The 55,991-nt window shown below is 63.8% G+C and carries 55 protein-coding genes and 2 pseudogenes (2 of these 57 only partly in view); 25 read left to right on the top strand and 32 right to left on the bottom strand.

Going from position 1 to position 55,991, the window contains the following annotated elements:
• From MESCI_RS12780 to MESCI_RS32610, 4 genes are all read left to right on the top strand, one after another.
• Positions 1–446, top strand: the 3' portion of a protein-coding gene (locus MESCI_RS12780; protein WP_013530363.1) for a nucleoside hydrolase. Its footprint begins 499 nt before the window's first position; 446 of the gene's 945 nt are visible here — the last part of the coding sequence; its start codon lies beyond the left edge, outside the window; it ends in the stop codon at positions 444–446.
• A gap of 114 nt (positions 447–560) precedes the next feature.
• Positions 561–1,235 carry a TetR/AcrR family transcriptional regulator gene (locus MESCI_RS12775; protein ID WP_013530362.1) on the top strand — a complete coding sequence of 225 codons (675 nt, stop codon included), beginning with the start codon at positions 561–563 and terminating at the stop codon, positions 1,233–1,235.
• A gap of 180 nt (positions 1,236–1,415) precedes the next feature.
• Entirely contained in the window at positions 1,416–1,583 is a 168-nt protein-coding gene (locus tag MESCI_RS32615) for a helix-turn-helix domain-containing protein (protein ID WP_224621640.1), read from the top strand.
• 24 nt (positions 1,584–1,607) lie between these two features.
• On the top strand, positions 1,608–1,853 hold the full coding sequence (locus MESCI_RS32610; RefSeq protein WP_063170133.1) for a LysR substrate-binding domain-containing protein: 246 nt from the start codon (positions 1,608–1,610) through the stop codon (positions 1,851–1,853).
• Between the two features lie 243 nt (positions 1,854–2,096).
• Here MESCI_RS32610 and MESCI_RS12765 read toward each other — a convergent pair whose 3' ends face one another.
• The 5 genes from MESCI_RS12765 to hisS all read right to left on the bottom strand — a co-directional run bounded on the left by MESCI_RS12765 (position 2,097) and on the right by hisS (position 8,754).
• Positions 2,097–3,200 (bottom strand): calcium:cation antiporter, encoded by a 1,104-nt coding sequence (locus MESCI_RS12765; protein WP_013530361.1) that lies wholly within the window; start codon positions 3,198–3,200, stop codon positions 2,097–2,099.
• 69 nt (positions 3,201–3,269) lie between these two features.
• Complete coding sequence (locus MESCI_RS12760; RefSeq protein WP_013530360.1) at positions 3,270–5,042, bottom strand: AMP-binding protein; 1,773 nt, start codon at positions 5,040–5,042, stop codon at positions 3,270–3,272.
• Between the two features lie 332 nt (positions 5,043–5,374).
• Complete coding sequence (hisG, locus tag MESCI_RS12755; RefSeq protein WP_013530359.1) at positions 5,375–6,073, bottom strand: ATP phosphoribosyltransferase; 699 nt, start codon at positions 6,071–6,073, stop codon at positions 5,375–5,377.
• A complete protein-coding gene (locus MESCI_RS12750; protein WP_013530358.1) occupies positions 6,070–7,191 on the bottom strand; it encodes an ATP phosphoribosyltransferase regulatory subunit in 1,122 nt (373 codons plus the stop codon). The genes hisG and MESCI_RS12750 overlap by 4 nt, the downstream gene beginning before the upstream one ends.
• 60 nt (positions 7,192–7,251) lie before the next feature.
• Complete coding sequence (hisS, locus tag MESCI_RS12745; RefSeq protein ID WP_013530357.1) at positions 7,252–8,754, bottom strand: histidine--tRNA ligase; 1,503 nt, start codon at positions 8,752–8,754, stop codon at positions 7,252–7,254.
• Positions 8,755–9,002: 248 nt separating this feature from the next.
• Between hisS and MESCI_RS12740 the strand changes: the two genes are divergently transcribed.
• A complete protein-coding gene (locus MESCI_RS12740; RefSeq protein WP_013530356.1) occupies positions 9,003–9,254 on the top strand; it encodes a hypothetical protein in 252 nt (83 codons plus the stop codon).
• A 2-nt stretch (positions 9,255–9,256) separates the two neighbouring features.
• Here the strand turns inward: MESCI_RS12740 and MESCI_RS12735 are convergent, their stop codons facing one another.
• Positions 9,257–9,895 (bottom strand): DNA-3-methyladenine glycosylase I, encoded by a 639-nt coding sequence (locus tag MESCI_RS12735; protein ID WP_013530355.1) that lies wholly within the window; start codon positions 9,893–9,895, stop codon positions 9,257–9,259.
• A 212-nt stretch (positions 9,896–10,107) separates the two neighbouring features.
• Between MESCI_RS12735 and MESCI_RS12730 the strand changes: the two genes are divergently transcribed.
• A complete protein-coding gene (locus MESCI_RS12730; RefSeq protein WP_013530354.1) occupies positions 10,108–10,845 on the top strand; it encodes a L,D-transpeptidase in 738 nt (245 codons plus the stop codon).
• A gap of 260 nt (positions 10,846–11,105) precedes the next feature.
• Complete coding sequence (locus MESCI_RS12725) at positions 11,106–12,026, top strand: bifunctional 5,10-methylenetetrahydrofolate dehydrogenase/5,10-methenyltetrahydrofolate cyclohydrolase (protein ID WP_013530353.1); 921 nt, start codon at positions 11,106–11,108, stop codon at positions 12,024–12,026.
• Positions 12,027–12,044: 18 nt separating this feature from the next.
• Here MESCI_RS12725 and glcF read toward each other — a convergent pair whose 3' ends face one another.
• The 4 genes from glcF to MESCI_RS12705 form a co-directional block, all read right to left on the bottom strand.
• Positions 12,045–13,370 carry a glycolate oxidase subunit GlcF gene (glcF, locus tag MESCI_RS12720; RefSeq protein ID WP_013530352.1) on the bottom strand — a complete coding sequence of 442 codons (1,326 nt, stop codon included), beginning with the start codon at positions 13,368–13,370 and terminating at the stop codon, positions 12,045–12,047.
• 10 nt (positions 13,371–13,380) lie between these two features.
• Complete coding sequence (locus MESCI_RS12715; RefSeq protein ID WP_013530351.1) at positions 13,381–14,586, bottom strand: FAD-binding protein; 1,206 nt, start codon at positions 14,584–14,586, stop codon at positions 13,381–13,383.
• Positions 14,587–14,809: 223 nt separating this feature from the next.
• Complete coding sequence (locus MESCI_RS12710; protein ID WP_013530350.1) at positions 14,810–16,306, bottom strand: FAD-linked oxidase C-terminal domain-containing protein; 1,497 nt, start codon at positions 16,304–16,306, stop codon at positions 14,810–14,812.
• Positions 16,307–16,434: 128 nt separating this feature from the next.
• A complete protein-coding gene (locus tag MESCI_RS12705; protein ID WP_013530349.1) occupies positions 16,435–17,757 on the bottom strand; it encodes a DUF3422 family protein in 1,323 nt (440 codons plus the stop codon).
• 206 nt (positions 17,758–17,963) lie between these two features.
• Between MESCI_RS12705 and MESCI_RS12700 the strand changes: the two genes are divergently transcribed.
• Genes MESCI_RS12700 through MESCI_RS12690 form a run of 3 tightly spaced genes read left to right on the top strand, consistent with a single transcriptional unit; the run spans position 17,964 to position 20,733 of the window.
• Complete coding sequence (locus MESCI_RS12700) at positions 17,964–18,767, top strand: FCD domain-containing protein (RefSeq protein WP_013530348.1); 804 nt, start codon at positions 17,964–17,966, stop codon at positions 18,765–18,767.
• A gap of 19 nt (positions 18,768–18,786) precedes the next feature.
• Complete coding sequence (locus tag MESCI_RS12695; RefSeq protein ID WP_013530347.1) at positions 18,787–19,932, top strand: alpha-hydroxy acid oxidase; 1,146 nt, start codon at positions 18,787–18,789, stop codon at positions 19,930–19,932.
• A 27-nt stretch (positions 19,933–19,959) separates the two neighbouring features.
• Positions 19,960–20,733 (top strand): metallophosphoesterase, encoded by a 774-nt coding sequence (locus tag MESCI_RS12690; protein WP_013530346.1) that lies wholly within the window; start codon positions 19,960–19,962, stop codon positions 20,731–20,733.
• Positions 20,734–20,771: 38 nt separating this feature from the next.
• Here the strand turns inward: MESCI_RS12690 and MESCI_RS33055 are convergent, their stop codons facing one another.
• Both MESCI_RS33055 and MESCI_RS12685 read right to left on the bottom strand, forming a co-directional pair.
• Positions 20,772–20,903 carry a hypothetical protein gene (locus MESCI_RS33055; protein WP_013893872.1) on the bottom strand — a complete coding sequence of 44 codons (132 nt, stop codon included), beginning with the start codon at positions 20,901–20,903 and terminating at the stop codon, positions 20,772–20,774.
• A gap of 293 nt (positions 20,904–21,196) precedes the next feature.
• Complete coding sequence (locus MESCI_RS12685; protein ID WP_013530344.1) at positions 21,197–21,895, bottom strand: type 1 glutamine amidotransferase; 699 nt, start codon at positions 21,893–21,895, stop codon at positions 21,197–21,199.
• An 88-nt stretch (positions 21,896–21,983) separates the two neighbouring features.
• On the opposite strand from MESCI_RS12685, the gene MESCI_RS12680 reads away from it, so the two are divergent.
• From MESCI_RS12680 to MESCI_RS12665, 4 genes are all read left to right on the top strand, one after another.
• Positions 21,984–22,631, top strand: coding sequence for a hypothetical protein (locus tag MESCI_RS12680; RefSeq protein ID WP_013530343.1), 648 nt, complete (start codon positions 21,984–21,986; stop codon positions 22,629–22,631).
• Positions 22,632–22,662: 31 nt separating this feature from the next.
• A complete protein-coding gene (locus MESCI_RS12675; protein WP_013530342.1) occupies positions 22,663–23,397 on the top strand; it encodes a 16S rRNA (uracil(1498)-N(3))-methyltransferase in 735 nt (244 codons plus the stop codon).
• 244 nt (positions 23,398–23,641) lie between these two features.
• Complete coding sequence (locus MESCI_RS12670; RefSeq protein WP_013530341.1) at positions 23,642–25,015, top strand: glutamate--cysteine ligase; 1,374 nt, start codon at positions 23,642–23,644, stop codon at positions 25,013–25,015.
• Between the two features lie 100 nt (positions 25,016–25,115).
• Positions 25,116–26,162: a DUF937 domain-containing protein gene (locus tag MESCI_RS12665; RefSeq protein WP_013530340.1), complete on the top strand. Its 1,047-nt coding sequence runs from the start codon at positions 25,116–25,118 to the stop codon at positions 26,160–26,162.
• 160 nt (positions 26,163–26,322) lie between these two features.
• Here MESCI_RS12665 and MESCI_RS12660 read toward each other — a convergent pair whose 3' ends face one another.
• A complete protein-coding gene (locus MESCI_RS12660) occupies positions 26,323–26,613 on the bottom strand; it encodes a DUF1127 domain-containing protein (protein ID WP_013530339.1) in 291 nt (96 codons plus the stop codon).
• Positions 26,614–26,791: 178 nt separating this feature from the next.
• On the opposite strand from MESCI_RS12660, the gene MESCI_RS12655 reads away from it, so the two are divergent.
• The 3 genes from MESCI_RS12655 (at position 26,792) to MESCI_RS12645 (ending at position 30,586) form a co-directional block, all read left to right on the top strand.
• Positions 26,792–27,748 (top strand): LysR substrate-binding domain-containing protein, encoded by a 957-nt coding sequence (locus tag MESCI_RS12655; RefSeq protein WP_013530338.1) that lies wholly within the window; start codon positions 26,792–26,794, stop codon positions 27,746–27,748.
• A gap of 83 nt (positions 27,749–27,831) precedes the next feature.
• Entirely contained in the window at positions 27,832–29,463 is a 1,632-nt protein-coding gene (gene xseA, locus MESCI_RS12650; protein WP_013530337.1) for an exodeoxyribonuclease VII large subunit, read from the top strand.
• Between the two features lie 4 nt (positions 29,464–29,467).
• Positions 29,468–30,586 (top strand): DmpA family aminopeptidase, encoded by a 1,119-nt coding sequence (locus MESCI_RS12645; RefSeq protein WP_013530336.1) that lies wholly within the window; start codon positions 29,468–29,470, stop codon positions 30,584–30,586.
• Between the two features lie 70 nt (positions 30,587–30,656).
• Here MESCI_RS12645 and MESCI_RS12640 read toward each other — a convergent pair whose 3' ends face one another.
• From MESCI_RS12640 to ehuR, 11 genes are all read right to left on the bottom strand, one after another.
• Complete coding sequence (locus tag MESCI_RS12640; RefSeq protein WP_013530335.1) at positions 30,657–30,911, bottom strand: DUF768 domain-containing protein; 255 nt, start codon at positions 30,909–30,911, stop codon at positions 30,657–30,659.
• 471 nt (positions 30,912–31,382) lie between these two features.
• Positions 31,383–32,381, bottom strand: coding sequence for a N(2)-acetyl-L-2,4-diaminobutanoate deacetylase DoeB (gene doeB, locus MESCI_RS12635; protein WP_013530334.1), 999 nt, complete (start codon positions 32,379–32,381; stop codon positions 31,383–31,385).
• A gap of 5 nt (positions 32,382–32,386) precedes the next feature.
• Entirely contained in the window at positions 32,387–33,565 is a 1,179-nt protein-coding gene (gene doeA / locus MESCI_RS12630; protein ID WP_013530333.1) for an ectoine hydrolase DoeA, read from the bottom strand.
• Positions 33,566–33,694: 129 nt separating this feature from the next.
• Positions 33,695–34,687: an ectoine utilization protein EutC gene (gene eutC, locus MESCI_RS12625; protein ID WP_013530332.1), complete on the bottom strand. Its 993-nt coding sequence runs from the start codon at positions 34,685–34,687 to the stop codon at positions 33,695–33,697.
• Complete coding sequence (gene eutB, locus MESCI_RS12620) at positions 34,684–35,676, bottom strand: hydroxyectoine utilization dehydratase EutB (protein WP_164919891.1); 993 nt, start codon at positions 35,674–35,676, stop codon at positions 34,684–34,686. The genes eutC and eutB overlap by 4 nt, the downstream gene beginning before the upstream one ends.
• A gap of 9 nt (positions 35,677–35,685) precedes the next feature.
• Positions 35,686–36,462, bottom strand: coding sequence for an ectoine utilization protein EutA (eutA, locus tag MESCI_RS12615; RefSeq protein WP_013530330.1), 777 nt, complete (start codon positions 36,460–36,462; stop codon positions 35,686–35,688).
• A 3-nt stretch (positions 36,463–36,465) separates the two neighbouring features.
• On the bottom strand, positions 36,466–37,125 hold the full coding sequence (ehuD, locus tag MESCI_RS12610) for an ectoine/hydroxyectoine ABC transporter permease subunit EhuD (protein ID WP_013530329.1): 660 nt from the start codon (positions 37,123–37,125) through the stop codon (positions 36,466–36,468).
• Positions 37,126–37,159: 34 nt separating this feature from the next.
• Complete coding sequence (gene ehuC, locus MESCI_RS12605) at positions 37,160–37,819, bottom strand: ectoine/hydroxyectoine ABC transporter permease subunit EhuC (protein WP_013530328.1); 660 nt, start codon at positions 37,817–37,819, stop codon at positions 37,160–37,162.
• A 157-nt stretch (positions 37,820–37,976) separates the two neighbouring features.
• On the bottom strand, positions 37,977–38,828 hold the full coding sequence (gene ehuB, locus MESCI_RS12600) for an ectoine/hydroxyectoine ABC transporter substrate-binding protein EhuB (protein WP_013530327.1): 852 nt from the start codon (positions 38,826–38,828) through the stop codon (positions 37,977–37,979).
• A gap of 87 nt (positions 38,829–38,915) precedes the next feature.
• Positions 38,916–39,707, bottom strand: a complete 792-nt coding sequence (ehuA, locus tag MESCI_RS12595) for an ectoine/hydroxyectoine ABC transporter ATP-binding protein EhuA (protein WP_013530326.1) — start codon at positions 39,705–39,707, stop codon at positions 38,916–38,918.
• Positions 39,708–39,833: 126 nt separating this feature from the next.
• Positions 39,834–41,219, bottom strand: a complete 1,386-nt coding sequence (gene ehuR / locus MESCI_RS12590; protein WP_013530325.1) for a MocR-like ectoine utilization transcription factor EhuR — start codon at positions 41,217–41,219, stop codon at positions 39,834–39,836.
• An 81-nt stretch (positions 41,220–41,300) separates the two neighbouring features.
• On the opposite strand from ehuR, the gene MESCI_RS12585 reads away from it, so the two are divergent.
• The 4 genes from MESCI_RS12585 to MESCI_RS12570 all read left to right on the top strand — a co-directional run bounded on the left by MESCI_RS12585 (position 41,301) and on the right by MESCI_RS12570 (position 45,940).
• Complete coding sequence (locus MESCI_RS12585; RefSeq protein ID WP_013530324.1) at positions 41,301–41,792, top strand: Lrp/AsnC family transcriptional regulator; 492 nt, start codon at positions 41,301–41,303, stop codon at positions 41,790–41,792.
• A 130-nt stretch (positions 41,793–41,922) separates the two neighbouring features.
• A complete protein-coding gene (locus tag MESCI_RS12580) occupies positions 41,923–43,416 on the top strand; it encodes an NAD-dependent succinate-semialdehyde dehydrogenase (protein WP_013530323.1) in 1,494 nt (497 codons plus the stop codon).
• A 32-nt stretch (positions 43,417–43,448) separates the two neighbouring features.
• A complete protein-coding gene (locus MESCI_RS12575; RefSeq protein ID WP_013530322.1) occupies positions 43,449–44,828 on the top strand; it encodes an aspartate aminotransferase family protein in 1,380 nt (459 codons plus the stop codon).
• An 8-nt stretch (positions 44,829–44,836) separates the two neighbouring features.
• Complete coding sequence (locus MESCI_RS12570; RefSeq protein ID WP_013530321.1) at positions 44,837–45,940, top strand: alcohol dehydrogenase family protein; 1,104 nt, start codon at positions 44,837–44,839, stop codon at positions 45,938–45,940.
• Positions 45,941–45,952: 12 nt separating this feature from the next.
• On the opposite strand, the gene MESCI_RS12565 is transcribed toward MESCI_RS12570, so the two are convergent.
• The 4 genes and pseudogenes from MESCI_RS12565 to MESCI_RS12555 form a co-directional block, all read right to left on the bottom strand.
• Positions 45,953–46,999 (bottom strand): ornithine cyclodeaminase, encoded by a 1,047-nt coding sequence (locus MESCI_RS12565; RefSeq protein ID WP_013530320.1) that lies wholly within the window; start codon positions 46,997–46,999, stop codon positions 45,953–45,955.
• Positions 47,000–47,027: 28 nt separating this feature from the next.
• Positions 47,028–47,210: a hypothetical protein gene (locus MESCI_RS32605; RefSeq protein WP_245268646.1), complete on the bottom strand. Its 183-nt coding sequence runs from the start codon at positions 47,208–47,210 to the stop codon at positions 47,028–47,030.
• 12 nt (positions 47,211–47,222) lie between these two features.
• A pseudogene (locus MESCI_RS32600) lies at positions 47,223–47,405 on the bottom strand (FMN-binding negative transcriptional regulator); the annotation flags it as partial.
• A gap of 28 nt (positions 47,406–47,433) precedes the next feature.
• Positions 47,434–47,802, bottom strand: a pseudogene (locus MESCI_RS12555) (FAD-dependent oxidoreductase); the annotation flags it as partial.
• A gap of 145 nt (positions 47,803–47,947) precedes the next feature.
• On the opposite strand from MESCI_RS12555, the gene MESCI_RS12550 reads away from it, so the two are divergent.
• The 4 genes from MESCI_RS12550 to MESCI_RS12535 are packed head-to-tail and all read left to right on the top strand — an operon-like array spanning position 47,948 to position 51,616.
• Complete coding sequence (locus MESCI_RS12550) at positions 47,948–48,886, top strand: MurR/RpiR family transcriptional regulator (RefSeq protein ID WP_013530319.1); 939 nt, start codon at positions 47,948–47,950, stop codon at positions 48,884–48,886.
• A complete protein-coding gene (locus tag MESCI_RS12545) occupies positions 48,883–49,530 on the top strand; it encodes a cysteine hydrolase family protein (protein WP_013530318.1) in 648 nt (215 codons plus the stop codon). The genes MESCI_RS12550 and MESCI_RS12545 overlap by 4 nt, the downstream gene beginning before the upstream one ends.
• Positions 49,527–50,849, top strand: coding sequence for a type I glutamate--ammonia ligase (locus MESCI_RS12540; protein ID WP_013530317.1), 1,323 nt, complete (start codon positions 49,527–49,529; stop codon positions 50,847–50,849). The genes MESCI_RS12545 and MESCI_RS12540 overlap by 4 nt, the downstream gene beginning before the upstream one ends.
• Positions 50,849–51,616, top strand: a complete 768-nt coding sequence (locus MESCI_RS12535) for an N-formylglutamate amidohydrolase (protein ID WP_013530316.1) — start codon at positions 50,849–50,851, stop codon at positions 51,614–51,616. The genes MESCI_RS12540 and MESCI_RS12535 overlap by 1 nt, the downstream gene beginning before the upstream one ends.
• 177 nt (positions 51,617–51,793) lie before the next feature.
• Here MESCI_RS12535 and MESCI_RS12530 read toward each other — a convergent pair whose 3' ends face one another.
• The 4 genes from MESCI_RS12530 to uxuA form a co-directional block, all read right to left on the bottom strand.
• Positions 51,794–52,813, bottom strand: a complete 1,020-nt coding sequence (locus MESCI_RS12530; RefSeq protein WP_013530315.1) for an NADP-dependent oxidoreductase — start codon at positions 52,811–52,813, stop codon at positions 51,794–51,796.
• A 25-nt stretch (positions 52,814–52,838) separates the two neighbouring features.
• Complete coding sequence (locus tag MESCI_RS12525; RefSeq protein WP_013530314.1) at positions 52,839–54,161, bottom strand: LLM class flavin-dependent oxidoreductase; 1,323 nt, start codon at positions 54,159–54,161, stop codon at positions 52,839–52,841.
• 335 nt (positions 54,162–54,496) lie between these two features.
• The gene (locus tag MESCI_RS12520; RefSeq protein ID WP_013530313.1) at positions 54,497–55,516 is read right to left on the bottom strand and encodes an isopenicillin N synthase family dioxygenase; all 1,020 of its coding nucleotides are present in this window, start codon (positions 55,514–55,516) and stop codon (positions 54,497–54,499) included.
• A gap of 316 nt (positions 55,517–55,832) precedes the next feature.
• Positions 55,833–55,991, bottom strand: partial view of a mannonate dehydratase gene (gene uxuA, locus MESCI_RS12515; protein ID WP_013530312.1) — the final stretch only. 1,026 nt of this gene lie beyond the right edge of the window; only the last 159 of its 1,185 coding nucleotides appear in the window; its start codon lies beyond the right edge, outside the window; its stop codon occupies positions 55,833–55,835.

Here is a 55,991-nt window from a genome sequence, read left to right as displayed (position 1 = left end):
CGGAGTTCAACATCTTTGTCGATCCGCATGCCGCGCACAAAGTGTTCGACAGCGGCGTCCCGGTGACGATGGCCGGCATCGACTGCACCTACACTGCCCTGATGACGCCTGAATGGCTCGACGCCCTGCGCGCCACCGGCAGTCGCGCGGCGATCGAGGCCGCCAACATGGCCGACTTCTATCGCCAATACGGCACCCACAAATTCGCGACGGCGGCGCGTCCCATCCACGATGCGTGCGTCACCGGTTACCTTCTGGCCCCGGGGATCTACGAGCAGCGCCAGTGCGCCGTGACGGTCGATATCGTCTCGCCCGAAACCATAGGCATGACCGTCGTCGACTGGTGGCACGTCACCGGCCGCCGCAAGAACTGCAATGTCCTGCGCCGGATCGATCCGGCGCCGTTCTTCACGCTGATGCTGGAGCGGATCAGTGCACTGCCCTGAAAATGCGTATCCGGCGATAGACGGTGACACGGAGAATTGCGAAGCAGTCACGGGGCGGTTCGATAGGCGAATCGGCCATGCGCGTTGCGCGCGGCGACGAAGGTCTCGAATTTCATGAACGGGAAAGGCGTGCTGGCGAAAACGAAACGACCGCCTCGACCGGCGGTGCGATCAAAAGCGGCGCGGCAGACGCTCAGCCGTGAGGCCTGGATTGCGGCGGCGCGCAAGGTGCTGGAAAAGCGCGGCATCGGCGAGGTCAAGATCGACCGCCTGGCGCAGCAGTTGAAGGTCACGCGGGGCAGCTTCTATTTCCATTTTGCCAGCCTGGCGGACCTTCGCGGCGGCCTCTTGCAGGAATGGCGAAACAGCAATTGCGCGCCGTTCTGGGCGATGCGCGAGATCCACGACATAGACGGCCTGCAGTTCTTCACCGACATCGTGCATGTCTGGGTGGATGAAGCCCCTTTCAGCCCGCTGCTTGACCTGGCTGTTCGCGATTGGTCACGGACATCGAAAAAGCTCGCTCAGGAAGTCAAGGACATCGACGATCTGCGCATCGCGCTGCTCATCCGGGCGTTCCGCGCCATGGGCTATTCGGAAGACGAGAGCATCGTGCGGGCGCGCATCACCTATTTCCACCAGATCGGCCAGTACGCACTGTCCTTCAAGGAAGACCCGGCCGTGCGCCGCCGCTACCAGCCACTGTTCGGAGAAGTGCTGCTCGGACCGCTCGTTCAAGAACCCGGCACGGCGCCGAAATCGACGGAGATGCGGGCCGATCGTCGTTAGGACCTCTGGCTGGAAACAGTCGTGCCATCTGGAACGGTCGGGCCGCGTTGTGGCGAGGAGCAGCACCTGTCGCAAAATCGCCATAGGCGGCAGTAAACTTCGAAGCCATTGTCCTTCAATCTCCGGAACCGTGCTAGAGAGCGCTACCGATTGAATAGCGCCTGCTGGTTCGAGGTCCCATTGACAAAACGGCTATCGGATTTCGACGTTGGCTTGCTGCTGACACTCGATGCGCTGTTGAAGCACCAGAACGTCACCCATGCGGCGTCGAGATTGAACATTACCCAATCGGCCTTGTCGGCCCGCCTGACGCGGCTGCGTCAATTGCTGAACGACCCTGGCACTTGAGCCCGAACTCGTCCGGCTGCTCGGTTGAGCGATTTCGTGAATACTGCTCATCTGTTCGACCCCGCCACAAGCAAACGTGTCTATCGCATTGCCGCAACGGACAATCCGGCAGCGATCCTGGCTCCGGACCTCATTCCGCGGTTCAAATCCCAAGCTCCCAACGCAAAGGTTGCCTTTACGGTGCCCGACAAGCCGAGGATCGTCGAGCACCTGGAGCAGGGCGACATCGATCTCTTCATCGGAGCCGCGGAAGACGTTCGAGTGGCCTGATCAGGCAGAAACTGTTCGAAGAGGAATTCGTCACCGCCCAGGGGCACGGCCATCCGCGCGGCAAGGGACCGATCACCCTGGACGAATTCTGTGCCCTCGACCATCTGCTCATTTCGACGATGCAGCGCCATGGCGGCGTGGACGCCCCACCGATGTTGGATGCCAATCGGGGTTTACAGCCGACGTCGGCCATTGCCCAGCCGCAGCGCGAGCCAGCCCTCAAGCGCCAACCTGAGCCAGAGTTCATGGTACAAATATAAGAAATATGTATGTAAGAAATACCACGATATGGACCGCGCCCGTCAAGAATGTTGTTCTTTCAGTACTAAAGCTCACATTGCATATGAAGAGCGCTAAAATCAAAAGCACTGTGTCAGTCGCTGGAAGTCCCAGGGTTAACCCTCTGCCCGTCAGCAGGCTGGCGGCTGCGACCGCCGGTATTGTCAAACCGATTGTGGCGCAAGCGGAACCCATCGCGACATTCAAACCGCGTTGCAGCTCATTGTTGAGTGAAGCGCGAACCGCCGAAATGGCCTCCGGCATCAACACCAGCCCGGCGATCATTGCCCCCACAATGCTGTCAGCCTGGGTCACCTGGTAGGCAACGAGCGTATCTTCGACGCTTGCCGCGACCTGCTCGGCGAGCATGACAATGCCGATCAGGCCGGCCATCAGCAACAGAGCGCTGGCAAAGACGCTTTCGTGCGGAGCAGTCCGCAGCGAAACGCCGTGGGCCTGCCCTTCGACAAAGTCTTCCCGGTGGCGGACGGTCTGCGCGAACACGAAGCTTGCATAAAGCAGCACCGAAAGCACGCTCACAAAGCCAAGTTGAGCTGCCGAAAATGTACCCGGCCCCGTAGCTTGTGTGTAGGTCGGCAGAATAAGCGTCATGATGGTCAGCGCGATCAGAACCGCCAAATATGCGCTGGTCCCTTGTCGAACAATTGCCTGCTTGCGATGGCGCCAGCCGCCAAGCGCAAGACACGTGCCGACGACGCCGGTAGATGCAATCATCACCGTTGAAAAGACGGACTCACGTGCAAGCGTAGGGTTGTTCTCACCATGCAGCATCATGGAAACGATGATCGACACCTCGATTGCCGTCACGGCAAAAGTCAGCACCAATGTGCCGTAGGGCTCTCCTACACGCCGAGCCACCGCCTCGGCGTGGTCGAGCACCACGAAAATGGTGGTGAACATGATCGCACTCGAAAGCGCTCCGACGAGTATCCTGACGCCCAGCGAACCTTCGTCCGCCGACAGCCCGCCTGCCCTGACGGCGACAGCCATCACCAAGGCGGCCAGCGGCATCGCATATGAAGTCACCGAACGTCCGAAACCGCTCATGCAAGCCCCTGCGCGCTGCTGCGAACCGTGGCTGCATTCGCGCACCGACAGATCGAAGCGTTCACCCGTTCACGCCGTCTTCTGCGCCACCAAGCCCAGCTCCTCCACCATCGCCTCGCGCATCAAGAACTTCTGCGGCTTGCCGGTCACCGTCATCGGCAATTCGGTGCGGAAGCGGATGTGGCGGGGGATCTTGTAATGGGCGATCTGGCCGGCGCAGAAGTTTCTGACCTCCTGCTCGGTGGCGATCTGGCCGGGCTTGAGCACGATCCAGGCGCACAGCTCCTCGCCATATTTGGCGTCGGGAATGCCGAACACCTGCACCTCCTTGACCTTTGGATGGCGGTAGAGGAATTCCTCGACCTCCCTGGGATAGACGTTCTCGCCGCCGCGGATGACCATGTCCTTGACCCGGCCGACGATGTTGCAATAGCCCTCGGCGTCGATGGTGGCGAGGTCGCCGGTGTGCATCCAGCCGTCGGCGTCGATCGCCTCGCGGGTCTTGTCGTCGTCGTCCCAGTAACCCTTCATCACCGAATAGCCGCGCGTGCAAAGCTCGCCCGGTACGCCGACCGCAACTGTAGCGCCATCGGCATCGACCGCCTTGACCTCGACATGGGGGTGGATGCGCCCGACGGTCGAGACGCGCTTTTCCAGGGGGTCGTCGACGCCGCTCTGGAACGACACCGGGCTGGTCTCGGTCATGCCGTAGGCGATGGTCACCTGTTCCATATGCATCAGCGACACCACCTTTTTCATCACCTCGATCGGGCATGGCGAACCGGCCATGATGCCGGTGCGCAGGCTGGAGAGATCGAAGGCGGAAAAATCCGGATGATCCAGCAGAGCAACGAACATGGTCGGTACGCCATAGAGCCCGGTGCAGCGTTCCTGAGCCACAGCCTTCAGCGTGGCGCCGGCGTCGAACCCTTCTCCCGGGAAAACCATGGTGGCGCCTTTCGAGACGCAACCCATCGTGCCCATCGACATGCCGAAGCAGTGGTAGAGCGGCACCGGTATGCAGAGCCGGTCGTCGGCGGTCAGCTTGATCGCCGAAGTGACGAAATTGCCGTTGTTGACGATGTTGCCGTGGGTCAGCGTCGCGCCCTTGGGGGCTCCCGTGGTGCCTGAGGTGAACTGGATGTTGATGGCTTCGCCCGGCTTCAGCTTCTCCGAGATGCGGTCGAGGCTGTCATGCTCGTCACGCCCGGCCATGGCCAGCACATCACCGAAATTGAACATGCCGGGCGAGTTCTCGTCACCCATGCGTATGACGATCTTCAACGCCGGCAGTTTTTGTGCCTTGAGCTTGCCCGGCGTGGCCTTGGCAATCTCGGGTGCCAGCGTCTCGATCATGCCGAGATAATCTGACGTCTTGAACCTGGCAGCGGTGACCAGCGCCTTGCAGCCGACCTTGTTCAGCGCATAGTCGAGCTCGGTCAACCGGTAGGCCGGGTTGATGTTGACCAGGATCAGGCCGATGCGGGCGGTGGCGAACTGCGTCACCAGCCATTCCCAGCGGTTGGGCGACCAGATGCCGACGCGATCGCCTTTTGCCAGGCCCAGTGCCAGGAAGCCGGCGGCCAGCGCATCCACCGTGTCCGAAAGTTCACTCCAGGTGAAGCGCTTGTCCTGGTCGACGAAGACGGCGGCGTCGAGCGTGCCGTATTTGCTGACCGTGTCGGAAAACAGCGCGGGGATGGTCTTGTCGAGCAGCGGCACGCTGCGTTCGCCAGAGACATGCGCCCTACCATCGACGGGTGCGACGAAGACACCGCCCGCTCGCGCTCCGCGTCCGCGCAGATTGCTGGCATTCTTCAGCTCGTCGAGATTGACCGGCATCGCTCTCTCCTCCCGGGATTGGCCGAGCCTATCAGCCTGAGGGGGTGGTGAAAATCCCGCCGATAGTCGTGGCAGGGCAACGATCCGTCCCACGACGCTTCGGGGCCTCCGTTGGTTGATGAACATCAAACGCAAAAACCCGCCTGGGCGGCGGTCACTGGCGCAAATCAGCACCATGGGCAAAAATGTAGCGTAGCTGCCCTCACCAGTCAAGGAAATAATTCCTATACAGGAAAACCCCGGCGCAAGGCTACCGACACCGCGGGACGGCCGCCGTCAGGGTTTTCAAGCAGGGTTCGGAGCCCTGAGGGGCAGCGGGCGAAGGCCCGCCGCTATCCGACCGCAGCCGCCATCTTCGCCGCGATGTCGCGCAGGACCGCTTCATCGGCCGCCGCCCGTGTCTTCCTGGACGCCACGAGACAAGCCTGCGAGCGCAGGACGAGGCCATCGCCCAGCACCTTGAGATGATTGGCGCGCAGCGTCGAGCCGGTGGTTGTGATGTCGACGATGACATCGGCCAGACCCGCCGCCGGCGCACCTTCGGTGGCCCCCAGGCTCTCGACGATGCGGTAGACCTGGATGCCATGCTTCTGCGAGAAGAATTGCTGGGTCAGCCGCCAGTATTTGGTGGCGATGCGCAACCGCCGGCCATGGCGCTGGCGGAAATCGGCAGCGACGTCGTCGAGGTCGGCCATGCTGTCGACGTCGAGCCAGATGTCCGGCACGGCAACCACCACATCGGCATTGCCGAAGCCGAGACGGGCGACGATTTCGGCGCGGCTCTCCCAGTCGGAGAGGTTTTCACGCACCAGGTCCTCGCCGGTGATGCCGAGATCGACTGCGCCCTGGCCGATCTCGCCTGATATCTCGGAAGCCGACAGGAACACCACTTCGACATCGTCCAGGCCCTCGACGCGGGCGTGGTATTTGCGCTCGTCGCCGGGCAGGCTGACGGCTAACCCGGCTTTGGCCAGCACGTCCAGCGCCTGCTCTTTCAGGCGGCCTTTGGATGGGATCGCCAGCGTGATCATGGCGCCGTCTCCCGCAACGCCTCGATGCGGTCGAGCCAGACCGAAAAGCCGACGCCGGGGATAGGCGTCTTGGCGCCAAGCAAGGTCAGCAGCCGGTCATAGCGGCCGCCGCCGACCAGCGGCCGGTCGCCATTGTCGGCCGCGATTTCGAAAACCAGGCCGGTGTAGTAGTCGAGCGGGCGGCCGAAGGCGGCGTCGTAGCGGATTTTATCGGCCGGCAAGCCATGCGCTTCGATCGCCTTGGCGCGGGCAGCGAACTTTTCCAGCGCGACATCGAGCGACAGACCGGCGCCGGTGGCGAAGGTCTCCAGCGCCTCGGCCGCGCGATCTAGCGGAACGTCGATCGCCAGAAAATCCTTCAGCGCGGAAAACGCCTCGCTCGACAGCCGAACGCTGCGCAATTCGGCTTTCTCGATCAGCCGCCGGGCAATGTCGGATGGCGAGCGTCCGGCGGACGCCGACAGGCCGGCCTCTTCCATGCCGCTGGCGATATGGGCGGAAAGACCGTCCAGATCACCGTCGAGGACCAGAGCGGCGACCGGACCTGAGAGCTGGCTGTTGCGCGGCGGGTTGGCGAGATCGGCGAGTGCCGCCTCAAGCATCGGCGCCGAGCCGAACGCGCGGGCAAGACGCATGCGCCAGCCGCGCGGCAGGCCAAGGGCGGCCAGCACCGCCTCGAAAATGGTCTGGTCGCCAAGCGTGATCGCCAATGCCTGGCCAGGCAGCACCAGCGACAGCAGCGCATGCGCGTCGGCCACCGAGCGGGCATCCGCTTGCGCGGTATCGCGGTCGCCGAGATCCTCGATGCCGGCCTGGAAGAACTCGTTGCCGCCTTCGCGGCGCTGGCGAAACACCTCGCCCAGATAGGAATAACGGCGCGGCGTGCCGGCCTGCGAGCTGATGTGGTCGAGACAGACCGGGATGGTGAATTCCGGCCGCAGGCACAATGTCTGGCCGGTCTCGCTTTCGGTCAGGAAAATCCGGCGGCGCAGATCCTCGCCGGCCATGTCGAGGAACGGGTCGGCGGGTTGTAGTATGGCGACCTCGACCGCATGCGTGTTGCGCGTGGCGAAAAGGTTGGTGATGTCGGTGGAGATGGCGGGGGTGCGGGAGGTCAACTTGCTGACCTCAGTGCTGCACGACCCTCTGGTCCCAAACCAGAGGCGCCAACGCGGCCTCTACTTGCCACGCGCCCTCTCCTCAGCCTGCGCCGCCAATATCTTCCTTACCTCGGCGACCAGCTCGCCCTCCGCCACAGTCACCTGCGCCGGGCGCGCCGCGCGCCATTCGGCGTTGTCTGAGATTTCGGCAGACATGCGCGCGCCTTCGATCAAATCCTTGATCTGCAGCTCGCCCTTGGCGCGCTCGTCGCCGCCCTGGATGATGGCGACCGGACAGCCGCGGCGGTCGGCATATTTGAGCTGCGCCTTCATGCCGGCGCCGCCGAGATACATTTCGGAACGGATGCCGGCGGCGCGCAGCTCCGCCACCATCTTCTGGTAGCGGCCGAGGCTGTCGGTGTCCTTGTCCATCACCAGCACGACGACCGGCGCAATCACGTCCGAGGCATCGAGCTTGCCGAGGTTCTTCAGCGCGGTCATCAGCCTGGAAACGCCGATGGAAAAACCGGTTGCCGGCACCGGCTCGCCACGGAAGCGCGAGACGAGGCCATCATAGCGCCCGCCGCCACCGACCGAACCGAAGCGCACGATCTGGCCGTCTTCGTTGGGGATTTCGGCCAGAAGCTCGGCTTCGAAGACAGGGCCGGTGTAGTATTCGAGGCCGCGCACGACCGAGCGGTCCATGGCAATACGGTCCTCGCCATATCCGGCCGCCCTGACCAGCGTTTCAATCGTGGCGAGTTCGCCGACGCCTTCCTGGTAGATCGCGTTCGAACTGACCATGGAATCCTGGCCGGCCTGTATAGTCCTCGCAGTCGCGAGAAGAACCGCCTCGGCTTGCCCGTTGTTCAACCCGGCGCCCTTGGCGAAGTCGCCTTCGCCCTCCTTGCCGCCGTCCCAGCGGCCCGGGCCAAGCAAAAGCTTCACGCCTTCCGGCCCGAGCTTGTCGAGCTTGTCGATCGCACGCAACACCGTCAGCCGGCGGCCGGCATTCTCCTCGCCGCCAAGGCCGATCGCCTCCAGCACGCCATCCAGCACCTTGCGGTTGTTGACGCGGATGACGTAGTCGCCGCGCTTGATGCCCAGCGCTTCCATGACGTCGGCCATCATCATGGCCATTTCGGCGTCGGCGGCCACACCCGGCGTGCCGATCGTGTCGGCATCGAACTGCATGAACTGGCGGAAGCGGCCGGGGCCGGGCTTCTCGTTGCGGAACACCCAGCCTGAGCGATAGCTGCGGTAAGGTTTTGGCAGCCGCTCGTAATTCTCGGCGACATAACGCGCCGTCGGCGCGGTCAGGTCGTAGCGCAGCGACAGCCACTGGTCGTCGTCATCCTGGAAGGAGAACACGCCTTCGTTCGGCCGGTCCTGGTCGGGGAGGAATTTTCCGAGCGCATCGGTGTATTCGATCAGCGGCTGGTCTGCCGGTTCGAAGCCGTAAAGCTCATAGACCGAGCGGATCGTCGCCATCATCTTCTCGACGGCGCGGATGTCCTCGGCGCTGCGGTCGGCAAAGCCGCGCGGCAGTCGCGCTTTCGTCTTTTCCGATTTATCGGCCATGGGGTGTTTGCTCGGCGTTTTATGATGCTTGCAGGTCGGCAATGTTGCGATTTTCGCAACGCGGGTGTCCTAACCGAAGAGGTCGGATGCGGCAAGGGTCAGACCTCTGGCGCTGCCGATGAGAGAAGGCGACGCCGCACCTCCTTGAAACCAATCCGGACCGCAAATGAAACAATCCCGCCATGCGTGCGGCATCGTGCCGACACAATCGCCGCCGATAAAGCGCGGGAAATGAGGGGTTCGCGGCCATGACCAGCACAGCAAGAATCCATGCCATCGACAGCGATGCCGGATTGTCCGCACGCTTGCGCCCGGCCGACATCAACGTCCCGAAAATGGTCAGCCAGGCTGCCGGACCGTTCGAAGTACCCGCCGACACCGGCAAGGGACCATCCATGCGCGACGCGTTGATGACCGGCCTGCTGGTGATCTATCCGACCCTGGCCACGGTGGTGGCGATCGTCGCCGGCCTGGTGCTGGCCAGCGCCAACGGCACCTGAGCCTATTTCGGCCGCCTGAAAGCCTTCCGCTGCTTCTCGACCTCTTGGCGGCAGGCGCAGCCCTCGAGGTGGTCGTTGACCAGGCCCATGGCCTGCATGAAAGCGTAGACCGTGGTCGGGCCGACAAAGCTCCAGCCGCGCTTCTTCAGCTCCTTCGAGATCCGCACCGAGACGGCCGTTGTCGGGTTCGCGCGCAGATGGGCGAGGTCGACGATTTGCGGCCGCTCGTCCTTGCCGGGTTCGAACTTCCAGAACCAGGCGGCCAGTGAGCCGAATTCGTCCACCATTTCGCGGGCGCGCCTGGCGTTGTTGATGGTCGAGACGATCTTGCCGCGATGGCGGATGATGCCGGCATTGCCGAGCAGGCGCTCGACATCCTTGTCGGTGAAGCTTGCTACCTTGTCGAATTCGAAATTGGCGAAGGCTTCGCGAAAATTCTCCCGCTTGCGCAGTATGGTCAGCCACGACAGGCCCGACTGAAAGCCTTCCAGGCAGATCTTTTCGAACAGCCTGCGGTCGTCGGCCACAGGCCGGCCCCATTCATGATCGTGATAGTGCAGATAGTCGGGCAGATTGCCGTGCCAGAAGCAGCGCGCGACACCGTCGGGGCCGGCGAGCAGGCCGGTGTGTTCCTTGTCCATAGGCCAAAATCCGTTCGTTAACGCGCTTTGCGCGGCATTTACTGCGGCTTTACCAGATTCCTGAACCCGGCGGTAACCACACCAAAAGGTTTACTGACAAAGCCGCATTTTACGCATTCCGATTCATGTTTCGGTTGCTGCTTGCGCGCCAATGATCGCCGAACCGGGAGGACGTTTCCACCCGTTGTATCAGACGATCAAGGTGCGTTACGATGAAGACAGTGTTGTTTCCCGTGCTCGGCGCCGTGGCTGTGTTTGCCGCCGGCGTCACACCCTCAATCGCCGGCGACCGCTATGCCGACAGGCCGCCGGTGATGGTGAGCCCCGACCTTTCCGCACCCTGGGTGCTGCAGCTTGGCCATGCGCCCGGCATCGTGCGCCAGAACCGGCAGGTGGTGCAGCAGCAGCGACGCCTGCGCCCGGCGCAGCCCGACCGGGTGCAGACGGCGGCGGTGCAGCCGCCGGCCAAGCGCATGGTCGCGCGTCCCCAGATCAACCCGATCTACCTGCCGCAGGAAGTCGACTATGACGGAGGCCAGAAGCCGGGCACGATCGTCATCGACACCACGCAGAATTTCCTCTTCCTGGTCGAGAAGAACGGCAAGGCAAGGCGCTATGGCGTCGGCACCGGCAAGCCGGGCTTCGAATGGTCGGGTACGCACAAGATCACCAACAAGCGCGAGTGGCCGGACTGGCGCCCGCCGGCGCAGATGATCAAGCGCGAAGCCGCCAAGGGCCGCTATTTGCCGACCTATCTTGCCGGCGGCATGGAGAACCCGCTTGGTGCCCGTGCGCTCTACCTCGGCACCACCGAATACCGCATCCATGGCACCAACCAGCCGTGGACGATCGGCGGCGCGGTGTCGTCGGGCTGCATCCGCATGCGCAACGAGGACGTCGTCGATCTCTATGAGCGGGTCAATGTCGGAACCACGGTCGAGGTGATATAATAGTCCTTGCGAATCACCTGGCCGGCAAAGCAGTCCGCGTTTCGAGGCCAGTTTAGGGATACGGGGGACGGGCCGTATGGGGATGCGGCCGGTCAGGAAGGGCAGCACGGGAAACCGCGCTGCCCTTTCCGTTTTGAGCAGAAATCGAGGGCAAAAGGCCACCCACGCGTCGCGCAACGGGCATAGCGGTTCGCTTTCATGCTGCCCTTTGCCGCATTCTTTTGCTATCTCGGTGGCAAGTTCCACAAAAGAGTTCACCCATGCCTCTGTCCGAAGACAGCCGTTATCTCAAGGGCGGCCCGGTCGCCCAGCGCATCATCGCCGCCGTTCGCGAGGACGCAGCGATCGCCAAAGCCGAGGGTTTTCCGCCCAAGCTGATCTCGATCACCGTCGGCGACACCGATGCGGTGGACGTCTATGTGCGCAACCAGCGCGCCAAGGCTGAGCTCGCCGGCATCGATTTCGAGGAACGGCGCTTTCCTGCCACCATCACGGCAGGCGAGTTGGAAGCTGCGATCCACGGCCTGAATGCCGATCCGCGCGTTACCGGCATCATCATCCAGCGGCCCGTGCCAGCGCATATCCCCATCAAGACGCTGCAAGCGGCGGTGCATCCGCTGAAGGATGTCGAAGGCATGCATCCGGCCTCGATCGGCAACATCGTCTACAACCAGCTCGATCTCGCGCCTTGCACGGCGGCCGCCTCGGTCGAGCTGCTGAAGGAAACCGGCCTCGACCTCAAGGGACTGGAAGTCGTCATCGTCGGCCATTCGGAAATCGTCGGCAAGCCGATCGCCTTCCTGTTGATGAGCGAAGGCGCGACGGTGACGGTCTGCCACCACATGACGCGATCGGTCGCCGCCCATGCAAGGCGCGCCGATGCGCTGTTCGTCGCCGTCGGCAAGCCGCGGCTGATCAAGGCCGACATGGTCAAGCCGGGCGCTGCCGTCATCGACATCGGCATCAATTCCGAAATCGCCCCCGACGGCTCCAGCCGCATCGTCGGCGACGTCGACACTGAAAGCGTGCGCGAGGTCGCCTCCTGGATCACCCCGGTGCCGGGCGGCGTCGGCCCGATCACGGTCGCCATCCTGCTGCGCAACACCATGGTCGCGCTCAGCCGCCAGCGCGCGCTCTACGAGGCGACCTACGGTACGGCCGACAGGCTTGCGGCGGAGTAAGCGCCCGCCAAGGTCGTCCTATTCCGCCGCGATCAGGGTCTCTTCCAGAACACCTTCCGGCTTCGGCCCACCATAGGCCCAGTCGAGCAGCTTTATCGTGTGCACCACCGGCATCATCGCGGCGGAAGCGATTTGCGTGATGCAGCCGATGTTGCCGGTGGCGACGATCGAGGCACCCGTCGCCTCGATGTTTTTCACCTTGCGGTCGCGCAGTTTGGCCGAGATCTCGGGCTGCAGGATGTTGTAGGTGCCGGCGGAGCCACAGCAGAGATGTCCTTCACGCGGCTCGCGCACGATGAAGCCGGCCTTGGCCAGCAGTTCTTTCGGCTGGCGGGTGATCTTCTGGCCGTGCTGCATCGAGCAGGCCGAGTGATAGGCAACGACAGTGCCCGGCTTGCGAACCGGTTCGGGCAGGTCGAGGGTCGAGAGATATTCGGTAACGTCCTTGGCCAGTGCCGAGACGCGTGCGGCCTTGTCGGCATAGGCCGGGTCGAGCCGCAGCATGAAACCGTAGTCCTTGATCGTCGTGCCGCAGCCCGAGGCGGTGATGACGATGGCATCGAGCCCGCCCTGGTCGAGGGCGCGTGTCCAGGCGTCGACATTCTGCCTCGCCGAGGCAAGCGCGGCCTGTTCGCGCCCCATATGATGGACCAGCGCACCACAACAGCCTTCGCCCGGCGGCACCAAGACCTCGACGCCGAGCCGTGTCAGCAGCGAAATCGTCGCCTCATTGATGGCGGGATCGAGCACCGATTGCGCGCAGCCGGTGAGGATGGCGACGCGGCCTCTTTTGGTCCCCTGCCCGGCATGGATGCCTGGCGAGGCCATCGGCGAAGCTGCCGGGATCGAGGCCGGTGCGAGCTTGAGCATCGCACTGAGCGGCTTCAGCGCCGGAACCTTGTCGAACAAGCCTATGAACGGCTTGCCCAGCTTCGCCAGCTTGAGCGCGGCGCGAAAGCGCTGGGGATAGGGCAGCACGAAGGCCAGCATGGCGCGGGTCAGGCGGTCGAGCAGTGGCCGCTTGTAGGTCTCCTGGATATGGGCGCGGGCATGGTCGACCAGATGCATGTAGTTGACGCCCGACGGGCAGGTGGTCATGCAGGCAAGGCACGACAGGCAGCGATCGATATGGGTGACGATCTGCTTGTCGGCCGGACGGCCGTTTTCCAGCATGTCCTTGATCAGGTAGATGCGCCCGCGCGGTGAATCGAGCTCGTTGCCGAGTGTCACATAGGTCGGGCACGTCGCGGTGCAGAAGCCGCAATGCACGCATTTGCGCAGGATCTTTTCCGATTCCGCGACATGCGGATCGGCAAGCTGGGCAAGCGAAAAATTGGTCTGCATCGCTGATGTCCTAGGCCATGCGGCCGGGATTGAAGATATTCTTGGGGTCGAATTCCTGTTTCAGGCGGACCGATAGTGCAGCAAGAGCGGGCGGCTGCGGCTCGAACACCGGTAGAGCGGCGCGATGCGAGGGTGCGGCGCGCACCAGCGTCGCATGGCCGCCGCCATGTTTCCTCAACAGCCCGCGCAGCAGAGCGGCTTCCGGATCGCCCTGTTCCATGCGCAGCCAAACCAGTCCGCCCTGCCAGTCATAAAAGGCGCTGACGGCGGCCTGCATGCGCAGCGTCAGGACCATCTGGTGGCTCTGAGAAGGCGTCATCGAGATGCGCCAGACCGGCTTCTCGCTGCCGTCGGCGAAAGGCCTGCAATCGCGAACGTCGCGCCAGATCAGCCGCGAAACCTCGCCGCCAATCTCCTCCAGCGGGCCGGCATTGCCGAGCAGCGTTTTCAGCGCGGCGATGCGGTAGGCGACCGACGGGCCGAAACCCTCGACGCGCAGCAGCGTGGCGGCCTCGCTGCCGAGACTGCCGCTGGCGACGCGCGCGGCGATCCGCTCCGGCAGGTGGGCGGCACTCGATACTTCAGCACTCGAGCCAAGCGCCAGGGCCATGGCGGCGGCCGCGGCATCGTCGAGCAGGCTACGGATGGCGAGCGTGACTTCGGTCTCGGCTGCCGGCAGCACCTTGAAGGTGACGTCGGTGAAGACGGCCAGCGTGCCCCAGCTGTTGGCCATCAGCTTCGACATGTCATAGCCGGTGACGTTCTTGACCACGCGACCGCCCGACTTGAAGGCCTCGCCACGACCGGACACCACATTGATGCCCAGGACATGGTCGCGCGCGGCCCCCGCCTTGAGCCGGCGCGGACCGGAGAGGTTAGCGCCGAGCACACCGCCGATCGTACCTTTGCCCGGTTCGCCACCAAGCAGCGGGCCGTAATCCATCGGCTCGAAAGCGAGCTGCTGGCCGTTTTCCGCCAGCAGTTTTTCGATCCCGGCCAACGGTGTGCCTGCCTTGGCCGACAGCACCAGTTCAGCCGGTTCATAGAGCGTGACGTCAGATAATTTCGACAGGTCGAGCGTGTGTTCGGTTTGCAGCGGCCGGCCGATGCCACGCTTGGAGCCATGGCCAAGGATTTCCAGCGGCGAGCCTTCCGCTACAGCCCAGGCGACGGTGGACAGGACTTCGGATGGGGTGGTCGGGGTGAAGGTGGTCATGAAGAGACCGCGCCAGATGCGAGTTCGGATATGCCGAGTTCCCTGGCGCCCCCCTCTGTCCTGCCGGACATCTCCCCCTCAAGGGGGGAGATCAGATGTCGCATATGGCTTCGCCAATCTTCAATGATGACGGAAGGGCGAGGCGCGCAAGCTGCCAATCTCCCCCCTTGAGGGGGAGATGTCCGGCAGGACAGAGGGGGGTGTTCACGCGCCGTCATCACCCTCAAAACCTCGGAATGTCCGGAAACGCCACCTGCCCGCGGTGCACATGCATCCGCCCAAGCTCGGCGCATCGCCGCAACTGCGGAAATACTTTTCCCGGGTTGAGCAGATGGTTGGGATCGAAGGCACATTTGACGCGCATCTGCTGGTCGAGATCGATCTGGGTGAACATTTCCGGCATCAGGTCGCGTTTTTCCACGCCCACACCGTGTTCGCCGGTCAAGACGCCGCCGACCTTGACGCAGAGCCGCAATATATCGGCGCCGAAACTTTCGGCCTTGTCGAGTTCGCCCGGTACGTTGGCGTCGTAGAGGATCAGCGGATGCAGATTGCCGTCACCGGCATGAAAGACATTGGCGACGCCGAGACCGTATTTTTCCGACAGCTCGCGCATGCCGGCGAGCACGCGCGGCAGCTCCTTGCGCGGGATGGTGCCGTCCATGCAGTAGTAGTCGGGCGAGATGCGGCCGACGGCCGGAAACGCCGCCTTGCGGCCGGCCCAGAAGCTCAGCCGTTCCTGTTCGGACTGCGAAATGCGGCAGGTGGTCGAGCCGTTCTTGTAGGCGATCGCCTCGACAAGCCCGATCAGATGATCGACCTCGACGCCCGGCCCGTCGAGCTCGACGATCAGCAGCGCCTCGACATCGAGGGGATAGCCGGCATGAACAAAATCTTCCGCCGCATGGATCGCCGGCCGGTCCATCATCTCCATGCCGCCCGGGATGATGCCGGCGCCGATGATGTCGGCAACGCACTGGCCGCCCTGCTCGCTGGTCGGGAAGCCGATCAGCAGTGCACGTGCCGTCTCCGGCTTCTTCAGGATGCGCACGGTGACCTCGGTGACGACGCCGAGCAGCCCTTCGGACCCGGTCATGACGCCGAGCAGGTCGTAGCCTTCCGCATCGAGGTGACTGCCGCCCAGCCGCACCACCTCGCCATTCATCAGCACCATCTCGATGCCGAGCACATTGTTGGCTGTGAGGCCGTATTTCAGGCAGTGCACGCCGCCGGAATTCTCCGCGACATTGCCGCCGATCGAGCAGGCGATCTGGGAGGATGGATCGGGGGCGTAGTAAAAGCCCTCCTGCTCGACGGCGGTGGTGATGCCGAGATTGGTGACGCCCGGCTGGGCAACGACGACGCGATTGGGAAAATCGATCCCGAGGATACGGTTGAAACGGCTCATGACCAGCAGCACCGCGTCCTCGAGCGGCAGCGCCCCGCCCGACAGCGAGGTGCCGGAGCCGCGCGGCACGACGCGGATGTTGCGGTCGTTGCAGTATTTCAGCACGCGCGAAACCTGCGCCACCGTTTGCGGCAGCACGACGACCAGCGGCAGCTGCCGATAGGCGGTCAGGCCGTCGCTCTCGAAGGCGCGCATGGAATTGGCGGCGTCGACAACGCCCTCACCCGGCACGATGATGCGCATGTCGGCGACGATCTCGTCGCGCCGGCGCATCGTGGCATCGTCTGGTTTCGGCATGGCCAGGCCGGACATCAGCAGCCTCATTTCGCTTGACTGGTCAAAATCTTTTACCAGTGAAGCGCGTTGGGTGCAAATCCTGTAATGGCGGCGAATCCAACTTCAAGGCAGAGACAGGCTTACGCAGCGGCAATCTGCCGCTGCTATTCGCCGGGCGGCTTGCCGGGTTCGGAGTGCATCCGGCGCACGCGGCGCACGCCCCACCAGACCAGCAGGATGGCGACAGGCACCGAAGCAGCGGTAATGATCTCCGGGGCGAAGGCATGGCCGAAGATCGAGGCGCCCTTGGCGACATAGCCGACAAGGCCGACCACATAATAGGAGACGGCGGCGACCGAGAGCCCCTCGACGGTCTGCTGCAGGCGCAATTGCAGGCGGGCGCGGTTGTTCATCGAGGCAAGCAGGTCGCGGTTCTGCTTCTCGACCTCGACATCGACCCAGGTGCGCAGCAGCGTCGTGGCGCGGGTCAGTTTTCGCGATAGATTTTCCTGCCGCTCCTCGACCGAGCGGCAGGTGCGCATTGCGGGCGCCACACGGCGCTGCAGGAACCCGCGCCATGTGTCATAGCCGGGCACAGCCTCTTCCTCGAGTGCGTCCAGCCGTTCGCCGACGATGCCGTCATAGGCGCGGCTGGCGCCGAAACGGTAAAGGCTCGACGCCGCGTCCGCCTCCAGCTCCGCCGCAAGTTCGGTCAGATCGGCCAGCAAGGTCTGGCTGTCCCGTGTCCCGGCGACCTTCATCTCCAGCGTGGTCTGCGCCAGCCGATCCTCGATGCGGCGGGCGCGGCCGGACAAGGTCAACGCCAGCGGCAGGCCGAGCATGGCCAGCGTCCGATAGGTTTCGATGTCGATAAGCCGCTGCGACAACGCGCCGGTGCGCGCCGGGGTCAAGCCGCGATCGAGCAGCAGCATGCGCGTCAAGCCATCGCCATCCTGGCGAAAATCGGTAACGATGGCGGCGTTTCCGCGCTCGACCAGCGAGTAGCACAGGCTGGTCGGATCGAAACCGGCTATCAGTTGCTCGCTCGCTTGCGTCCATTTGCGGATTTCGAGCCTGATGCCGGAGATGCAGGTTCCCGGCGGGGAAAACCCGTTGCCGAAGGGTGAGTCCTCCTGCGTCCTGCCGCTTTCGGAAAGCGGCCCTTCCCACAAATAGGTCGAGAATTCGGTGTGCCGCTCCCAGCGCAGCGAGCCCTTGCCCCATTTCATGGCATGGTGGCGGGCCTGGCGGTCGGGCGCGGCGATGCCGAGGCGCCGCGACAGTTCGGAAAGCACCGCGTGGTCGACGCCGGAGCCGCCCTCCGTCATGAAGGCGAGTTGCATCAGGACGCGTGGCTTTTCGATCAGCGGATGCGGCCGGGCATGAACCTCGCCGAGTGCGCCGGGCCGGCCCTCATGCGCGGGAAAGCCCATGACGCTGCCCTTGGCGCGCGGCTGGAATTCGAGATCGGACGGGTCGTCTGACACGGCTTGTTCCCCGGGGGTTTCCTTGAACCCGCTTGCACTCGCGTCCCTCTAGTGCCAATGGCCTGACGACGCAAACGGCAAAGTTAGCCGAAGATCACGGGATCGGGCGGGAAATCGGCCTGCTTTTTGTCAATTGGATAAATAATTTGACCAGTTGGCGAGGCAGGCTCTATCCTGCGGCACCGGTTCACCTTCCAGGCATTCTGTTGAGCGACATTTTTTCCAGGATCGAGCATTCGCGCACCGCCGACGAGGTGGTGCAGCAGATCGAGAGCCTCATCCTCGAAGGCGTGCTGCGCACCGGCGACCGGCTGCCGGGCGAGCGCGAGCTTGCACGCCAGTTCGACGTATCGCGGCCGATCCTGCGTGACGCCCTGAAGGCACTGGAAGGACGCGGCCTTTTGACGACAAGGCCCGGCGGCGGCACGCATGTCGCCGATGTCATCGGCCAGCTCTTCACCAAACCGGTGACGGACCTGATCTCGATGCACCGCAAGGCAGTGACCGACTATCTGGAATACCGCCGCGAGATCGAAGGGGTTGCGGCTGAATATGCGGCACGGCGCGCCACCCCAGACGACATGGCGCTGCTCGACAAGATCATGGCACGCATGGACGATGCGCACCGGACCGGCGACTTCGACGACGAGGCCGAGATCGACGTCGAGTTCCACCACGCGATCTGCGAATGCGCACACAACATCATCCTTTTGCACACGCTGCGCTCCTGTTATCGGCTGCTGTCGGAGGGCGTGTTCCAGAACCGGCTGCTGGTGTTCACCGTGCCCGGCGCGCGCGACGCCCTGCTCGCGCAGCACCGGGCGATCCATGCGGAGGTGAAGGCCGGCGACCCGGCCGCCGCCCGCCAGGCGGCGATGGACCACATCACCTATGTCGAACGGTCGATGGCGGAGGCCGAGCGCAGCGGCGACTGGCAGCGCGTCTCGCGGCTGAGGTTGAAACAGCGCGTTGACGCCACCGATACAGAACCAGCACGCAAACGCTCCTAGCTATCGAAACGGGAAGCCCATGAGCCAGATCCTGACCATCGCCGACCTCAAGGACCTCGCACGCCGGCGTGTGCCGAAGATGTTCTTCGACTATGCCGATTCCGGTTCGTGGACCGAAAGCACGTATCGGGCCAACGAAGAGGATTTCCAGAAGATCAAGTTCCGCCAGCGCGTCCTCGTCGACATGGACAACCGTTCGCTGGCATCGACGATGATCGGCGAAAAAGTGTCGATGCCGGTGGCATTGGCGCCAACCGGCATGACCGGCATGCAGCACGCCAATGGCGAGATGCTGGCGGCGCAGGCGGCGGAGGAATTCGGCGTGCCGTTTACCTTGTCGACGATGAGCATCTGCTCGATCGAGGATGTCGCCTCGGTTACCACGAAGCCGTTCTGGTTTCAGCTCTATGTGCTGCGTGACAAGGATTTCGTGCTCAACCTGATCGACAGGGCAAAGGCGGCGAAATGCTCGGCGCTCGTGCTGACGCTCGACCTGCAGATTCTCGGTCAGCGCCACAAGGACATCCGCAACGGGCTTTCGGCGCCACCCAAGCTGACGCTGACCAACATCGTCGACATGGCCATCCGCCCGCGCTGGTGCGCCGCCATGGCCGGCACCAAGCGGCGGACCTTCCGCAACATTGTCGGCCACGCCAAGGGCGTCGGCAACATGGCCTCGCTGGCATCGTGGACGACGGAGCAGTTCGACCTGCATCTGTCGTGGAAGGACGTCGCCTGGATCAAGGAGCGCTGGGGCGGCAAGCTGATCCTCAAGGGCATTCTCGACAAGGAGGACGCGCTGATGGCGGCCAAGACCGGCGCCGACGCGATCATCGTTTCCAACCATGGCGGGCGCCAGCTCGATGGTGCGTCGTCGTCGATCGGCGTGCTGGAAGAGATTGCCGACGCGGTCGGGGACACGATCGAAGTGCATATGGATGGCGGCATCCGCTCCGGCCAGGATGTCCTGAAGGCGCTTTGCCTCGGTGCCAAGGGAACCTATATAGGCCGGCCGTTTCTTTACGGCCTGGGGGCGCTTGGCAAGGAAGGGGTTACCAAGGCGTTGGAAATCATCCGCAAGGAGATGGACATCACGCTGGCGCTGTGCGGAAAGCGTCTTGTCACCGACATGGGCAAGGACCAGCTCCGGCGCCAGGTCCCGTGACCGCCTGACCACGGAGACACCGAAAAGTTGGCAGAATCCGGCATCCATTTTCTCGACGCGCATGGGCCGGACGGCATCCGTCTCTATGCGATCGGCGACGTCCACGGCCGGCTCGACCTGCTGGCCGCCATGCATCTGCGCATCAGGGCCGAGATCGAGCAGGAGGCGCCTGCCGACTGGCGCGTCATCCATCTTGGCGACTATGTCGACCGCGGGCCGGACTCGAAGGGCGTCATCGATTTCCTGATCGAAGCGCAAGAGCGAGACCCTCGTCACCTGATGCTGGCCGGCAACCACGACATCGGCTTTCTCGATTTTCTCAAGACCCCTGACCCGGAAGGGCTTTTCATCCGGTTCGGCGGCATCCAGACGGCACAGTCTTACGGCGTAACGATCAGTGAAGGCACAAGCGTGTGGTTCGGCAAGGCCGAATCGGCCGTGCGCAGAGGACATCAGGCACTGGTCGAGGCCGTGCCGCAAAGCCACATCGACTTCCTGCGATCGCTGCCGTTTTCCGTGACTTTCGGGGACTTCTTCTTCTGCCATGCCGGCATCAGGCCGGGCATTCCTCTGGAGAAGCAAAACCCGCAGGATCTGATCTGGATCCGCGACGTCTTCCACAACCACCCCGACCTCTATCCGAAGATCGTGGTGCACGGCCACACGCCGGTGCCGGAGGCGGCAGTGATGGCAAATCGCGTCAATGTCGACACGCTTGCCTGGCAATCAGGCATGCTGAGCGCGCTCGTCGTCGACGGCGCGGACAAACGCATCCTGACAATGACGATCAAGGAAGCTTGAGCGCCGCGCGTCGGAGGACGCGAAAGACGCTTCCCGCTTTAGCGCAGCGAGGCGGTGACGCCGTAACCGTCGACGGCGTTGTGGTTGTTGGCTGCGTCGGCGGCATAGATGCCGAGACCGCACAGCACGATGGCGGACAACATGGCAAAGGACAGAAGCGCTGCTTTCACGGAGGTCATCTCTTGTTGAGCTTTCTGCATCTGTGCACCAGGCGGTTACCAATGCGTTGAAACGGAGAATTCGCTTCAAAGTTTCGACGATTTTGCGCTTCTAGGCATGTTCTGTATCAACGGTGTGTCGCGCGGGTCACACAAAAGGTTCATAGCCGTTGCACAGAAGATGCAGAGCGCGCGCCTTCTAGGATGGCGGGCGGACACAAGCCAAGAATGAAACCGTTTTCCCCAGGCGGTTTCACCGCCGCGTGCCAATTATGTCACGCTGGAGGGTACGGAGAGACCAACGCTCAGATGGTCGCTACCCAGGCCCGGGCAATGGCGAGGCCAGCGGCATCCGCATCGGGCCCGTTGCGGGCCATTTCGCCATCGAGCTTGCCGGCCCAGTCGGGATGGCGCGCAGCGATGGTCGGGGCAAAGGACGCGCTCCAGTCCTTGACCATCGGCCGGTCGGCCTCGAAGTGAAACTGGAAACCGTACACGGCGCGGCCGACGCGAAATGCCTGGTTCTCGGCGACATCGTTGCCGGCAAGCCGCACGGCGTTTTCGGGCAACACGAAGGTGTCGTCGTGCCATTGGAAGATCGGGAACTTTGCCGGCAGAGCGCCCAGCACCGGATCGGCCTTGGCGTCAGGCGTCAGCGACACGCCGTGCCAACCGAACTCATTGGCGCCGCCGATACGGTTCTCGCCACCAAAGGCACGAGCGACGAGCTGGCTGCCCAGGCAGATGCCGAGCACGGCGCGATCCTTGTCGGCAAAGTCGCGGGTCAGTTCGAGCAGTGCCGGGAAATAGGGGTACTCATCGTCGGCCAGCGCATTCTGGCCCCCGCCGAGCACCACCATGGCATCATGCCCGGCCGCGTCATCCGGCAGGGGATCGCCCCTGTAAGGGAGACGCAGGTCGAGATCGGCGCCCGCTTCCGCAAGTGCTGTGCCGACCTGGCCGAGGCCGGTATTGTCGTAGTTCTGGACCACCAGCACCCGCATCGCAAAACCCTGCTGACATGAAAAAGCTGCGACGACCGATATCATGCCGCTCGCATTGCAGCCAAGATGCGTGTCCGGAGAGAAAACTATGCCACTGCAGAACCGGGTCGATCCGTTCGGTATCATCCACGCGGTGCCCGATCGTGGCATGTTCACCGGCAATCGCGGCATCATCCACGACCCCGAGACGAAGACGCTCAAGAAAAAGCGCTGGGCGCTTCAAGCCTGGATCATCTGCGTCTGCCAATTCCGAAATGTGCAGCGCGAACCGATGGGCCGCAACCGGAAGGGCGGTAAAGCGGGCTGGACCGAGCTGTTCTTCCTCGACGAGGTGACCGCACTGGCGGCCGGGCATCGCCCCTGCTTCTTTTGCCAGCGCGAACGGGCCAGGGATTTCGTCGGCCGCTTCGGCGAAGCCTTCGGCATCGCCGAACCGCGCGCGCCGATGGTCGACAAGCGGCTGCACAAGGAACGGCTGGCGTCAGGCGGCAAGCCGCCAGTGATTGCGGTTGAAGACCTTGCCGGCCTGCCGGACGGCGCCATGGTCGCGGATGGCGGCACTGTTTATGCCCTGCGTAGCGGCAAGGCACGGCGCTGGTCCTTTGCGGGATATGAGCACCCCAACGATTTCGACATGCTCAAAAGCAAGACACTCTCGCTACTGACGCCGGCCACGACGCTCTGCGTGCTGCGGCACGGCTTTCGGCCGGTGTGGCATCCGACCGCCGAGGCTTGACGCCGGCGGCAGGCTCGCTCATTCCTCGGCGATGCGCGCCAATTACAAAATGCAACGTCTGTTCGTGACCGACGATCTCGCGCCGGACATCGAATTCGAGGCCGGCCAACAGCAGAGCCACTATCTCCTGCATGTGCTGCGGCTTGGCGAAGGCGCCGAAATCCTGGTGTTCAATGGCCGCGACGGCGAGTGGTCGGCGGCCATATCGGCGAAGACGAAAAGGGCGGTGCGGCTGAAGGTGTCGGCGCTGCAGCGGCCGCAGCCGCCTCTGCCCGATCTCGTCTACTGCTTTGCGCCGCTGAAGCAGGGCCGGCTCGATTATCTCGTGCAGAAGGCGGTCGAGATGGGCGCCGGCATCCTGCAGCCGGTCATTACCCAGCACACGCAAGTGGCCAAGCCGTCGATCGATCGCCTGCGCGCCAATGTCGTCGAAGCCGCCGAGCAATGCGGCATCCTGGCGGTGCCTCAGGTGCGCGAAGCCGAAAAATTCGACCGCCTGTTGACCGGCTGGGACACAGAGCGACGGCTGATCTTCTGCGACGAGGATGCTTCGACCAACAATCCGCTGGCCGCGCTGCAGGCGGTCAAGGAAAAGAAGCTTGGGCTGCTGGTCGGGCCGGAGGGTGGCTTTTCCGACGACGAGCGCAAGATGCTGCGCGCCCTGCCCTTCGTCACCGCCATTCCGCTCGGCCCGCGTATCCTGCGCGCCGATACGGCGGCGGTGGCCGCATTCGCGGTGATGCAGGCAACGGTCGGAGACTGGTGAGACGTCATCCCTTGCAAGGGACGGAGAGCGGAGTAACGTTCAATTCCTGTTGACCTGTGGCTCAGGATTTTTCGCTTGATCGTCTGCTGACATTTCGTCCATTTAGCGCCGGCGATCGTCCGATCGTCCTACAGCGCCCGCCTCCTTTCGGACGTGCAAAGGACACTGTAGCATTCCATTGGGGCACATGATCCCGGCGAAAGTCGAAAGCCGATTTTCGGGGTCATGTGCAGAGGGTTCATAAATGGCGCGCGATACGACCGATTTCCGCCCGATCGAAGGTGTCGACGAACTCGTCGAGCACCTGGCCGAAGGCAACAAGCCGCGCGACAAATGGCGCATCGGCACCGAGCACGAGAAATTCCCCTTCTATGTCGACGGCAATGCACCGGTCCCCTATGGCGGCGAGCGTGGCATCCGCGCCATCCTCGAAGGCATGCAGGAAAAGCTCGGCTGGGATCCGATCGTCGATGACGGCCGCATCATCGGCCTGGTCGAACCGACCGGCCAGGGTGCGATTTCGCTGGAACCCGGCGGCCAGTTCGAGCTTTCCGGCGCACCGCTGGAGACGATCCACCAGACCTGCCGCGAGGGCAATGCCCATCTGGCGCAGGTGCGCGAGATCGCCGAACCGATGGGCATCCGTTTCCTCGGCCTCGGCGGCAGCCCGAAATGGTCGCTTGCCGAGACGCCGAAAATGCCGAAATCGCGCTACGAGATCATGACGCGCTACATGCCCAAGGTCGGCACCAAGGGCCTCGACATGATGTACCGCACCTGCACGATCCAGGTGAATCTCGACTTCGAGAGCGAGGCCGACATGCGCCGCAAGATGCAGGTGTCGTTGAAGCTGCAGCCGCTGTCGACGGCCTTGTTCGCCAATTCGCCTTTCACCGAAAGCCACCCGAACGGCTTGCAGAGCTGGCGCGGCGACATATGGCGTGACACCGACAACCAGCGCTCGGGCCTGCTCGAATTCTGCTTCTCGCCCGATTTCGGTTTCGCCGACTATGTCGAATGGGCGCTCGACGTACCGATGTATTTCGTCATCCGCGACGACCGCTATCACGACATGACCCACATCACCTTCCGCCAGTTCATGGCCGGGGCCGCGCGCAATGAAGTGCCGGACGGGCTGCCGACAATGGGCGACTGGGCGAACCATCTGTCAACGCTGTTCCCGGATGTGCGGCTGAAGCGCTTCCTCGAGATGCGCGGCGCCGATGGCGGGCCATGGCGGCGCATCTGCGCGCTGCCGGCCTTCTGGGTCGGATTGCTTTATGATGAGGCCGCACTCGATGCCGCCGAGGCGCTGACCTCGAGCTGGACGTATGAAGAAACGCTGGCGATGCGCAATGCCGTGCCGGAACAAGGCATCTCCGCACCGTTCCGCAACACCACGCTGCGCGAGATCGCGCGTGACGTGATGGTCATTTCCCGCATGGGACTGAAGAACCGTGGCAAGAAGAACCGCGACGGCTACGACGAGACCTCCTTCCTCAACACGTTGGACGAAGTGGTGGCGCGGGGCACCACCAGCGCCGAGGAGATGCTGTCGGCCTATCACACGCGCTGGGGCGGCTCGATCGAGCCGGTTTTCATGGAATACGCCTATTAACCCTCGGATTTGGCAAAGCTGACCGGCCGGCAAAAGTCGCTTCAATCGGAAGTGGAAACAAACTAGGCTTCTTCGGCGAGGATTTCCGGAGGAGACGCCGATGCCCACCTTGTTCGACATGCTGACGCAGGCCCAGAACGGCAATGGCATGCAGGCCCTTGCCCAGCAATACGGGCTTTCGATGCAGCAGACGCAAGCCGCGGTCGCTGCATTGCTGCCGGCCTTTTCGCAGGGGCTGCAACGCAACACCGCCGACCCCTATGGGCTCGGCGCCTTCATGACGGCGATGGCCAGCGGCCAGCACGCCAAGTATTTCGAGGACGCAACCCGGGCCTTCTCGCCGCAAGGCGTCGATGAGGGCAACGGCATTCTCGGGCACCTGTTCGGTTCGAAGGATCTGTCTCGCGCCGTGGCCAGCCAGGCGGCGCAAGCCAGCGGCGTCAATCAGCAGATCCTGCAGCAGATGCTGCCGGCGATCGCCTCGATGGTCATGGGCGGGCTGTTCAAGCAGACGGCAAACCAGATGCAGGCCGCCGGTGGTTTTGGCGGCGGCGGCAACAATCCGCTCGGCGAGATCATCGAGCAGATGATGCGGCAAGGCGGCGGCATGCAGGCCCCGGCGCCGCAGCCGCGCCAGGCGCCGCCGCCCCAGAACCCGATGGACAACCCGCTCGGCAAGGTGTTGCAGGACATGTTCGGCGGCGGCGCGGCTCAGCCACAGCCGCAAAGCCAGACGCAGCCGGCACCCAATCCCTATGGCGACAATCCGCTCGGCAAGGTGCTGCAGGACATGTTCGGCGGTGGCGCGCCTCAGCCGCAGCCGCAGGGGCGGGCGCAGCCGCAGCCCCAGCAGACGCAAAGCCCCTACGGAGTCAATCCGCTGGGGAAAATCTTCGAGGAGATGCTGCGGCAAGGTGGCGGTGGCTTAGGCGGCATCCCCGGCGGACAGCCGGCGCCGCAACAGCCTCAAGCGCCCCCGCAACGTCAGGCACCGCAGCCACAGGCCAATCCGAACGGCCGTCCGAAAAACCCGTTCGACGACCTGTTCGGCAAGATGTTCGAAACCGGCGCCCAGCAGCGTGATGACTACCAGAAGGGCGTGGAGACAATCTTCGACCAGTTTAAGCGGGACATGGACCGGCGGTAGGCGGTCTTCGCTGAGGTAGAAAGAGAAAAGCCCGGTCCTGGGAGGACCGGGCAGAGTGCAGGCGGGCCGGGGGGATCCGGCAGGGAGTGGGAGCCTGCATACTCGTCAGTCGCGTCGAACCCTGAAAAGGTTCACGGCAACCCAAACAACAAGCAACCGATCAGGCCACCTTGCGGGCGAAATCCTCGATCGTTTCGATGCGATCACTGGCGATCTCGCGCAACATCGCCGTCGGGTCGCGGCCAAACGGCACGTCGATGGCGACATGCAGGTCGGCGCGCGTCAGGCCGATATCGGCGAGTTCGGCGTCCGACATCTCGCCAAGGCGATAAAAGGCGCGGCGGTTTTTCCAGGCGCGGTAGATGTTGGAGACGGTGTTGGCCACGCGCGTCGCAACGGCCGGACGCGAGGTGATGCGCGAGGTCTCGGTGGCGAAATCGAACGTGGTCATTGTCGGTCTCCTTCAGACTCGAACGGGCAAAGCCTTGCGATCGGCGCTGGCGACAGCGGCCGTTCCGGCTTCGATTCACATGCCTTCATGTGGACAATGCCAATTTGCCATCGGCCGATTGATTAATCCAACGAATGTTTCTAATCTTTACCATCAACACCAGTGATGGATCATATCGATGAAATCGCCGCTCGATCTCGATCAATTGCAGACCTTCATCTCGATCGCCGATACCGGCAGCTTCACGCGGGCAGCCGAAGAGGTGCACCGGACCCAGTCGGCGGTGTCGATGCAGATGCGCCGGCTGGAGGAGCGGATCGGCAAGCCGCTGTTCGAAAAGGACGGGCGCACCAACAGGCTGACCGAGGAAGGCGACAAGCTGCTCTCCTATGCGCGGCGGCTGCTCTATCTCAACCGCGAGACCCTGGCGGCCTTCGACGACCGGCGGCTCGAAGGCACGATCCGCATCGGCACGCCCGACGACTACGCCGACCGTTTCCTGCCCGAGATCATGGCCCGGTTCACGCGCTCCAATCCGCGCGTCGAACTCACCGTCATCTGCGAGCCGACGCCGGGGCTGGTCGAGCATATCAAGCGCGGCAATCTCGACCTAGCGCTGGTGACGCACAACGACGTGCGCGGCCAGTCGGAGGTGGTGCGGCGCGAACCGCTGCTGTGGGTCACCTCGGCCAACCATGCAACGCATGAGCAGGAAACGCTGCCGATGGCCTTCGGCCGGCCGAACTGCATCTGGCGGCGCGCCGCGGTCGATGTGCTCGACCAGCAGAACCGCGACTATCGCATCCTGTTCACCAGTTTCTCGGCCACCGTCATCACCGCCGCGGTTCTTTCCGGGCTGGCAATCTCGGTGCTGCCGGAATGCGCGCTCAGGCCCGGTATGCGGGTGCTGGGCGAAGCCGACGGCTTCGGCGCCCTGCCCGATTGCCGCATCGGCATCATGCGCGGCCAGACGTCGCGGCCGGAGATCGTCGATGCGCTCGCCCGTCATATTTCGGAAAGCCTGGACAACATCTCCGTGCCGGTCGGCGAAGACCCCGGAACGTTCGATTTCGCAGCGCTCGCCTTCACCAAGCTGCGGCGAACCAAGCCGAACCAGATCCTGCCCGGCTGGTAGGCAGGGCCAGGTGTGCGGGTTATGAACGGCTGGCCCGACGCAACCGCCTTGACGCGGGCGCCCAACCGTTCCCCAATCGACGGATGAGCGAAGTAGCATCCGAATCACGCACCAACGCCGCCGAATATACGGTGAGCGAGATTTCCGGCGCGCTGAAGCGCACGGTCGAGGACGTTTTCGGCAATGTGCGGGTGCGTGGCGAGATATCAGGCTATCGCGGGCCGCATTCCTCAGGTCATGCCTATTTCGCGCTGAAGGACGACCGCGCGCGGCTCGACGCCGTGGTGTGGAAAGGCACGATGAGCCGGCTGAAGTTCCGTCCCGAAGAGGGCATGGAGGTGATCGCCACCGGCAAGCTCACCACCTATCCCGGCAAATCCAACTATCAGATCGTCATCGACAATCTGGAGCCGGCTGGCGCCGGCGCCCTGATGGCGCTGCTGGAGGAGCGCAAGCGGCGGCTGCAGGCCGAGGGGCTGTTCGACACCGGTCGCAAGCGGCTGCTGCCGTTCATGCCGCGCGTCATCGGCGTCGTCACCTCGCCGACAGGGTCCGTCATCCGCGACATCATCCACCGCATCAAGGACCGCTTTCCGCTGCATGTCCTGGTCTGGCCGGTGCGCGTGCAAGGCGAGACGTCAGGCGCGGAAGTGACCGCCGCGGTCAACGGCTTCAACGCGCTGGCATGGGATGGCGCCATCCAGCGGCCCGATCTGTTGATCGTGGCGCGTGGCGGCGGCAGCCTCGAAGACCTCTGGGGGTTCAACGACGAGGCGCTCGCCCGCGCGGTTGCCGCTTCCGGCATTCCGGTGATCTCGGCTGTCGGCCACGAGACCGACTGGACGCTGATCGACCTCGTCGCCGACGTGCGGGCGCCGACACCGACAGGCGCGGCCGAAATCGCCGTGCCGGTGAAGGCCGACCTCGAAGCAACGCTTGCCAGCCTCGGTGCGCGGCTGAAAGCGGCGGTGCTGCGCAATTTCGAGCGCAAGCGGCAGGCCGCCCGTGCCGCCGCCCGGGCTCTACCCTCGCCCGATCAATTGCTGGCGCTGCCGCGCCGGCGCCTCGATGAGGCGACATCCAGGCTCGGCCGGGGCCTGTTGGTCTCCACCGAACGCAAGCGTGCAAGGTTTTTTGCCGTGAAACTGACACCGGCAATGCTGTCGCAGCGCATCGCAGAGGCCCGGCGCACCAACGAACGCAATCTTTTGCGAGCACAAGGGGCACTGCGTGCGATGGCAAGAGCCCGGCGTGCGGAGCTTAACCGGGCGGCGGATCAATTGCCAAAATGTGCCAGGGCTTCGCTGCAGCGGCACAAGCAGCAACTGGCCATGCTGCAAGGCCGAATCACGATCGAGCCGACGGCACGGCGGCAACGCGTGCAGAGGGATTTGCTGACAGCTTTGACAAGACGCGGCACGCAAGCAGTGGTGCTCAGGCTGGAGCGCCTGCGCGGCCGCGTCGTCCAGGCCGACAGGTTGATGGCGTCGCTGTCGCACAAGGCCGTCCTGGCCCGCGGCTTTGCGCTGGTGAGAGATGCGGACGGCGCCGTCGTCAAGCAGGCTGCCGACGTGGCGTCGGGAATGGCGCTTTCGCTCGAGTTCGCCGACGGGACCGCCGATGCGGTGGCAATCAGCGGCACGGCAAAACCGAAAGCCGTGGCCAAGCCGGCGGCCAAGGCCAAAGAGCCTGGCAATCAGGGATCCCTATTCTGACACCATGACCGACAATCCGCATCATCTGGCAACGCCCTCAGGCAAACCGCGCGCGCGAAATTTCGGCATCGGCTTCGACGGACGGCCTGGACCGTTCAACGCGATCACCGATGTGCCCGGCGTCGCGGTCGGCTATGCGACGCTGATCTCGGGCGATGGCACGCTTGTCGTCGGCGAGGGACCGGTTCGCACCGGCGTGACCGCGATCCTGCCCAGGCCGCTTGCCGACCTCGCCAACCCGGTCTTCGCCGGGATCTTCAGCCAGAACGGAAACGGCGAACTGACCGGCTCGCACATCGTCGAGGAAACCGGCGCTTTCAACTTCCCGATCACCGTCACCAACACGCATTCCTGCGGTGTTTCCCGCGACGGCACGCTGCGCTGGATGCAAAGCGTGCTGCCGGCGGCGCTCGACAGCGGCTGGGGACTGCCGGTGGCGGCGGAGACCTATGACGGCTTCCTCAACGACATCAACGGCCACCATTTGACGTCGGAGCATGTTGCGCAGGCCCTCGACGGTGCCGCCGGCGGACCGATCGAGGAAGGCAGCGTCGGCGGCGGCACCGGCATGATCACCTTCGGCTTCAAGGCCGGCTCCGGCACGGCATCGCGCATCGTCGAATGGCACGGCCGTGCCTATACGGTCGGCGCCTTCGTGCAGTCCAATTTTGGCAAACGGCGCAACATAACCATTCGCGGCCTGCGCGCCGGGCCGCAACTCGTCGAACCGGCTGTCCGCGAAGGCACACCGCGCGCCGAAAAGGGTTCGATCATCGCCGTCATCGCCACCGACGCACCGTTCCTGCCGCATCAGATGAAGCGGCTGGCCCGACGGGTGCCGCTTGGCGTCGCCATGACCGGAGGCTTCGGGTATCACAGTTCAGGCGACATTTTCATCGCCTTCTCGACCGCCAATGCGAGCGCCGCGCGGGCGCCATCCGGCCGCATCGCCAGTGCCGATTTTATTCCCGATACCGACATCGATCCGTTTTTCGATGCGGTGATCCAGACCGTAGAGGAAGCAATCCTCAACGCGCTGGTTGCCAATGACGATATGACTGGACGGGACGGGAATTTCGTGCCGGCGCTGCCGAAGACGTGGCTGAAGGAGACGTTTGGCTGAAGACAAAAACGCGGGCCAGAAGCCCGCGCTGCAACAACGTCGCCGCTATGCGATCATTCGGCGGCTTTGATCATTCCGCGGCTTTTCTGGGGGCCTGCTGGCTTTCTTCGGCCTCGGCCGCTTCCTCAAGCCGGGATGCGATAAGTTCCTGAATATCGCCGACTTCTTCCTGGATATCCTCCAGCGGAATGCCGACCTCGGCCGCCTCGGCGGCGCACTCCTTGGCCAAGGTTTCGGCCTGCTTGTCGATCCTTGCCTGGGAGGACTGGCAATGGACCTTTTCGCCGATCCATCCCCGCAAGAATTCGATGGCGTGTTCGCTCATACTGCTGTTCCCTGGCGGCAAAGCCGGTTGGTAATCATAAACGTCGACATCCCGCAAAGGATGCATGTCCCCATTCCAGCCGAGTCGCGGTCAGCCGGCAAGCCAATGCCGTCCAAGGTCCACAGAGCCATAGGAAATCGAGGGGTCAAGGGCATTTTCTGATTCTGGAGGGGTCGGTACCGTTGGCTGGGTCACACCCAGCGCTGCGCCACTGTTTCTATTTGCTTTTTTCCGGTTTCCGAGCCGATTTCCGTCACAATAGATGGCGCAAAACACTACACATTCACAGTTGCTTCGAGGTGCTGCCCTCGGGCGCGCGGGTCGAAGCCGCCGCTATATAGTGACATCCTCCTGCAATGTCGACTCCGCCCGCCATCCTGCTTCTTTCCGCCGCGCCGAAGGGCTCCGCGACGGACGCAGAACAAGTGACGATGGACCCGAACCGGGTGGAGCAGGCCCCGGCGGAGCCGCTCAGACGTGCACAGCCACCACCGCCGCGCAGTCGCCGGCCTTAACCAGCCCGGGGAAATGCCGCGCCGCAAGCATGCCCGACATTTTTGCCCGGATCTCCTGCGGAGCGACGCCGGTGCGGCCGGTGGAATGAATGCGCGCCAGCACCGAGCCTTCTTTGACGGGCTCACCGAGATCGACCATGGTTTCGATCATGCCGTCGTCTTCGGCGAACGAGAAACAATCGCCCGACGGCATGTCGAGCCACTGGGTTCGAGTCTTCTCGACCGCACCATCTACAATGCCGGCATGACGCAGCACGTTGAGAATGCCGCGCCTCGCGATCCGCACGGTTTGCGCGCGCGACGTGCCGCCGCCGCCAAGTTCGGTGCTGACGAAGACCTTGCCCATCTCCTCGGCTGCCGTGTCGTACATGCCAACGGCGTCGATCTCGATCATGCGCATCGAGAACGGAGCGGCAAAGGCCGCGACCGCGTCAAAGGCTTTGTGTTCCAGCGCCTTGTCGGGCAAAGTGTGCGCCGCGCAGAACGGCACGAAGTCCAGCGTCTTGCCGCCGGAGTGGAAGTCGAACACGATGTCGGCGCGAGGCAGCAGCTCACGTTGAAAGTAATCGGCGATCTTTTCGGTCACCGTTCCGTCCGGCCGGCCGGGAAAGCTGCGGTTCATGTTGCCCTTGTCGATCGGCGAGGTGCGCGTGCCGGCGCGGAACGCCGGATAGTTCATTGCCGGCACGATGATCACCGTGCCGCTGACTTGCCTGGGATCGAGGGTCCTGGCGAGATCGTAGAGGGCCAGCGGCCCCTCATATTCGTCGCCATGGTTGGCGCCGGACAGCAGAGCTGCCGGCCCGTTGCCGTTGCGGATGACGCAGATCGGTATCATCACCGAGCCCCACGCGGAATCGTCGCGGCTGTAGGGCAAGCGCAGGAAGCCGTGCTGGACGCCGTCGCGGTCGAAATCGACGGTCGGCGCGACCGGTGATGAGCGTAGATTCGACATCGGGCTCAATCCTTCACCACCAGCTTACGCGGCACATTGGCCAGGCACTCCACACCGGTTTCGGTGATCAGGATGGACTCGGTGATCTCCAGTCCCATCGTTTCCAGCCACAGGCCGGTCATGAAATGGAAGGTCATGCCGGGCTTGAGTTCGGTGCGGTCGCCGGGACGCAAGCTCATCGTGCGCTCGCCCCAGTCCGGCGGATAGGACAGTCCGATCGAATAGCCGGTGCGGTTGTCCTTGACGATGCCATACTTCTTCAGCACGGCGAAGAAGGCGTTGGCGATGTCCTCACAGACGTTGCCGGGTTTGGCCGCGGCCAGCCCCGCTTCCATACCTTCCAGCGTCGCCTTCTCGGCATCGAGGAATTCCTGCGTCGGCTTGCCGAGGAAGACGGTGCGCGACAGCGGGCAGTGATAGCGGTTGTAGCAGCCGGCAATCTCGAAGAAGGTGCCCTCGTCCCGCTTCATCGGTCTGTCGTCCCAGGTCAGATGCGGCGCCGAGGCATCGGCACCCGACGGCAGCAGCGGCACGATCGCCGGATAGTCGCCGCCGATGCCGTCGACGCCGCGCGTGCCGGCATCATAGATTTCGGCAACGAGATCGCATTTGCGCATGCCGACCTCGATCTTGTCGAAAATGCGCTGGTGCATCGCCTCGACGATGCGAGCCGCCTTGCGCATATAGTCGATCTCGGTCGGGCTCTTGATCGCGCGCTGCCAGTTGACCAGCGCGGTGGCATCGACAAAGCGGGCATTGGGCAGATGCTTCTGCAGCGATGCGAAGGCGGCGGCCGAGAACCAGTAATTGTCCATCTCAACGCCGATGGTCAGCTTGCCCCAGCCGCGATCCGCAAGCACGCTGGCCAAAAAATCCATCGGGTGGCGCTCGGTCGACTGCACATAGTGATCGGCATAGCCGACGATGTTGTCATGCGCGAGATAGGCAGTGCGCTTGGCACCGTTGGCGTCCTGGCCGCGGCCGTACCAGACCGGCTCGCCCGATGGCGGCACGATAACCGCTTGATGCACGTAGAACGACCAGCCGTCATAGCCGGTCAGCCAGGCCATGTTGGACGGGTCGCTGATAACAAGAAGATCGACGCCCTTCACCTCCATGGCTTTGCGTGTCTTGGCGAGGCGAGCCGCATATTCGCCGCGCGAGAATCTCAGGTTCGGTTGCATTGTTCTTGGTCCTCGTTTGTTGGGCCTTGAGCCTGTTTCAACTTCGTTGAAACCGGCCCGTCGTTCTTGTTTGGGCGTGATCTTTCGGAAAACCGGTTCCCACTTTTCCGGATCACGCCTTGGCCAGCATCAGCTTTCGAAAATGGCCCCGGAACCGGCCACCCGCGCCCGATCGCGGGCGAACGTAGCTATCGCCGTATCCTGAACGCCGGTGCCGGTCAGATCGGCGATGGTGATGTCGCTGGCCGAGCGCCGACCATGCCGTTTACCGGCGATGATCTGGCCAAGTTCGGTCACCTCTTCCTCAGCGGCCATCACGCCCGCCGCGATGGCGTGATGCAGCTCACCCAGCCGCCGCGTCTGACGGGCGCTGTCGGCGACATAGAGATCGGCCATGCGCAGGATTGCCGGCGCGATCTCGTTCTTGTGCTCGGCGTCGGAGCCCATCGCCGTGATGTGCTGGCCGGCGGAAACGAAACCCGCCTTGATCAGCGGCTCGGTCGAAGGCGTGGTGGTGACGATGATGTCGGCGCCGACAACTGCGTTTGCCGCGTCGGGCTCGGCATGCACGAGAATGCCGAGCTTTTCGCGCAGGGCTCCGGCGGTTGCCTCGGCCTTTGCCGCGTCGCGCGCCCAGATGCGCGCCTCGGCAATCGGCCGCACCAGCATCAGGGCTTCCAATTGCAACCCGGCCTGGACGCCGGCGCCGAAGATCGCGGCAACTGACGAGTCCTGCCGCGACAGATGTTTGGCGGCGACGGCGCCGGCAGCAGCGGTTCGGATATCCGTGAGATAGCCGTTGTCGAGCAGCAGTGCTTCGACCAGGCCGGTTTTGGACGACAGCAGCACCATCATGCCGTTGACGCTGGGCAGGCCGAGCTTCGGATTGTCGAAGAAGCCGGGGCTGATCTTGATGGCGAAACCGTCGATATCAGGCACGTAGGCGGTCTTCACGTCGACCTCGCCGCGATGCTCGGGAATGTCGAGCCGCAGGATCGGCGGCATCGCCACCGGCAGGGTGGCAAGCGCACGGAAGGCGTTTTCGACGCAGGCGACTGCATCGAGATCGAGTGTCACGATCGCGCGCAATTCTTGCTCGGTGAGGATCGTCATCCGGCTCATGCGGCGTGCTCCTTGAGCGATGGCGCCTCGCCGCAGACGATCCTGCGGTGCGCGTCCATATCGATGTTGCGGCCGGAGAGAAGCACGACCACCGGCCCGTCCGACCTGACCTTGCCGGCGAGCAGCGCGGCGATGCCGACCGCGCCGGCGCCCTCGACGATTTCGCGTTCGCGCGCATAGGCGTGACGGATGCCGGCGGCGATCTCGTCCTCGCTAAGCAGGACGATATCATCGAGCAGGTCGCGGCACATGGCGAAGGTCAGCCGGTTGTCGAGGCCGATGCCGCCGCCGAGCGAATCCGCCAGCGTCGGCAATTCTTCCACCAGCACCGGGCGGCCGGCATCGAGGCTGGCCTTCATCGCTGCGCCACGCGCCATCGAGACACCGATGATCTTTGTGCCGGGGCTGACGCCTTTGATGGCCGCGGCAACGCCTGAGGCGAGCCCGCCACCCGACAACTGCACCAGGACGAGGGCGGCATCCGGGACCTGTTCGATCATCTCAAGCCCGAGCGTGCCTTGCCCGGCGACAATGTCGGGATGGTCGAAGGGCGGCAGCATAACCAGCCCCTCTTGCGCCACCAGCCGATCGACCTCCTGCTGGGCATCGTCCTGGCTGTCGCCGACGATGCGGACTTCCGCGCCCAGCCGGCGGATCTCGTCGAGCTTGTTTTCAGGCACCAGCCGCGACATGCAGATCACCGCGTGCATGCCCTCAAGCTTCGCCGCATGCGCCAGCGCGCGGCCGTGGTTGCCGGTCGAGGCCGCGACCACGCCACGCGTCTTCTCCGCGGTGCTGAGCGAAGCGACGGCATTCGAGGCGCCGCGCAGCTTGAAGCTGCCGGTGGTCTGCCGGTGTTCGAGCTTGAGGTGGATGGGGACGCCCAGCTCTTCGGAAAGATTTTGGGACAGCACGGTCGGCGTGCGCTCGACCTTGCCGGCAATGCGCTCACGCGCGGCGCGAATGTGCTCAAGAGTGACCTGTGTCATGATCATCAATCAGGCGGCAAATGGCTGCGTCATCAGACGGCCGAATTCGGGACGCGGCGTGTCATCTCCGCACAGCCGCAGACAATTCCAGGCGGTCGCCTGGTTGCTGGTCACCACGGGACGTCCAATAGTTTTTTCCATGCCGGTGACCGCGAGGGCGCTACGCAGCGCCGTGCAGGAGACGAACAGCGCATCGGCGCTGGCGTCGGTCGCCTCACGCGCCAGTTCGACGAGGGCCGCCGGTGCGATGCGCGCCATCTCGCGGTCGTCCTCGAAACCGAGGCAGGTGAAGCTGGCGATCTCGAAGCCGTGCGCCGCGAAATAGGCGGCCATCGGCCTGGATGTCTCGACCGTGTAGGGAGTGAGGATGCTGATCTTGCTTGCGCCCAGCGCACGCAGCCCGCGCACGCCCGCCATCGGCGGCGTGATTACCGGCACGTCCGGCTTTGCGACCTGGATCGCCGCCTCGATCTCGGCATCGCCGATCACCACCGAGGCCGAAGTGCAGGAATAGCAGACGGCATCGAGTGGCTCATCCGGCAGGATCAGGGCCGCGCCCGCCGTCAGCGCCGGCTGCATCTTGCGCAGGTTTTCGGGCGTTGTCGGGTTGGCATAGGGAATGCGCGCGACATAGACGCCGACGCGTTCGCTCGCCACCATGCGGCGGAAATCCGGTTCGCTGGTGTGGTCGGTGGCCAGGATGATCAGGCCGATGCGCCGCTCCAGCGGACGCGCATCCAGTGCCGGCCGTTTTGGATATACCTTGATCTCGGGCAAAGGTTTCATCGGTTACCTCTCGATCTTGCCGTAGCGGCGTTCCAGCCAGCGCAGCAACACGACCGAAAACAGACTGATGACCAGGAAGAAAGCACCGACCAGGGTGATCGGCTCGATATAGCGATAGTAGGTGTTGGCGACGCTTTTGGCCTGGTTCATCAGTTCCAGCACGGTGATCGCCGACAGCAGCGGCGTTTCCTTGAACATGGCGATAAAGTAATTGGCGAGCGCCGGAATCATCGGTGGGATAGCCTGCGGAATGATGATGTGGGTCCAGGTCTGACTGGCGCTCAAATTGCACGCCTTGGCGGCCTCCCATTGGCCGCGCGGCACATTGTCGATGCCGGCACGATACACCTCGGCCGTATAGGTGCCGTAATGCAGCCCGAGCCCGATGACACCGGCGACCAGCGGCGGCAGCAGGATGCCGATGTCGGGCAGCACGTAGAAGATGAAATAGAGCTGCACCAGCAGCGGCGTGCCGCGGATGAATTCAGCCGCCCAGCCGACCGTGCGCGACAACGCCTTGTTGGGCGAGCGGCGCGCCAGCGCAATGCCAAGCCCGACGATCGCCGCCAGCACCGAGCCGAGCAGCGTCGCCAGGATGGTGATCTTCACGCCCTGGATCAGCGTTGGCATGATTTCCCAGACGAAATTCCAATCCCATTCCATCAGTAGGCCCAATTTATCACAAGGGAGTTGGCCATCAGGCACGCACCCCGTCGAGGCCGCGCGCCATGCGTCGTTCCAGCGAGCGCACGCCCCACGAGATGAGCAGGGCGAGGATGAAATAGATGATCAGGATGGTGGTGAACGGCACCAGGGTGTTGCCGGTCTGGGCGCGCACCACCTGCGCCTGGAAGGTCAGGTCGGTGAGCGAGATCAGCGACACCACGGCGGTCGCCTTGAGCAATTCGATGGCATTGTTGCCAAAGGTCGGCAGCATCACCAGCAGCGCCTGTGGCAGGATGATGTGGCGCATGCCTTGCCAGCGGCCGAGATTGAGCGCTGTGCAGGCCTCATACTGTTCGCGGCCGATCGACTGGATGGCACCGCGCACCACTTCGGCGGCGTAGGCGCCGACATTGAGGCCGAGCGCCAGCACGCCGGCCTGCAACGGGGTCAGCGAAATGCCGATGAAGGGCAGCACGAAATAGGCCCAGAACAACTGCACGAAGATCGAGGTGCCGCGGAAGAACTCGATGTAGGCGGTGGCCAACCAACGCAGCGCAAAGAAGCGCGACACGCGCCCCATGCCGGCGAGGAAGGCCATGATCAGCGCCAGCACCGACCCCATCAGCGTCAGCTCGATGGTGACAAGCGCTCCCTGCAATATCAGGCCGAAATAGCCGGACCACTGGGTCATTCGGTTTCCAACGTTGGGTTTAGCATCTTCTCCCCGTTTACGGGGAGAAGATGCCGGCAGGCAGATGAGGGGCGGCGCGAACTTGCGAAGGTTTGGCGCCGCCCCTCATCCGTCACTTCGTGACACCTTCTCCCCGTTGAACGGGGAGAAGGAAGGATCACTTCGCCGCGCAGAGCTTGTCGCGGCTGGTCGACATCGCGGCTGCCGCCGAGAAGCCGTAGGGCTCGATGATCTTGGCGAACTCGCCCGATTTCTTCATCTTGGCCAGTTCCACATCGAAGGCGTCGCGCAGTGCCTCGTCGCCCTTCTTGAAAGCGGCGCCGTCGCAATAGACCGGTGCGCCCTGCACCGGAGCGATGACTTCGAGGTTCGGATCGTTGGCCTTCTTGACCAGATCATTGATCGACAGGACGGGTAGCGAATAAGCGTCGATGCGGCCATCCTGGAGCATCTTCACGCCACTCTGGCCATCCGGCACGACGATGACGCGATCGCGTGGCACGCCGGCATTGAGCGCGAGCTTCTCCTCGGTGCCGCCGCCCGGCGCGCCGATGGTCGCAGTCGTATCCTTGGCGACATCCTCATAGCTCTTGAAGCCCTTTGGATTGCCTTTCTTCACCAGCATCGCCTCGGCGTCGCACAGCACGGGTTCCGAATAGGCGACCGCAGCACAGCGCTCCGGCTTCATGAACAGGCCGGCGGTGACGACATCGAAGCGACCGGCCTGCAGGCCGGGGATCATGGCGCCATATTCGGAGATCGAAGCGGCAACGTCGGCGACGCCGAGCCGCTTGAATATCTCGCGGGCCACATCAGGCGCGGCACCCGAAACCTTGCCGTCGGCGGCGACCGCCGTATAGGGCGGCTCGTTGGCGATGGCGAGGCGGGCGAAACCTTGCGCCTTGAGCTGCTCGAGCTTGCTGTCATCGGCCGAACCGGGGATCGAGGCGGCCAGCACCGCCGTCAGTGCAAGACCGGCAACGCCGGCCAGAATGCCAAGTTTGTTCATTGTTCCCAACTCCTTGTTTCTTGTCTTGCTTTGTTGCATGGCGGCCCTCGCCGCCTCGGGACGACTTCGTCGCCCTGGGCATTGCGGTCAGACCCGATGTCCGGCCGCGATGATCTTCTTCAGGAAACCTTGCGTGCGCTCCTGCTTGGGATTGCGGAAAATCTCGTCCGGTTTGCCTTCTTCGACGATCCTGCCGCGATCGAAGAACAGCACCCGGTCGGCGAAATCATGGGCAAAGCCCATCTCGTGGGTGACCAGCAGCATGGTCATGTCGGTCTCGGCGGCGAGCTTGCGCATGACGTTCATCACCTCCTCGACCAGCTCTGGATCGAGCGCCGACGTCACCTCGTCGAACAGCATGATCTTCGGCGACAGCGCCAGCGCCCGAGCGATCGCCACGCGTTGCTTCTGCCCACCGGACAGCTGCGCCGGCATGTTCTTGGCCTTGTCGGCCATGCCGACCATTTCGAGCAGTTCCATCGCCCGCTTTTCGGCGGCGGCACGCGGCGTGCCCTTGGTCAGCATCGGCGCCAGCGTGACATTGTCCATGACGCACTTGTGCGGAAACAGGTTGAACAGCTGGAACACCATGCCGATCTTCTGGCGCATCCTTGTCAGATGCCGCTCATCGGCGGGCAACAGCTGGCCATTGCGCTCCATGTGATAGAGCTGCTCGCCGTCGATCTGGATATGACCGCCATCGATGCGCTCCAGCGTCATCAGGATGCGCAGGATCGTCGTCTTGCCCGAACCCGACGGGCCGATCAGTGCCAGCTTCTCGCCGGGCATGACTTGCATCGACAGGCCGTCCAGCACCTTGAAGCTGCCGAAGCTTTTCGAGATGCTGTCGATCTTGATGATGGGCGCTGATGCGGACAAATGTATTTCCCCGTGCTGGAGAAGCCTATGCCCCTTAACGATGCGGAACGCGCCAAATCATGTCAATTGGGAAAATAATATCATGACAATTATTCTGATTCCGCACAATTTCCGGGCAAACCGGACCTAGATTGCGAGCAGCAGATGCTCCGGATCGCCAAGCAGCAGCTTGGTGACAACGCCGAGGCCGGCGCGCAGTTCCCCCTCGGTGGTCGAACCCAGCGAGATACGCACCGCCGGGTGCCAGGGCGCACCCGAAATACGGAAGGATGTTCCGGGCGCGATAGCCACGCCTTGCAGGCGGGCCTGGGCGACAAAGCTTTCCTCGGCACGGTCCGCGGGCAGTTGAAGCCAGACATGCAGCCCGTCTCGCCGGGCGCGATAGTCGACCCCCGCCAGCACCTGCGCTGCAATATCCTGCCGGCGCCGCAAAGCCGCGCGCTGCCAGTGGACAAGCTCCATCGCCGTGCCGTCGGTCACCCATTTGGTGGCGATCTCGGCCACCAGCGGCGTCGCCATCCAGTTCGAAACCAGATGCCGGTTGGCGACGGCGGCGACGTAGCGGTCGGGTGCGGCCAGATAGCCGATGCGCAGGCCGGGCACGGTGATCTTGGTGAAGGAGGTGACGTAGAGCGTGCGCTCCGGCGCGAACGCGGCAACCGGCGGCGGCCGGTCTTCGACCAGCGGACCCAGCACATCGTTCTCGATGATGGCAATATCGTGCTTGCGCGCGACCGCCGCGATCTCTTCTCGCCGCCGCGCATCCATCAGCGTCGCCGTCGGATTGATGACCGAGGGCTGCACGAAGACCGCGCGGATGTCGGAAAGCCGGCAGGCCTCATCCAGCGCTTCCGGAATCAGGCCGTTGTCGTCGATCGGCAGGCCTTCCAGGTTGAAGCCGAGATAGCGTGCCAACGGCACCAGCGTATGGTGGCCGATCGCCTCCGTGGCGACCGTAGAGCCCGGCGGCGCGACGCTCATCAGCGCCACTGTCATGCCGGCGGTGGCGCCGTTGGTCAGGCTGACGTTCTGCGGCGATGCATCGAGGCCGCACAGTCTCAACCATTCGACTGCCACCGCGCGGTGGCGGGGAAACACCATGTTGGGCCGGAACGAAAGTGCTGAACTCGACGGCAGGTTCTCGGCCAGCCATCCCAGTGCCTGCTTCAGCCGCTCAAGATGCATCGGCTCGCAGACCGGTTTCAGGATCGAAAGGTCGATGACTTCACCGAGCCGCTCCGGCAGATAGGGCGGCTCGGGCTCGCGGCGCTGCGTCTGGACGAAGCTGCCGCGGCCGATCTCGCCCGAAATCAGGCCGCGCCGGATCAGTTCCTCATAGGCGCGGCTGACCGTCTGCACCGAAAGCTTGAGGTCGTCGGCCAGCCTGCGATGGGTCGGCAACCGCGCGCCATTGGCAAGGCGTCCGTCATGGATGGCGCGCGCGAACTGGTCGGCCAGCGACTGATAGGCCGGCCGCCGGATAAGCGCGGGATCGGGTTGCCACAATGTCATGACTTATTAGAGATCGAAATCAGTGCAATTGACAATCGAAATAATGCGCCGTCATGGTACTCGACGAAAAAGTGAGCCCTGATGACATCAGCGAAACTCGACCCGATCGACCTGAAAATCCTCGACGCCATCCAGCGCGACGGGCGCATCACCAAGCTGGCGCTGGCCGAGCAGGTCGGCCTGTCTCCGACGCCGTGCTGGATGCGGTTGCGCAAGCTGGAAAAGGCCGGCATCGTCTCGGGCTATCACGCCAGGATCGCCATGCGCGTCGTGGCACCCGTTGCCACCGTGCTGATGGAGGTGACGCTGGCCAACCACCGCCAGGCCGATTTCGACCGCTTCGAGCGCGTTATACGCGATGTTCCCGAGATCGTCGCCTGCTGGTCTGTCGGCGGCGGCGTCGACTATCTGTTGAAGGTAATGGCGCGCGACATCGACGCCTATCAGCGGCTGGTCGATGGCTTGCTGGACCGCGAGATCGGCATCGATCGTTACTTCACCTACATCGTCATCAAGACCGTGAAGGACGAGGTGGCGCTGCCCATCGCAGAGCTTTTGCCGGCGTCGTCATAGGAGCGGAGAGATTCTCTCGCCGGGCAACCCGATAGAGAGAGTCTCTCTACGCCAGGACTTCCAAACAGCCTCTCTATCTGCATCGGGCGGATAGTCTTCCCGCATCAGTCCGAACCGGGAGGCTTTGACCATGTCCGCGCATTTCGCCCGCTCGCATCGCCATGAAGCGCTCGACGGCCTCGCCGACCGCCGGCTGCTGCGCGAACTCGCCTATGTCGATGGCCACTGGACCGCAAGCGAGGCTGCCGAAAGCTTCGAGGTCACCGATCCGGCCACCGGCACGACCGTCGCTTTCGTCGCCGCGCTCGATGGCCGGCAGACGACAAAGGCGATCGATGCCGCGGCGCGCGCCTTCCCGGCCTGGCGGGCGCTGTTGCCGCAGGAGCGCTCGACAATTTTACGAAAATGGTTCGAGCTGATCGTCGGCGCCAAGGATGATCTGGCTCTGCTGATGACGCTTGAACAGGGCAAGCCACTGCAGGAATCACTGGGCGAGATCGACTACGCCGCCTCCTTCGTCGAATGGTATGCCGAAGAAGCAAAACGCCTGAACGCCGAGAGCGTCACCAGCCATCTCCCGAACGCCGAGATGATGGTGCGGCGCGAGCCGCTCGGCGTCGTCGGCGTCGTCACGCCGTGGAATTTTCCGTCGGCCATGCTGACCCGTAAGGCAGCCGCCGCCCTTGCCGCCGGCTGCACCATCGTCGCGCATCCGTCCTCGGAAACGCCGCTGTCGGCGCTGGCGCTGGCCGAACTTGGCGAGCGCGCCGGCCTGCCCGTGGGCGTCTTCAACATCGTCACCGGCAAGGCTTCGACGATCGTTGGCCGGATGTGCGATGATCCGCGCGTGCGTGCCATGAGCTTCACCGGCTCGACCGAGATCGGCCGGCTGATCGCCGCCCAGAGCGCGCCGACCATGAAGCGGCTGGTGATGGAGCTTGGCGGTCATGCCCCGCTGATCGTCTTTGCCGATGCAGATCTGGACAAAGCGGTTGATATCGCCATCGACGCCAAATTCGCCACGTCGGGCCAGGACTGCCTCGCCGCCAACCGCATCTACGTCCAGCGTCCGATCTACGATCGGTTCTGCGCCGCCTTCGCCAAGCGCATCGAGACGCTGCGGACCGGCAATGGCCTAGCCGAGAAGATCGACATCGGGCCGCTGATGCATGAGCGCGCCATCAAGAAGGTGGAGGAACAGATCGCCGATGCCATCGCTCACGGCGCGCGCTGCCTCACCGGCGGCAAGCGGCACCAGGCCGGCCCGCTGTTCTACCAGCCGACGCTGCTGGCCGATGTCAGTGACGAAGCGCTGATCATGCGCGAGGAGACGTTTGGCCCGGTTGCCGCCGTGACGCCGTTCGACAGCGAGGATGACGTGATTGCCCGCGCCAACGCCACCGAGTATGGCCTCGTCGCCTATGTCGTGACCGAGAATGGTGGCCGGCAGCAGCGCATGGGCCGCGCGCTCGACTACGGCATGGTCGCCATCAACCGCGTCAAGATCACCGGCGCGCCGATCCCGTTCGGCGGCGTCAAGCAATCGGGCATCGGGCGCGAAGGCTCGCGCCACGGGCTCGAAGCCTTCACCGATCTGAAGTATCTCTGTCTGGACGTCGCCTAGGTTCGTCCTGCCATCCCTAAAGGAGTCAAAAAATGCTCGACCAGTCCAACGAACTCGCCGCCTGGGATCGCGACCACTTCTTCCATCCCTCGACCCATATGGGCACGCACGCGCGGGGTGAAAGCCCGACACGCATCATGGCCGGCGGTGAAGGCGTCACCGTGTGGGACAACAATGGCAGGAAGAGCCTCGATGCCTTCGCCGGGCTCTATTGCGTCAATGTCGGCTACGGCCGCCAGAAGATCGCTGACGCCATCGCCGCCCAGGCGAAGAACCTCGCCTATTACCACGCCTATGTCGGCCACGGTACCGAGGCCTCGATCACGCTGGCCAAGATGATCATCGATCGCGCGCCGCAGGGCATGTCGCGGGTCTATTTCGGCCTCTCCGGTTCGGATGCCAACGAAACCAACATCAAGCTGATCTGGTACTACAACAACGTGCTCGGCCGGCCGGAGAAGAAGAAGATCATTTCGCGCTGGCGCGGCTATCACGGCTCGGGCGTGATGACGGGATCGCTGACCGGGCTCGACCTTTTCCACAACGCCTTCGACCTGCCGCGCGCGCCGATCCTGCACACCGAGGCACCCTACTACTTCCGCCGCGCCGACCGCTCGATGAGCGAGGAGCAGTTTTCGCAGCATTGTGCCGACAAGCTCGAGGAGATGATCCTGGCCGAAGGCCCGGAAACCGTCGCTGCCTTCATCGGCGAGCCGATCCTCGGCACTGGCGGCATCGTGCCGCCGCCGGCCGGCTATTGGGAAAAGATCCAGGCGGTGTTGAAGAAGTACGACGTGCTGCTGGTTGCCGACGAAGTGGTGACGGGCTTCGGCCGACTGGGCACCATGTTCGGCTCCGACCATTACGGCATCAAGCCGGACCTGATCACCATCGCCAAGGGCCTGACATCGGCCTATGCGCCGCTGTCGGGCGTCATCGTCGCCGACAAGATGTGGCAGGTGCTGGTTGAGGGCTCCGACAAGCTCGGTTCGCTCGGCCATGGCTGGACCTATTCGGCACATCCGATCTGCGTTGCCGCCGGCGTCGCCAATCTCGAGCTGATCGACGAGATGGATCTTGTGACAAATGCCAAGGAGACCGGCGCCTATTTCCGCGCCGAGCTGGCCAAGGCGGTCGGCGGCCACAGGAATGTTGGTGACGTCCGCGGCGACGGCATGCTGGCAGCGGTGGAATTCGTTGCCGACAAGGACGACCGGGTGTTCTTCGACGCTTCGCAGAAGATCGGACCGCAGGTGGCGACAGCGCTTGCCGCAAGCGGCGTCATCGGACGCGCCATGCCGCAGGGCGACATTCTTGGCTTCGCGCCGCCGCTCTGCCTGACCCGCGAGGAAGCCGACATCGTCGTGTCGAAGACCGCCGATGCGGTCAAGAGCGTGTTTGCCAATCTCTGAGATCGACTATGAATGCCATGACCAGAACCCTCCCCGCCACCATGGCCGCCGTGCTGCTTGTCGGGCACGGCGGGCCGGAAAAACTCGTCTACCGCAGCGATGTGAAAGTGCCCGCGCCTGCGCCAGGTGAAGTGCTGGTCAAGGTCAGCGCTTGCGGCATGAACAACACCGATGTCTGGGTGCGCCAGGGCGCCTATGGCACGGAGGAGGACGCTGCCGCCGTGTCGACATGGCGGCGCCAGGGCAACACGCTTGTTTTCCCGCGCATCCAGGGCACCGACACCGTCGGTACCATCGCCGCCGTCGGCGAAGGCGTGTCGCCGGAGCGTATCGGCGAACGGGTGATGGTCGATTTCTCCATCTACAATCGCGACGACGATTCGCTCGCCGACATCGACTATATGGGCCACGGCCGCGACGGCGGCTACGCCGAATACCAGGCCGTGCCGGCCGAGAATGCGCATGTCGTCGATACCGACATGAGCGACGTCGAACTCGCCACCTTCTGCTGCGCTTACCTGACCGGTGAACAGATGCTGGAGCGCGCCGGCTTGAAGGCCGGCGAGCGCGTGCTGGTCACCGGCGCCTCGGGCGGCGTCGGCTCCGGCATCGTACAACTGGCACGAGCGCGCGGCGCCATTCCCTATGCCGTCGTCGGCAAGGGCAAGGAACAGGCGGTGCTGGACATCGGCGCCGAGGCGGTCATCACCCGTGGCGTCGCAGACCTGCCGCAAGCCGTGATTGAAGCGACCGGCGGCCAACCGATCGACGTGGTGGCCGACCTGGTCGGCGGCGCGATCTTCAACGACCTCTTGCGTATTCTCAGGCCCGAAGGCCGCTACACGACCGCGGGCGCGATTGCCGGTCCGGTCGTGCAACTCGATCTCAGGACCATGTATCTCAAGCAGTTGCAGTTGCATGGTTCGAGCCAGGGCACGCGCGCGGATTTCCGTCGCATCGTTGGTTACATCGAGGCGAAGAAAATCCGGCCGCTGGTCGGTGGCGTCTACAAGCTCTCCGATTTCCACCATGCGCAGGCGGATTTCATTGCCAAGGATTTCGTCGGCAAGCTGGTGGTGGTGCCGGATGCCATGTGGGGTTCGGCTGGCTGAACACTCTATGCCTCAACCCTGCTGGGCCGCCCTCAACAGCATGCCGAACAGGTCGCGCGGTTCGTCGGGGTCGGCCAGCATGTCGAGTTCCTGGTAGAGGCCGGTCGAGCGCAGCTGATCCCTGACATAGCGCAGCGCCGAAAAATCCTCGATGGCGAAGCCGACCGAATCGAACAGCGTGATCTGGCCGGAATCGCGCCGGCCTTGCACGGCGCCTGACATCACCTGCCACAGCTCGATCACCTCATGATCCGGCGCAAGCTGCTGGATCTCGCCCTCGATGCGGGTCTGCGGCGGGTATTCGACGAAGATGTCTGAGCGCAGCAGGATATCGCGATGCAATTCGGTCTTGCCGGGACAGTCGCCGCCGACCGCGTTGATGTGCACGCCGGAGCCGACCATGTTGTCGGTGAGGATGGTGGCGTACTGCTTGTCGGCGGTGACGGTGGTGATGATGTCAGCCCCCTCGACTGCCTCCTGCGCGGTGCCGCAGGCGATCATGTCGAAGCCGAGACCGGCGAGATTGCGGATGCATTTTTCGGTGGCCGTGCGGTCGATATCGTAAAGCCTCAGCCTGTCGACGCCGAGCAGCGCCTTGAAGGCCACCGCCTGGAATTCGGCCTGGGCGCCGTTGCCGACCAGCGCCATGCAGCTGGAGCCGGCCGGCGCCAGATACTTGGCGGCCAGAGCCGACATCGCCGCCGTGCGCAGCGCCGTCAGGATGGTCATTTCGGACAGCAATACCGGGTAGCCATTGTGGACGTCGGCGAGCATGCCGAAGGCGGTCACGGTCTGGCGTCCCTCGCGCATGTTCTTGGGATGGCCGTTGACATATTTGAAGCCGTAGACCTCGCCGTCGCTGGTCGGCATCAGTTCGATGACACCCTCGGCGCTGTGCGAGGCGACGCGCGGCGTCTTGTCGAACAGCTCCCAGCGGCGGAAATCATCCTCGATGTAGCCGGCGAGTTCGACGAGGAAGCGTTCGACGCCGATCTTCAGCACCAGCTTCATCATATGGTCGACGCTGACGAAGGGCACGATGTTGAGATTGGGGATCATTTTTCTTTTCCTTGCCGCATGCAGGCGGTCAGTCCTGGCGATGCGCGTTGTGTGCCTTCATCATCGTTGCCAGCGCCGGATCGTTTTGCTCCAGCACCCTGATGGCTCCGCCTGTGTCGTAGTGGCGCTCATCCTGGCCCATCTTGAACTTGGCTTCGAGCCGCCCGATCGGCAGGTCAAACCCTATGATACCAGGTATGCGCCGCTCCATGCCGCCTGGTCCGAGCTCACGCGTGCGCCAGCGATCGTCGCGATCCTTCTCCAGCACATCGACAAGCTGCAGGAGATGCCGGGCGGTGCCGTGATCGTCGAGCGGCACCGGATGCCCATGACAATGCACGACGGCAAAGTTCCAGGTCGGCGCGCTGTCGCGCACCGGATTGCGCGGATACCAGGACGGCGACATTGTCCAGCGCAAAGCCCGGTGCGGCATCGGCAAAGGCCTGCGGCGACAATGTCTCGATGCGCGCGCCCTCGCCGCGGATGCGTTCGGCTGCCGACGTCCAGCTCGCCTTGTTGTCGTTGCCGCAGACCCACATCATGCCGATTTCGGTGACAAAGGATCCTTCGCCAGCGATTTCGGGCAGCGACACCAGGATCTCTCGGCCACGGATGGATAGCTGCGACAGTTCCGGCATCAGGTAGAAGGCGTGCAGCAGCGCCGACGATTTGCCCGACGGGCCGCCGGCGGGATGGGTCTGCTCGACCAGCGTGACCTTCACACCGGCTTTGGCCAGATCATAAGCCGCGCTCGATCCGACAATACCGGCACCGACGACGATGACGTCGCTTCCATTTCGCATGGCTGTTCCCCACAGTCTCTTGGCTGCTTTTCGACAAGGTAGGGCCAGCGATCGCGCAATGTCAATATCTCTTCATTGTTGACCGAGATTTAAATCTCTGTAATAAACTCGACAAAACAAGAGAACACGGATTCCGGGGAGGCCCATGGCGATACGCGATGTTCTGATGCGCGGGGATCTTGCGCTGACGCCGTCGGAGGAGAAGATCGTCCGACTGCTGTTGACGGACTATCCGACCTCCGGCCTCGGCACCGCCTCATCGCTCGCCCGGCGCGCTGGCGTCAGCGATCCAACCGTGGTGCGGCTGGTGATGAAGCTCGGCTATGAAGGGTTTCCGGATTTCCAGGCGAGGCTTCTGGCCGAAGTCGAGGCAAGACTGCACTCGCCGCTGCTGATGATGGAGGCCAAGCGGCAGAGCGGTTCCAACGACAGCGCCGTGCTGGCCTATCTCGATAGCGTCACCACGGCCTTGCAGAAAGCCACCGCCGCGACACCCGTCCAGACATACGAGCGGGCGGCCCGCTTGCTGATGGAGGCCAAGGGCGAGGTCGTGCTGGTTGGCGGCCGGTTCAGCCGCCACATCGCCGGCATGCTGGCCGGCTATCTCGTGCAGTTCCGCTCCGGGGTTCGCGATCTCGGCGTGCTCTCTCCGCAGATCTTCGACACGCTGGCCGACCTCGGCCGGCGCGACGTGCTCGTCGTCTTCGACTACCGCCGCTACCAGCTCGATGTGATGGCCTATGCAAAACAGGCGGCGGCCCTCGATGTGCGCATCCTCCTGTTCACCGACCAATGGCTGTCGCCGATATCAGATCTCGCCGAAGTCACCATCGTCAGCCCGCTCGAAGTCGCCTCACCTTACGACACGCTGGCGCCGGCGATCGCACAGATGGAAGCGCTGGTCGCCCATATCGTTTCGACGCTGGGCGACGAGGCCCGCGCCCGCATCGAGCGACTCGAAAAGGTGCGGCATGCCAATGCCGTGACGCTCGACAGCGACCCGCAAGAGAACGGCGCGCGCAAAACACCCGGCCCCCGCAAGACACCGGGACCCAAATCAGTAAAGCAGGACGACAAAGCATGACCCAGGCCCTACCCAAACGAGACGAAGCCTTCCGTGCCGGCGAAACGGCACTGCTGCTCGTCGACATGCAGCGCATCTGGCTGGAGCCGGGCGCCGATCCATCGCATCCGGAACGCGGCCCCGATCATTATTTTTACCGGCAGACATCCTCGCAGACGATCCCCAACCAGGAGCGCCTGCTGGCGGCGGCGCGGGCCAATGGCGTCGAGGTGCTGCACACCATCATTCAGAGCCTGACCGAAGACGGCCGTGAGCGCTCGCTCGACCACAAGCTGACACCGATCCATGTTGCGCCCAGTCTCCCCGAAGGACTGCCGGTGGCATCGCTGGCGCCGGTTGGCGACGAGATCATGCTGCCGAAGACGTCGTCGGGCATCTTCAATTCGACCAATGTCGACTATCTCCTCAAGAACCTCGGCATCCGCTATCTCGTCGTGGTCGGCGTGCTGACCGATCAATGCGTCGACATGGCGGTGCGCGACGGCGCCGACCGCGGCTATCTTGTCACCTGCGTATCGGATGCCTGCGCCACCATCACCCAGGAACGCCACGACATCGCGCTCAAGGCCTTCGGCGGCTACTGCTGGGTGGCTGACACCGACACGGTCGTCGACCGCTTCAACGCTTTGGGAAAACCGGCATGACATCGACTGTCGAGCCTCTGGTTGCCGTCGTCACCACGGATCTCTCCGCCGTCACGCGGGGCCGTTTCGTTGCCGAAAGCAAGTTGCAGAAGACCGCCACGACCGGCGTCGGTTGGCTGCAGGCCAATCTGTCGCTGACACCGTTCAACTCGATCGTCGATCCCAACCCCTGGGGCTCGTCGGGCGACCTGCGGCTGATCCCCGATCTCGAGGCGCGCTTTCGCACGACACGCACCGGATCGGCAACGCCGTTCGACATGGTCGCCGGCGACATCGTCGAGCTCGACGGCAGCCCATGGCTCGGCTGCACCCGCACGATGCTCAAAGACGCGCTGGCCGATTTGAAAGCCGCAACCGGCCTGTCGGTCATCGCCGCCTTCGAGCATGAATTCAACGTCGCCGACGGCGGCTTCGCACAGGCGCATTCAATGTCTTTCGCCGCACTGCGCCGCGCCGACCCTTTCGCGCCCAATCTGATGGCGGCGCTCGAGGAAGCCGGCGTCGCGCCCGAGGTGGTCATTGCCGAATTCGGCGACGAGCAGTTCGAGGTGACGCACGAGCCGGCGGACGCGCTGACGGCGGCCGACCGCGCCGTCGCCATCCGCGAAATCACGCGCGAGTTGGCGCGCAATGCCGGCTGGCGTGCGAGCTTCGCCCCCAAGACAGCGCCAACCGCCGTCGGCAACGGCGTCCACATCCATTTCAGCTTCGTCGACGAGGCCGGCAAGCCGATGACTTACGATCCGGCACTGGCGGGCGGCCTTTCCGCCAAAGCGGGCGCCTTCTGTGCCGGCGTGCTGCGCCATCTGCCTGGGATGACCGCCATGACGGCGTCGAGCGTGTCGTCCTTCTACCGGCTGAAGCCGCACAGCTGGAGTTCTTCCTACACCTGGCTTGCCGACCGCGACCGCGAGGCGTCGCTGCGCATCTGCCCGACGGTGACGATCGGCGGACGGGATCCGGCGCGGCAATACAACATCGAATACCGGGCCGCCGACGCCACCGGCAATCCCTATCTGTCGCTGGCGGCGATCATCCGCGCCGGGCTGGAGGGGCTGGAGGCGGGCCTGCCGTCGCCACCTTTGGTCACCGGCGACCCGACACTGATGAGCGAGGCGGAGCGGGCAAGTCTTGGTCTGGTGCGCCTGCCCGAAACCCTGCCCGCGGCACTGGACGCGCTGCTGGCCGACGGCACCGTGACGGGATGGTTCGCGCCCGTCTTCATCGAAACCTTCGTCGGCCTCAAGCGACATGAAGCCGAGCGTCTTGCCGGTCTCGATCCGGCCTCCATCTGCGATCTCTACCGGACGCTCTATTGATGACCGCAGTGACAAAAAAAGATTGGCCCGAGGCCGTCGAGGCCCTCAACGAGCACGGCCGTTCCGATATCGTGCTGTTGTGCGAGCATGCGTCCAACCACATGCCGGTCGAGTATCGACAGCTTGGCCTCGATGCCCACCATCTGCAGCGCCACATCGCCTGGGATATCGGCGCCGCCGAAGTGACCCGCCTGCTGTCGTCGAAGCTCGATGCTCCGGCCTTCCTCAGCGGCTATTCGCGGCTGCTGATCGACCTCAACCGGCCACTGGGCACGCCAGGCAGCATTCCGGTACTGTCGGAAGACACCGACATTCCCGGGAATGTCGGCATCGATGCGGCGGAGCGGACCCGGCGCGCCGAGATCATCTTTTCGCCGTTCCATGACCGGGTGACCGCTTATCTCGACCGCCGGGCACAAGCAGGCCGGCAGACGCGGATCGTGACGATCCATTCTTTCACGCCGGTCTTCCTCGGCGTCAGCAGGCCCTGGCATGCCGGCGTGCTGCATGACCAAGCAAGAGGTCTCGCCGAAGCGATCCTTTCGGGCCTGCGCACCGATGCGGCGCTCAATGTCGCGGCCAACGTGCCCTATGTAATCAGCCGCGACGCCGACTACGCCGTGCCCATCCATGGCGACGATCGCGGCATCGCCGCCGTCCTCGTCGAGATCCGGCAGGATCTTTTGTCGACACGGTCCGGCATCGAGGAATGGGCGGACCGGCTGGCGGCGGCACTGCCGGCACTCGAGACAGAAACCGAGCCGTGAGCAATCCAAGCCTGCGCGAGCGCGACGCCGCGACCATCGCCCAGATCGGCAAGTTGCGTTTCTCGCCGCTCAGCGTCATCGGCAACCGGCTGATCGGCGGCTGCTGGCAATCACGCCCCGCGGCCACGGCTGCGGCAGAAATTACCCAAGCAGCCCCGCCTGATCGTTGCGCGGCATTTATTCCGCGATACGCACGATCAGCTTGCCGAAATTCTTGCCATCGAGAAGGCCGAGAAAGGCCTGTGGTGCATTTTCGATGCCATCGACGATATCTTCCCTGTAGCGGACGCGGCCGGACGATATCCATTCGGCCATCTCACGATAGAAGGCCGGGCGCTGGTCGACAAATTCACGCTGGATAAACCCCCTGATCGTCAGGCTGCGGTGCAGCACTTGCTGCATCAATACCGGCAACCGGTCGACGCCGGCATCCGCGATGACGTTGTACTGCGCGATCAGCCCGCAGACCGGCACACGCGCAAATTCGTTCAGCAGCGGAAACACCGCGTCCCAGACAGGACCACCGACATTCTCGAAATAGATGTCGATGCCACCGGGGCAGGCTGCCTTCAACTGCTCGGCAAAATCATCGGCACGGTGATCGACGACCGCATCGAAGCCGAGTTCGTCTCGCACGAAGGCGCACTTGTCGGCACCGCCGGCAATGCCGACGGCACGCGCGCCCTTGATGCGCGCGATCTGGCCAACGGCCGACCCGACCGCGCCGCTGGCGGCCGCCACGACGACCGTCTCGCCAGGCTTCGGCTGCCCGATGGTGAGCAGACCGGCATAGGCCGTGAAGCCCGGCATGCCGAGCACGCCAAGCGCCGTAGTGATGGGTGCCGCAGCGGGATCCAGCTTGCGCAGCCCGACACCGTCGGACAAGGCAAAACTCTGCCAGCCGGAATGGGACAACACGATATCCCCTTCGGTAAATTCCGGGTGGTGAGAGATCACGACGCGCGCAACGGTACCGCCTTCCATCACGCCGTCGACATCGACGGGCCTGGCATAGGATTTCGTAGCGTTCATGCGCCCGCGCATATAGGGATCGAGCGACAGATAGAGGATCTGCAGCAGCAGTTCGCCCTCTCCCGGCTGGACGACATCAACCGTCTCGATGCGGAAATCATCCGGCTTTGGCCGGCCTTGTGGCCGCGCCGCGAGCACGATGCGGGTGTTGGACTGGATCGACATCGAAAATCTCCCTGCGAAGAAGGCTCTACTCGAAAAACCGGTTGGGCGGACGCTTCAGGCCGAGATTCTCGCGCAGTGTCGACCCTTCATATTGCCGCCTGAAGATCCCTCGCCGTTGCAATTCCGGCACCACCTTCTCGGCAAAATCATCGAGCCCGGCGGGCAGGTATGGAAACATGATGTTGAACCCGTCGGAACCCTCGCCGATCAGCCATTCCTCCATCTCGTCGGCGATTGTTTCAGGCGTGCCGACAAAAGCAAGGCCGGAATAGCCGCCCAGCCTTTGCGCAAGCTGCCTGACGGTCAGGTTCTCCTCGCGTGCCAGTTCGATGACGCGCTCGCGGCCACTCTTCGAGGCATTGGTCTCGGGGATTTCGGGCAAGGGCGCGTCGGGATCAAAACCGGACGCGTCATGTCCGATGGCGATCGACAGCGAGGCGATGCCGCTCTCGTAGTAGACGAGACTGTCGAGCTTCGCCCGCCTGGCCTGCGCGTCCTCGACGCTGTCGCCGACAACGACAAAGGCGCCGGGCAGGATCTTGATGTCGTCACGCGACCGGCCAAGCCTTTCCGCACGGCCTTTGACGTCGGCGAAGAAGCGCTGCCCCGCCGCGAGATCGGCATGGGCGGCGAAAATGACCTCCGCTGTCTCCGCCGCCAGTTGGCGTCCTGCCTCCGAGGCGCCGGCCTGCACGATGACCGGCCAGCCCTGGATTGGCCGCGCGATGTTGAGTGGGCCGCGCACCGAGAGATGCTCACCCTTGTGGTCGAGCACATGCAGCCTGGCCGGGTCGAAATAGAACCCGCTTTCGGCGTCGCGGATGAAGGCATCGTCGGCAAAGCTGTCCCACAGGCCGGTGACGACATCGTAGAATTCCCGGGCCCGCCGGTAGCGCTCGTCATGCTCGACATGCTCGTCGAGGCCGAAATTGAGCGCCGCATCCGGATTGGACGTGGTGACGATGTTCCAGCCGGCGCGTCCGCCGCTGATATGGTCGAGCGAGGCGAAGCGGCGGGCAACATGATAGGGCGCGTCGAAGGTGGTCGATGCGGTGGCGACCAGCCCGATATGGTCGGTGACGGCGGCGAGCGCCGACAAAAGCGTGAACGGCTCGAACGAGGTGACCGTGTGGCTGCGCCGCAGCGCCTCGATCGGCATGTTGAGAACGGCCAGATGGTCGGCCATGAAGAAGGCGTCGAACTTCGCCGCCTCCAAGGTCTGGGCGAAGCGCTTCAGATGCGCGAAATTGAAATTGGCGTCGGCATAGGCGCCCGGATAGCGCCAGGCGCCGGTATGCAGGCTGACGGGGCGCATGAAGGCGCCGAGGTGCAATTGTTTTTGTGTCATGAAAGTCGTTTCGACCGATCGATACAGTCGAGCACTAGCGCTCGAATCCTAAACTCAGGATCGGACGGTCCGCGCAACTCGGGAAGATATCCTGTTCCTCCACACCGGCCTTTTGCAGCATAGGTTTTGCGCTGTCCGGGACCAGGACAAAAAATGGCCGGGCTCGAATGCGGCCCGGCCAAAAGAAGGTTTGAACCTTCAGAGGGGAACACCGTCCAGCGGAATGGGAGGAAACCGCTAAACGATTTTACCTTTTTGCGCCTATCTCGAAGCCTTGGCGACGAATGGCATTCCAAAAAACATATGAAACGGCAAAAATTCGTGCAGAGCTGAGCTCACGAGCCCGCCGCTCCGGCCTGGAGAAGATCGGCATAATGGCGGCGTGCCACGTCGGGATGGGAACGCAGTCGGCTTTTGAGCACATTGGTGCCGACATCGCGGAACAAGGGGTTGTCCGGATCGCTTGCCGGCCCGCGCGCTTCGGCCGCCAATTCCTCGGGCAGGGTCAGAAGCGGTATGGTCGCGTCCAGCCGCGCACTGAAGAAGAAGGGAACGGAGATCCGCTCGACGCCGGCAGGCGGCGTCACGACGCGGTGAACGGTGGCACGCAAATACCCATTCGATGCCAGTTCGAGCAGTTCGCCAATGTTGACGACCAGCGTTCCAGGGAGCGGATCCACATTCACCCAGCTTCCGTCATATTCGACCTGCAGGCCCTTGTTGTCGTCCTGCAGCAGCAGGGTGAGGAAACCGCCATCCTTGTGCGCGCCGACGCCCTGGTCGCCTTCGGTCGCGTCACGGCCGGGATAACGGACGATCTTCATGCGATGGTTGGGCGAGTCCCGATAGATCGCGTCGAAGGCGTCCTCGGGCTGATCGAGCGATAGTGCGAAGGCTTTCAGCAGCCGAATGGCCACCGCGGTCGCCTTGGCCTGCCATGCAAGCAGTGCCGGCTTGAGCTCCGGCAGTGCAGACGGCCACTGGTTCGGCCCCTGCAGCCGTGTCCACGGTGCAATTCCAGGTCCCTGCGCTATGGGCTGGCGCTCGACGCCGATGTCGAGTTGCTCACGCCAGTCGGCCGCGCCCTTGGTCAGTTCGCCGCCGGCGCGGGTGTAGCCGCGGAACTGCTGGGACTTGACCATTTCGATGGCCAGCTTGTCGGCCTCCGGCAACGCGAAGAACCGTCGCGAGGCATCGAGCACGTCGTCGATCTCCGGGGCGGAAATTCCGTGGCCGCTGAGATAGAAGAAGCCAACGTCCCGGGCTGCCGTACGCAGGTCCAGGAGAAAGGTACGATACTCGGACGCACCTTGTTCGAGGCGGCTCAGGTCAAGCACCGGCACAATTCTGGGCATGGTCAGCTTCCTTCTTTTCTCTGCCCTGGCTTAGGAGAAGTAGAAGCGACCACCGGCAAGAGCTTCGAGCATGAATGCATCTCAAAGTGACACGCAAGGCGTGCCGATCAAAGCAACAGGAAGTCCAATCCGGGCCGGATGGAAGAACGTCAGCGCTGCATATTATGACCTGTCGGCAAATAATTTCCCGACAAGTGCTTTACCCGCCATGCCTCTCGTGGACCGCACTTTCCAGTGCGACAGCGTATAAGTCGCAGCGGAAGCGCAATCGCGCGTGATCGTCTGTAAATCCCGCCAGCCGACCGGCAAGACGGCTTCAAGCCAGCTCGAACCGCTCGATGGCGCGCATGATGCCGCGCAGCTCGGCGAGGCCCTTCAGCCGGCCGATCAGCGAATAGCCGGGGTTGATCCTGGTCTTGCCGATGTCGTCGGCAAGCAGATGGCCATGGTCTGGTCGCATCGGAATGCGCCAGTC

It is taken from the genome of Mesorhizobium ciceri biovar biserrulae WSM1271 (assembly GCF_000185905.1).
GTDB classification, from domain to species: Bacteria; Pseudomonadota; Alphaproteobacteria; order Rhizobiales; family Rhizobiaceae; genus Mesorhizobium; species Mesorhizobium ciceri.
Note: the sequence above shows the minus strand (reverse complement) of the source record. Positions and strands in the feature narration are given on the sequence as shown.

Bases quoted from the DNA above. Each gene is read 5' to 3' on its own strand.
- MESCI_RS12775 (WP_013530362.1), top strand. From the start codon at position 561: ATGAACGGGAAAGGCGTGCTGGCGAAAACGAAACGACCGCCTCGACCG.
- MESCI_RS12765 (WP_013530361.1), bottom strand. From the start codon at position 3,200: ATGAGCGGTTTCGGACGTTCGGTGACTTCATATGCGATGCCGCTGGCC.
- MESCI_RS12760 (WP_013530360.1), bottom strand. From the start codon at position 5,042: ATGCCGGTCAATCTCGACGAGCTGAAGAATGCCAGCAATCTGCGCGGA.
- hisG (WP_013530359.1), bottom strand. From the start codon at position 6,073: ATGATCACGCTGGCGATCCCATCCAAAGGCCGCCTGAAAGAGCAGGCG.
- hisS (WP_013530357.1), bottom strand. From the start codon at position 8,754: ATGGCCGATAAATCGGAAAAGACGAAAGCGCGACTGCCGCGCGGCTTT.
- MESCI_RS12740 (WP_013530356.1), top strand. From the start codon at position 9,003: ATGACCAGCACAGCAAGAATCCATGCCATCGACAGCGATGCCGGATTG.
- MESCI_RS12735 (WP_013530355.1), bottom strand. From the start codon at position 9,895: ATGGACAAGGAACACACCGGCCTGCTCGCCGGCCCCGACGGTGTCGCG.
- MESCI_RS12730 (WP_013530354.1), top strand. From the start codon at position 10,108: ATGAAGACAGTGTTGTTTCCCGTGCTCGGCGCCGTGGCTGTGTTTGCC.
- MESCI_RS12725 (WP_013530353.1), top strand. From the start codon at position 11,106: ATGCCTCTGTCCGAAGACAGCCGTTATCTCAAGGGCGGCCCGGTCGCC.
- glcF (WP_013530352.1), bottom strand. From the start codon at position 13,370: ATGCAGACCAATTTTTCGCTTGCCCAGCTTGCCGATCCGCATGTCGCG.
- MESCI_RS12715 (WP_013530351.1), bottom strand. From the start codon at position 14,586: ATGACCACCTTCACCCCGACCACCCCATCCGAAGTCCTGTCCACCGTC.
- MESCI_RS12710 (WP_013530350.1), bottom strand. From the start codon at position 16,306: ATGTCCGGCCTGGCCATGCCGAAACCAGACGATGCCACGATGCGCCGG.
- MESCI_RS12695 (WP_013530347.1), top strand. From the start codon at position 18,787: ATGAGCCAGATCCTGACCATCGCCGACCTCAAGGACCTCGCACGCCGG.
- MESCI_RS12685 (WP_013530344.1), bottom strand. From the start codon at position 21,895: ATGCGGGTGCTGGTGGTCCAGAACTACGACAATACCGGCCTCGGCCAG.
- MESCI_RS12680 (WP_013530343.1), top strand. From the start codon at position 21,984: ATGCCACTGCAGAACCGGGTCGATCCGTTCGGTATCATCCACGCGGTG.
- MESCI_RS12675 (WP_013530342.1), top strand. From the start codon at position 22,663: ATGCGCGCCAATTACAAAATGCAACGTCTGTTCGTGACCGACGATCTC.
- MESCI_RS12670 (WP_013530341.1), top strand. From the start codon at position 23,642: ATGGCGCGCGATACGACCGATTTCCGCCCGATCGAAGGTGTCGACGAA.
- MESCI_RS12665 (WP_013530340.1), top strand. From the start codon at position 25,116: ATGCCCACCTTGTTCGACATGCTGACGCAGGCCCAGAACGGCAATGGC.
- MESCI_RS12660 (WP_013530339.1), bottom strand. From the start codon at position 26,613: ATGACCACGTTCGATTTCGCCACCGAGACCTCGCGCATCACCTCGCGT.
- MESCI_RS12655 (WP_013530338.1), top strand. From the start codon at position 26,792: ATGAAATCGCCGCTCGATCTCGATCAATTGCAGACCTTCATCTCGATC.
- xseA (WP_013530337.1), top strand. From the start codon at position 27,832: ATGAGCGAAGTAGCATCCGAATCACGCACCAACGCCGCCGAATATACG.
- MESCI_RS12645 (WP_013530336.1), top strand. From the start codon at position 29,468: ATGACCGACAATCCGCATCATCTGGCAACGCCCTCAGGCAAACCGCGC.
- MESCI_RS12640 (WP_013530335.1), bottom strand. From the start codon at position 30,911: ATGAGCGAACACGCCATCGAATTCTTGCGGGGATGGATCGGCGAAAAG.
- doeB (WP_013530334.1), bottom strand. From the start codon at position 32,381: ATGTCGAATCTACGCTCATCACCGGTCGCGCCGACCGTCGATTTCGAC.
- doeA (WP_013530333.1), bottom strand. From the start codon at position 33,565: ATGCAACCGAACCTGAGATTCTCGCGCGGCGAATATGCGGCTCGCCTC.
- eutC (WP_013530332.1), bottom strand. From the start codon at position 34,687: ATGAGCCGGATGACGATCCTCACCGAGCAAGAATTGCGCGCGATCGTG.
- eutB (WP_164919891.1), bottom strand. From the start codon at position 35,676: ATGACACAGGTCACTCTTGAGCACATTCGCGCCGCGCGTGAGCGCATT.
- eutA (WP_013530330.1), bottom strand. From the start codon at position 36,462: ATGAAACCTTTGCCCGAGATCAAGGTATATCCAAAACGGCCGGCACTG.
- ehuD (WP_013530329.1), bottom strand. From the start codon at position 37,125: ATGGAATGGGATTGGAATTTCGTCTGGGAAATCATGCCAACGCTGATC.
- ehuC (WP_013530328.1), bottom strand. From the start codon at position 37,819: ATGACCCAGTGGTCCGGCTATTTCGGCCTGATATTGCAGGGAGCGCTT.
- ehuB (WP_013530327.1), bottom strand. From the start codon at position 38,828: ATGAACAAACTTGGCATTCTGGCCGGCGTTGCCGGTCTTGCACTGACG.
- ehuR (WP_013530325.1), bottom strand. From the start codon at position 41,219: ATGACATTGTGGCAACCCGATCCCGCGCTTATCCGGCGGCCGGCCTAT.
- MESCI_RS12585 (WP_013530324.1), top strand. From the start codon at position 41,301: ATGACATCAGCGAAACTCGACCCGATCGACCTGAAAATCCTCGACGCC.
- MESCI_RS12580 (WP_013530323.1), top strand. From the start codon at position 41,923: ATGTCCGCGCATTTCGCCCGCTCGCATCGCCATGAAGCGCTCGACGGC.
- MESCI_RS12575 (WP_013530322.1), top strand. From the start codon at position 43,449: ATGCTCGACCAGTCCAACGAACTCGCCGCCTGGGATCGCGACCACTTC.
- MESCI_RS12570 (WP_013530321.1), top strand. From the start codon at position 44,837: ATGAATGCCATGACCAGAACCCTCCCCGCCACCATGGCCGCCGTGCTG.
- MESCI_RS12565 (WP_013530320.1), bottom strand. From the start codon at position 46,999: ATGATCCCCAATCTCAACATCGTGCCCTTCGTCAGCGTCGACCATATG.
- MESCI_RS32605 (WP_245268646.1), bottom strand. From the start codon at position 47,210: ATGGAGCGGCGCATACCTGGTATCATAGGGTTTGACCTGCCGATCGGG.
- MESCI_RS12550 (WP_013530319.1), top strand. From the start codon at position 47,948: ATGGCGATACGCGATGTTCTGATGCGCGGGGATCTTGCGCTGACGCCG.
- MESCI_RS12545 (WP_013530318.1), top strand. From the start codon at position 48,883: ATGACCCAGGCCCTACCCAAACGAGACGAAGCCTTCCGTGCCGGCGAA.
- MESCI_RS12540 (WP_013530317.1), top strand. From the start codon at position 49,527: ATGACATCGACTGTCGAGCCTCTGGTTGCCGTCGTCACCACGGATCTC.
- MESCI_RS12535 (WP_013530316.1), top strand. From the start codon at position 50,849: ATGACCGCAGTGACAAAAAAAGATTGGCCCGAGGCCGTCGAGGCCCTC.
- MESCI_RS12530 (WP_013530315.1), bottom strand. From the start codon at position 52,813: ATGTCGATCCAGTCCAACACCCGCATCGTGCTCGCGGCGCGGCCACAA.
- MESCI_RS12525 (WP_013530314.1), bottom strand. From the start codon at position 54,161: ATGACACAAAAACAATTGCACCTCGGCGCCTTCATGCGCCCCGTCAGC.
- MESCI_RS12520 (WP_013530313.1), bottom strand. From the start codon at position 55,516: ATGCCCAGAATTGTGCCGGTGCTTGACCTGAGCCGCCTCGAACAAGGT.